This is a genomic window from Bradyrhizobium sp. Pa8 (assembly GCF_052588265.1).
On record NZ_CP176767.1, the window covers coordinates 5005004 to 5059824 of the forward strand.

Consider the following 54821-nt stretch of genomic DNA (forward strand, 5'->3'; position numbering starts at 1 on the left):
ACGCCATGCGGCGTGGTCAGGCGCCCGGTGCGCGCGGCGCCATCGGTGGCGAGCAGCTCGAAATGATTGGGTAGACCGGTGTCGGGAAGATTCATGGTCGTGCTTATTGCGTGTCGGAAGAGGCTGATCAACCCGCTCGGACGACGCCAGAGCCGGCTTGTGGCTCAGACCGGGACATATTTGACGCCGACTTGATCGCCCGGCGCGCTTGCCAAACAAAACGATACAGTGTAGTTTTTGCCTGGGGCTGGACGAGATGCCGCGGTGAATTTGCCGGCGGCAGTATTTGCGTGATCGCCAGCCACCGACAATGCCCTCTGCTTCATGTTCGACCGAAATGTCCGGCCCCTCGCGCGGCTGGATCAAACAGGCAGGCGTCCGCCTGACCGGATTCCTGGCTCTGGCGTGCAGCCTGGCACTCGGCGCCTGCACCTCCCTGCCCCGCACGCCCTATACGGCCGCCGAGGCCAGTACATCGCGCGTGCTCGATATCGACGGTCTCAGGCGCTACGCCGACGAGCCCGTCACGAAATTCAGCTTCGAGAAGGACACCAGCACCGCCACGAAGTCCTATCTGGCGCTCTCCGGCGGCGGCGCTGACGGCGCCTATGGCGTCGGCGTGCTGAGCGGTTGGACCGCTGCCAGAACCCGTCCCACCTTCTCCGTCGTCTCGGGCGTGAGCACCGGCGGCCTGATCGCACCCTTTGCGTTCCTCGGCTCGCAATATGACGACACGCTGAGGGAGGTCTACACCAGCGGCATCGCCGAGAGCCTCCTGAACGATCCCAGCATCATGCGCGTGCTGTTCGGATCCGGCCTGTTCGGCAACACGCGGCTGCGCGAGCTCGTCGCGCGCTATGTCGGGCCGGAGATCATGGCACAGGTCGCGCGTGAAAATGCCAAGGGCCGAAAGCTGCTGGTGGTGACCACCGATCTCGACACCCAGCGTACGGCCATCTGGGACATGGGCAAGATCGCAGCGGTCGGAACACCCGAGGCGCTAAAACTGTTTCGCGACGTGATGGCGGCTTCCGCCAGCATTCCCCTGGTGTTTCCGCCGATCATGATCGACGCCGAAGGCCAGGGCCGCAGATTTCAGGAGATGCATGTCGACGGCGGCGTGACGGCGCCGGTGTTGACGCTGCCGGAAGCGCTGCTCTCCCAGGACCGCCTGCCCGGCAACGCGCGGATGAACATCTACATCCTCGTCAACAAGAAGATCGAACGCAATTTCGAGCTCGTGTCCAACAGCACCATCGACGTCGCCTCGCGCAGCCTGTCGTCGATCACCCAGTCGCAGACGCGCTCGATCATCTTCTCGACCTATGATTTCGCCAAGCGCAACAATCTCGGCTTCCATCTCTCCTACATCGCACGCGATTATCCCGCGCCGCCTTCGGAAGGGTTCGACACCGCCTATATGCGGGCGCTGTATCAGTACGGATATGAGAAGGCTGCCTCCGGCCAGGCCTGGACTTCGAAGCTGCCGTGATCTCTCGTGACGGAACGAGACCGTGCCGAAACCGTTGACGATATGGCCAATTCGGCCAGATTCGCGATGACGCCCCCGCTCCTGCGCGATATAGAGCGAATGACGACGATTAGAAGCGCGCAGGAATCATTGGGCATGGGATTGACTGCGACCAGGACAAAACCGGCGGCGCCACGGCGCGAGGTGCCGAAATCACGCGGCGGCCGTCCGACGAAAACCGCTGCGATCGAGCGCGATCAGCGGCTGATCGAGGTCGCCACCCGCCTGTTCCTGGATCGTGGCTTCGACGCGACCTCGCTCGACGCGGTCGCGGAGGCGGCCCGGGTCAGCAAACCCACCGTCTATTCCCGCTACGGGGACAAGCGCGGCCTGTTTGCCGCCGTGCTGAGGCGCGAAATCGCGCGCTGGCTTGCGCCGCTATCGGCAGCCGCCGAGACCCAGCTCTCCAGCGCTTCGGACATTTCGGTCGAGCAGCGGCTGGTCGAGATCGGCCGGGAGATGCTCACCTTCACCTGCGGGCCCGATGCTGTCGCATTCAGCCGCATGATGACGTCACAAGCCATCAACTTCCCCGACATCGCCAAGCTCGGCAAGGAGGAAGGCTGGCTGAAGGCCGTCGCCACCACGGCCCGCTTCTTCGACCATCTGGTGGCGCAGGGCGCACTCGATGTCGACGACACCACGATCGCGGCAGAGGTGTTCCTCGACGTCGTCGTCGGTCACACCCACCGCCTGGCGACGTTTGGAACGGCGCTGGAATTGAAGGCCGCCGAGAAGCGCATGCGCGCGGCGATCAAGCTGTTCCTGGCCGGTGCGCTGGGACCAGCAGACCGCATCCAGAGCCCCGCAAAGGGCACACAGCGGCGGCGCCCGTCCCGCTGACAATTCCGTGAGGTCGCGACGTTTCCCCTTCGAGGTTACGCCCGTGTCGTTGACCAAAACAAAACGATACGGTATGGTTTAGTTATAAGCGATACGGACCGCTTTTTCACCAGCCCCAAAGAGGTCCGTACCGCCCAAGATCGCCGTGCCGGGTCCAGCCCGCTGCGACGCTCCGCGGCCGGCCGATGCCCAAGGTCGGCCGCGAATTCTTTACGATCATCCGGCACACTCGCTGGCCGAGGGTTTCGAGCATGACGACAGCCAAACGATTGACCTCGCAACTGCTTGCGATCGCCTTGCCCGCGCTGCTCCTTGCCGCGCCGGTGCAGGCGACCGTGACCGGAGGCACGCCGACCGCGCTTCACGGCGACACAGATGGTGATGCCGAAGTGGACCGCCAAGCGGTCAGCCGCGAAATCGAACGATTCCGCAGCTCGTCGATCTCGATCAGCCAGGCCATGGCGATTGCGGAAGCCCGTCATGCCGGCGCCACGACGGCGGATGTGAGTTTCGACGGTGGCTCCGGCGTGCCGGTCTACCGGGTGAAGACCCTGCACAACGACCGTATCTGGCGCCACACCATCAACGCCGCAACCGGCGAGCTCGTTGGCGGCGAAGCCGCCCTCCCCCTCGCCGAACTCGATCTCGACGACCGCAGCAACCTCGCGGCGCTCGGTGCCATCAAGCACCGCCTTGCGGATGCCGTGCATGTCGCCGAACGTGCGGCCTCCGGCAAGGCGATCAGCGGCGGACTGGTGCGCGAACGCGGCCGGCTGAATTTCGCGATCGTCGTCATCAGCGGCGACAACCTCAAGGAGGTCATCCTGGAGCCGCCGGGCGCCCGGGCGAAATAGCGGCGGCCACAATCCCGCCGAAAAGCCATTGACTGACGCGAAACTCTCCCGCATAAGTCGCCGCCATGTTCACGACCACCAAACGCACGACCAAAACCACCACGGCCTTCGGGGCCCGGGGAGGCGTGCGCGCGTAGGTCGTCGACTTAAACGCAATCCACTCTACCGAAGCTCCGACCTCTGGTCCGGGGCTTTTTTGTTGTTTTCAGCTCAATGCAATGGAGGAGAATGTGAGTAACGATCCCGTCGTCGCGATTGTCGGCGTCACCGGTGCGGTGGGCGCCGAATTCATCGCCACCATGGACAAGCGCGGCTTTCGCGTCGGCAAGCTCAAGGCACTCGCAAGCGCCCGCTCGGCCGGCAAGACGGTATCGTTCCGCGGCCAGGACGTCGTCATCGAGGAGCTCACCGAGCGCGCCTTCGAGGGCGTCGACATCGCGCTGTTCTCGGCCGGCGGCAGCATCTCCAAGAAGTTCGCGCCAATCGCTGTCAAGGCCGGCACCGTCGTGGTCGACAACTCCTCCGCCTTCCGGATGGACCCGAACGTGCCGCTGGTGATCCCCGAGATCAACGCCAACCGGATCCGCGACCACAAGGGCATCATTGCGAACCCGAACTGCGCCGCGATCACCGCGCTGGTGCCGCTCTGGCCGATCCACCAGAAGAATCGCATCAAGCGCGTCATCATCTCGACCTACCAGGCGGCCTCCGGCGCCGGCGCCGCCGCGATGGACGAGCTCGTCGAGTCCACCCGCGCCAATCTCAACGGGCAGGTCTATACGCCCAAGGTGATGCCGCACCCCTACGCCTTCAATCTCTTCAACCACAACACGGCCGTCGACCCTGAAACCGGCTACAACGACGAAGAGACCAAGGTCATCAAGGAAACCCGCAAGATCTTCGAGGACGAGAAGATCGCGATCGGCGTCACCTGCGTCCGCGTGCCGGTGCTGCGCGCCCATTGCGAGGCCATCACCTTCGAATGCGAGAAGCCGATCAGCGAGGATCAGGTCCGTGCCATCATGGCGCAGGCACCTGGCGTGAAGCTCGTCGACGACCGCATGAAGAACTACTTCCCGATGCCGATCGACGCTTCGGGCCAGGACGACGTCCTGGTCGGCCGCATCCGCAAGGATCTCAGCGATCCCAGTGGGCATTCGATCTCGATGTTCGTGGCGGCGGACCAGCTGCTCAAGGGCGCCGCGCTGAACGCGGTGCAGATCGCGGAGTTATTGCCGCAGCGCGTGATGGCGTAACGGAAGGTGCCGTAGGGTGGGCAAAGGCGCGCAAGCGCCGTGCCCACCACTCCTACCGCGCATTTAAGAAGAATGGTGGGCACGCTTCGCTTTGCCCACCCTACGGCGCCGAAATCAGTAGCGCGCCCGAAACAACAAGCACGCATCCCCGTACGAATAGAACCGGTACCCCTCCGCGATCGCGTGCGCGTAAGCCCGCTGCATCGTCTCAAGTCCGGCAAACGCCGACACCAGCATGAACAGCGTCGACTTCGGCAAATGGAAATTCGTCATCAGAATATCGACGGCACGGAAGCGATAGCCGGGGGTGATGAAGATCGACGTCTCGGCCGCGAACGGCTGGATGGTGCCGTCCTCGCTGGCCGCGCTTTCGAGCAGCCGCAGTGACGTCGTGCCGACGGCGATAATGCGGCCGCCATTCTGCCGAGCGGTGTTGAGCCGCTCCGCCGTCTCGGCCGAGATCGTGCCCCATTCGGCATGCATCTTGTGGCCTTTGGTGTCGTCCACCTTCACCGGCAGAAACGTCCCGGCACCGACATGCAGCGTGATGCGGTTGATGCCGACGCCGCGGTCGCTCAGCGCCTGCTCGAGGGCCGGGGTGAAATGCAGTCCCGCAGTCGGCGCGGCAACGGCGCCTTCGTTCACCGCAAACATGGTCTGGTAATCGGCGAGGTCCTGATCGTCGGGCGTGCGCTTGGACGCGATATAGGGCGGCAGCGGCGGGCTGCCGACATCAGCGATCGCCTGGTCGAGCGTGGGACCGTGGAAGGAGAACGACAGCGTCACCTCACCTTCGGCGCCCTTGGCCTCGACCTCGGCGTCGAGATGGCCGAGCAGGCAGACCTTGCCTTCATTGCCGAAGCGGATGCGGTCACCGGCAATGAGCTTCTTCGCGGGCTTCACCAACGCCTGCCAGCGCGAGCCATCGAGGCGCTTGATCAGCGTCGCCTCGATCTTGGGCTCGGTCTCACGGCCGATGCGGCGGCCCTTGAGCTGCGCCGCAATCACCTTGGTGTCGTTGACGACGAGCTGGTCACCCGCCGCGAGCCAATCGGGCAAATCGGCAATGGCGCCATCGCGCAGCACGCCACCGCCCTGCACCACCAGCAGCCGCGCCGACTCGCGTGGGCTCGCCGGCCGCAGCGCGATCCGTTCTGGAGGAAGCTCGAAGTCGAAGAGATCAGTACGCATGTGTCCTGTGCTTCTAAACGGCGAAAGTGCGTCTGGCGATCGGACGGAGCCGGTCGCGCAACCAGATCATGCCGGGATCGCGGCTGCGGCCGCTGCACCACACCATCGCATGCGGCAGCGGCGCAATCGCAAACGGAACCTCCGTGCTCGCAAGATCGTAAGCGTCGACCACGTCCGCCATAGCCGCCGACGGCAGCGTCGCCAACAGATCGGACCGGGCCAGGATCGGCGCGATCGCAGGAAAATGCGGCACCCATCCGGCAATCGTCCGCGTCAGACCGGCGGCTGCGGCGGCAACGTTGACCGGGCTTCTCACATTGTCGCCGATCCGCACCGCAAGATGCGGCCAGTGCGCCCAGTTCGCGGGCCCCCATTCCGAGAATGCCGGATGATCGCGCCGGCCAAAGCAGCGCCAACCCAGCGCCCCGATCGCCTCGCCCGCCACGCTCTGCGGCCATTGCAGTTCCGACGGCACGATCGCGAGGTCGACCTGGCCCTCCGCGACGTCAAGCAGGGTCGGCGCGCGTGGCGTGGTCCACTCGACCGACACCAACGGCGCCTCCTTGCGCACCTGCGCGAGCAGTTCGGCAAACAGCGCGAGCGCAAAATCAGGCACCGCGAGCCTGAACACGCGCTGTGAATGCGCTGGATCGAACACCTGCGTCGGCGACAGCACGCGCTGAATGCCGCTCAGCATCGGCCGCGCCTGGTCGATCAGATCGAGCGCGAACGCCGTCGGCTGCATCCGCACCCCGCCCTTGACCAGCAGCGGGTCGCCGAACTGGCTGCGCAGCCGGGACAGGGAATGGCTGATCGCCGACTGCGTCCGCCCGAGTCGCTCGGCCGCGCGGGTAACGCTGCGCTCGACCATCAGAACATCGAACACGACCAGCAGGTTGAGGTCGAACCGGCGTAAATCGATTTCATTCATGAGGAGGCATTATTACTCATTGGATTAATTATCCAGGCCGGTTCATAGCACCGCCCGCCTCTCAAACAAATCACTGGAATCAGCATGAAACGGATATTTGCGGCCTGCGCCACTATTGCCCTGTCGGCCTGCCCGGCCACCGCCGAGATCAGCACGGAGGCGGCTCGCGCCAGCGTCGCGCCGTTCTACAAGGCGCTGAACGCCGAATTCGCCAAGGACAGCCCCGATTTGATCAGACAGTCGACGGCCGCGGACTGGGTATCCTGCCGCGGCAACAATGTCTGCAACACGCGTGACGAGGTCATCGCGGGCATCGGCCAGCGCCTCAAATCCGTTCCCGACCTGAAATGGGAGATCAAGGACGTGCTCGTCTCCGGCAACCAGGTCACGATCCGCGGTGAAGCGACGGGCACGCCCGCGGCCGACTTCATGGGCGCACCGCATAGAGGCAAATCGTTCAAGGTGATGTCGATCGACGTGCACACGCTCGAGGGCGGCAAGATGGTCCGCTCCTATCACATCGAGGACTGGATCGGCGCCGTCCGTCAGCTCACGACGAATTAGCGCTCAACCAGGAATCAGAACGGGATGACGATGACCGTCATCCCGTTCCAGAAGCTTCACGACACATGCGCGATGTCAGCCCGCGTCCGCCGCCATCCGCGCCTTGACGATCTTGTCGGGGTTCTGGACGGGCTCGCCGCGCTTGATCTTGTCGACGTTCTCCATGCCCTCGGTGACCTTGCCCCACACCGTGTACTGGTTGTCGAGGAAGCGGGCGTCGTCGAAGCAGATGAAGAACTGGCTGTCGCCGGAATCGGGGCTGGCGGCGCGGGCCATCGAGGTGGTGCCGCGCACATGCGGTTCCTTGTTGAACTCGGCCTTCAGCTTCTTGCCGGAGCCGCCGGTGCCGGTGCCCTGGGGGCAGCCGGTCTGCGCCATGAAGCCCTCGATCACGCGGTGGAACACGATGCCGTCGTAAAAGCCCTCGCGGACCAGTTCCTTGATGCGCGCGACGTGGCCGGGCGCGAGATCGGGCCGCATCTCGATGGTGACGGGGCCCTGCGTGGTCTCGAGGATCAGGGTGTTTTCGGTGACGCTCATGCTCGTCTCTCTTGCGTTGGGGGTGAAGTCTTCCGGTTACGGAACTGGATCGCGAATGGACGTCCCGCGGCGGCGCCGGCCATTGCATCGGTAAATGGCATCGGCGTGCAGCGTTGCAGCGCCTCCATCACCGCGACCCGGTATTGCAGCCGGTCATTGTCGGAGGCCTCCGCGGATTCATAGGTAATCCTCGGATGGCCCAGAATGTTTCCGGCCCGGTTAAAGCTCACGACGACGGTGATGTCGATAGGGCGAGCCTTGTTGGGCGGCGGCGGCTTCCAGCAGGTCCGCAAGTGCTGGAAGATGTCCTGGATGGTGTTGACCTCTGCGTCCCCGGCGGCCGCGCCGGAAACGCCGAGCAGCAACAGCGCGGCAGCCAGCAAAAGCCTATTGCCATAGCGCGCCATGGTCCCATCCTATTTGATGTCGGAGGCGACCTGAACCTTCACCATCTTGTCGGGATCGGTGACGGCGCCGCCGGCCGAACCGGGCGGTGCCTTCTTCAGCTTGTCGACGACGTCCATGCCCTGCACGACCTCGCCGATCACGGTGTACTGGTTATCGAGGCTGCCGCCGTCCGCGAACATGATGAAGAACTGCGAGTTGGCGCTGTCGACGCTGTCGCCGCGCCGCGCCATCCCGACGATGCCGCGGGCGAAATGAACCTTGGAGAATTCCTGCTTCAGGTTCGGATATTTCGAGCCGCCGGTGCCGTTGAATTTCTCGCCGTCGCCGGTCTGCGCCATGAAGCCGTCCATGACGCGATGGAACGGCACGTTGTTGTAATAGCCCTCGCGCGCGAGCTGCTTGATGCGCTCGGCATGCTGGGGCGCAATGTCGGTCCGCAGCTTGATCACGATGCGGCCCTTGGTGGTGTCGATGACGATGGCGTTGGCCTTGTCGAGGTTCGCCGGCAGTTGCTGCGCCACCGCCGGGACCGCACTGAAGAGCGCGGCAAAGATCGTGGCAAGAATTGCGAGACGACGGATCATGAGAACTCCGGATCAGCTAGGATGAAGAATTGCGCCGTTATCCGGCGAATTTGGCCTTGAGCAGGTTGGCGACGAGCGGCGGCACGAAGGTCGAGATATCTCCGCCCATGGCTGCGATCTGACGCACCAACGTGCCGGTAATTGGGCGGACGGCCGGAGAGGCCGGCAGGAACACGGTTTGGACGTCGGGCGCCATGGCGCCGTTCATCCCGGCCAGCTGCATCTCGTAGTCGAGGTCGGTGCCATCGCGCAGACCCCGAATCATGACAGTCGCGCCGTGCCTGCGTGCCGCAGTGACCGCAAGATCGTCGTAGGTGACGGCATCAAGCGTGCAGCCGACTTGGGCCGCGATCGGCCCGCAGACGTCATGGAGCATCTTGAGCCGCTCCTCGGTTGAGAATAGCGGCTTCTTGCCGGGATGGACCCCGATCGCGACCACGAGCCGATCGCACAGGGAGACACTGTTCCGGACCACGTCCAGATGGCCGTTGGTGATGGGGTCAAAGGAACCCGGGTAGAAGGCGATACGCGGCATGACCCCGTCCTACCGCGCCCGGCCCGGCCCGGCAAGCCAGACAGGTTCCCTGCCGGTTTTTCGGCGGCACCGTGTCGGAATCCCCCGAATTGTTTCGTCCTCGGAGCGGCCATGAAACAAAACGGAGTGCAAACGAAACCATTTCGGGCGTCCGCGAAGACGTCCGGAAACTGGCCATGGTTACTAATCCGCCCAACGAATGACGGGCCGCACAACTGGGCGTAGCGGCCGCATCACAGGGGACCGTCAATGATCAAGACCATCTCGGCCATCGCTATTGCTGCGTTCGTCGCTGCTGCCCTCACCGTCCTTCCCGGTTTCGCTCCGTCCGTCGAAGCGAGCGTCCCGCAGCCGCTGGCCAAGAGCGACCGCCTCGATATCCGCACCATCGGCAAGGACTGCTCGCAGCAGGCCTGGCCGAATTTCGAGGCGTCCTGCCTGCGCCAGGCCGGCACCAAGGCCAATATCCGCGAGGCGCGCCTCGTGACCGCCGACCGGACCCCGTAGTCGAGGCTGTCAGCTTCGCGTCATATAAACCCCGAGATAAATCCCATGGATATTTGCGACGTCTCGTCGCAGACTGTCTGATGCTCGCGCCCGTCGGAATGGCCCGGCGGGCGCGATCCCATCGGGGGGTCGACCTTGTCCAGTACGCCCGCAGTCGTTTCCGGCCATCACCCCGACCCTCTGCCGATTGCCATGACCATGGGCGCCCTCGGGGTCGTCTATGGCGATATCGGCACCAGCCCCCTCTACGCCCTGAAGGAAGCCGCCAAAGCGGCCGCCCATGGCGCTACTCTGACTCCCGAAGCTGTCCTGGGAGTTGCCTCGCTGATCCTCTGGGCTCTGCTGCTGATCATCTCGCTGAAATATGCGCTTCTGATCCTGCGCGCGGACAATCGCGGCGAAGGCGGCATCGTCGCTCTGCTGGCGCTGCTGCGTGCCCGCCACGCCCAGTCCGGCACTTGGCGCGCGCATCTCCTCGTCGTCGGACTCGTCGGCGCCGCCCTACTCTATGGCGACGGCGCGATCACCCCGGCGATCTCGGTGCTCTCAGCCATCGAGGGTCTCAAGGTCGACGCCCCCTCGCTCGCGCCTGTGGTGGTGCCCATCACCGTCGCCATCCTGATCGGGCTGTTCATGATCCAGAAGCAGGGCACGGGTTTCATCGGCCGCATCTTCGGGCCGGTGATGCTGGCCTGGTTCTTCGTGCTGGCCGCGCTCGGCGTCCACGGCATCGTCAAGGCCCCGGCTGTGCTCGCGGCACTGAGCCCGCTCTATGCCTTCAACTTCCTGATCCACCAGGACTTCCACATCTCCTTCGCGATCCTCGGCGCCGCCTTCCTGGCGGTGACCGGCGGCGAAGCCATGTACGCCGACATGGGGCATTTCGGCCGCTTCCCGATTCGGCTCGCCTGGTTCGCGATCTGCTTGCCCGCGTTGGTGCTGAACTATTTTGGGCAGGCCGCGCTGCTGATCACCGATCCCGCGATGATCGAGAACCCGTTCTTTCAGCTCTGCCCGGACGCCCTGCATTATCCGCTGGTCGCCTTCTCGGCGCTCGCGACCGTGATCGCCTCGCAGGCGATCATCTCCGGCGTGTTCTCGCTGACCCAGCAATCGATCCAGCTCGGCTTCCTGCCGCGCATGCAGATCCGCCACACCACCAGCCATGCGATGGGCCAGATCTACGTGCCGCTGGTGAACTGGCTGCTGGCTGCCGCAACGCTCGGCGCGGTCCTGAGCTTCGGCACCTCGGAAGCGCTCGCCGGCGCCTACGGCATCGCGGTGTCGCTGCTGATGGCGATCACCACGCTGCTTGCCGCGCTGGTCGCGATCCAGTGGGGTTATTCGCCGTGGCTCGTGATTGCCGTCAACGGCTTCTTCTTCGTGATCGACGTGATCTTCTTCTCCGCCAATTCGATCAAGCTGTTCGAGGGCGGCTGGTTTCCGCTGCTGCTCGCGGCCCTCGTCGCCTTCATGATGCTGACCTGGCGCAGCGGCGTGAGGCTGGTCGAGGCGGCGCGCGCGAAGCTGCGCCAGCCCGAGGAGGACCTGATCGAGACCGCGGTCAACAAGTGCAGAGCCAGGCTGCACGGGACCGCCGTGTTCCTGGCATCCGCGCCGCGCGGCGTGCCGCTGGCGCTGACGCAATTCGTCAAGCACAACCACGTGCTGCATGAGCGCATCGTCCTCGTCACCGTGCTTATCGAGGAATCCCCGCACATCACCGACGAAGACCGCGCCGAGGTGATCGAGATCATCCCCGGCATCACCCGCGTGGTGCTGCATTACGGCTTCATGCAGAATCCGACGATCTATGCAGGCCTGACGCTCGCCTGCCGCCAGGGCAAGCTGCCCGGCATCGACCTCTCCGACATCACCTACTATGTCGGCCGCGAGACCATCATCCCGAGCGAGGACATCCCGGGCATGTGGGTCTGGCGCGAAGGCCTGTTCGCCTTCCTCCAGCGCAACGCCGAACGCTCCGCCGCGTTCTTCGGCGTGCCGACCAGGCAGGTGGTGGAGTTCGGGACGGAGCTGGAGATCTGATCGTCGTGCGGATCGCCCGTTCAGGGCAAGGCAGGCTTCGCACCACGCGTCTCGATGAGATACCGATCACCGACAGGTAGAGCTCGTCACGCCCGCTAACCCGGGAGTGTGCGACATTCGAGCGCACCTCAATCTTGTCTGGCCCATCACCAGACATACGCAGCAACAAATTCCAATGCTTTGTCGATCAGTTAGCTTCGCTTTTTTAGAAGTTCTAAGAATGCTTCCAATTATGACGTTTCGAGTGATTCAAAATTCGTTCAACTCGACGCTCGCAATGTCGCCATCTAACACGCGCGCGGGTGCGAAGTCGCGTGAGGTCAGAAGGATCATCCCGCCGGCGCGGCGATCGCCGGATGGGGCGCTGACATGGAATGCGATGGACACGGCCTGCGTGGTCGTGCGGACTATTTTTTAAGGAACACTTTCAAGAGCACAGCCAGCGCACTCACGCTGGGCTGCCTGCTGATGGCCGTCACGCCGGTGAACGCGCAGAACACTGGCCAATCCGGTGCATCCGCGCTGCCGCCGGTGACGGTCGACGCACCCGTTCAGCGCGCGCAACGTCCGGTCCAGGTCCGGCGCAACGCATCGGCGCGGCGCAGTGCGAGCCAGCGGTCCACTCAACAGGCCAACCGTTCGACACTACAGCCGGAGCCCCAAGCGCTGGTGGGAACAGCAGCGCGCGTCAACGCCGGAACGAACGGATTCGTCGCAACGCGCGCCTCGGGCGCGACCAAGACGGATTCACCGATCATGTCGACGCCGGCGTCCATTGCCGTCATCACCCGGGAAGAAATGGACGTGCGGCGCGCCCAGAGCGTCCGCGACCTCTTGCGCTACGCGCCAGGAATCTATTTCAGCAACGATACCGATTTCCGCTTTCAGAACGTCAGCGCGCGCGGCTTCAGCCTCGAAACATATCTGGACGGGCTGCGGCTCCAGGGCGGACCGTTCGGTGCGCCGCGGGTCGATCCCTATTTGCTCGAGCGCGCCGAGGTGATCACCGGGCCGGCATCGATTCTCTACGGTGCCGCCTCGCCCGGCGGCATCCTCAACCTCGTCAGCAAGCGCCCGACTGAAAATCCGTTCGGAGAAGTCTCCCTGCAAACCGGCTCGTTCAACCGGATCCAGGGCGCCTTCGATGTCGGCGGCCCCGTCGACAAAGACAAGACGCTGCTCTACCGCGTCACCGGTATCGGCCTCAACGCCGACACCCAGGTCGACAATATCGGCGAGCAAAGATTTTCGATCGCGCCGGCCTGGACGTGGCGTCCGAGTATCGACACCACCATCACCTTCCTGACGAGCTACCGGCAGGACCCGAAGGGTGGTGCCTTCGCACTCTTGCCGATCCAGGGCACGCTGGTGCCGGGGACGTTCGGGCAGATCCCGCGCAATTTCTTTGCCGGCGATCTCAACTACGAGACTCTCAAATACAAGCAGGCTACCGCCGGCTACGAGTTCGAGCATCGTTTCGACGACGTCTTCACGGTGCGCCAGAACGTACGCTACCTGCACAATGAGCTCAGCTATGTCGAGGTGCAGCCCGGCGGGTTCACGACGACGGGCGCGGGCGCCACGCTCCGGCTGGTCGACGGCCGCACGATCAACCGGAGCTACTTCTCGACCAACGAGAACCTCGACACATTCGCTGCCGACAACCAGCTCCAGGCCAAGTTCAACATGGGACCGCTGCAGCACACGGTGCTTGCCGGCCTCGACTACCAGCGGTTCGACTTCAACAATCTCGCCCGCTTCGCGGCCACCAACACGCTCGACATCCTGGCGCCGAATTACACGCAGAACATCGCCGTCCCCACGGCGCTCTTCCAGAACCTCGACCAGCACCTGTCGCAGCGCGGCCTCTACGTCCAGGACGAGGCCAGGCTCGGCCGGCTCACCGTACTTGGCGGAATCCGCTACGACTGGGCCGAGGGCAATACGCTGGCCCAGAACACCGGCGTTCGCGTCCTGAACGACGACCAGAAGCCAACCGGCCGCATCGGCGCGATCTACAATTTCGACAACGGCATTGCGCCCTATGTCAGCTACTCGACCTCGTTCCAGCCGACCTCGGTCGGCACGCTGCTCAACGGTCAGCCCTTCAAGCCGACCACCGGCGAACAGTATGAAGGCGGCGTGAAGTATCAGCCGGTCGGGACCAATCTGATGTTCACGGCCGCGGTCTACGACCTCAAGCAGCAAAACGTCGCAACCGTCATCAGTGGCCCCGGCATTCCGGCCAACACAACGGCGCAGGTCGGCGAGGTCAGCTCGCGCGGGTTCGAAGGGTCCGTCGTCGGCAGCCCCCTGCCCGGCTTGAGCCTGCGTGGGCAGTACTCCTACCTCGACAACCGGATCAGTTCGCCCCAGGACGTCAATTTCGGCAAGCGGCTCGCCAACGTCCCGATGCACACCGCCTCGCTCTGGGCCAACTATCTGGTGCAGGGCGGTCCTGCCACCGGCTTCGGCTTCGGCGGCGGCGTCCGCTACGTCCACGACATGTACACGACCAACGCCAACAATCTGACGGTTCCGACCATCGTGCCGGGCGTCTTCCTGCCCGCCGCCACCGTTCCGTCCAGCACGGTGTTCGATGCGGTGCTGTCCTATGATTTCGGGATGCGGTATCAGCAGTGGAAGGGCCTCAGTGCGGCGGTGAACGTCAACAACGTGTTCGACAAGACCTATGTCTCGTTATGCACGGCCGGCGGCTGCCGCTGGGCGCTGGGGCGCACGGTGCTGGCGACGCTGACCTACCGGTGGTGAGAGGATGACAGCACGGTCAGTCAGATGGTGGTCGCTGGTCCACAAATGGACCAGCCTGGTCTGCACGCTATTCCTCCTGATGCTTTGCATCACCGGGCTGCCACTGATCTTTCACGACGAGATCGACGAGCTCTTCAAGTCGGAAGCCTCGGCCCGGGAGCTCCCGGCCGATACTCCGCAGGCTCCGCTAAGCCGGCTGATCGACGCCGCCAAGGCGCGCTATCCGCAGCGCTACCTCCAGGTGCTCGGCTGGGACGATGACCGTGCCAACGTCGTCAACGTGTTCCTGTCGAAGACCCCGGAGGCGCCACCCGGACAACGCTTCTTGAAACTGTCGTTCGATTCCAGAACCGTCGAATTGATCGGCGAGGATGCGCAGGAAGGCGGAGGTCTGATGCGCACCATCCGCATAATCCATCGCGACATGCTGCTGGGATTGCCGGGGGAGCTATTTCTTGGCGTCATGGGATTGTTGTTTGTCGCGGCCCTCGTCTCCGGCGTCGTGCTTTACGCCCCCTTCATGCGCCGGCTCAAATTCGGCGCGGTGCGTCTCGCCTCCGCGCCGCGGGTCAAATGGCTCGATTTGCACAACCTGGCGGGTGCGGTGACGCTGGTGTGGCTGCTTGCCGTCGGCGTCACCGGTGTCATCAACACGATATCGTTGCCGCTGTTCTCCGCCTGGCGCGCGGAAGTGATGCCGGAGCTGATCGCGCCGCACCTGGGCAAGCCGCCACTTGCGAAATGGGCCGACGTCGACGACGTCATGGCCGCAGCACGCCGGGCGCTCGACGGCAATACGCCGGCCAGCATCATCTTTCCGACGGTCGCACGGTTCGGGACACCACGGCACTTCATCGTCTGGACCAAGGGCACGACGCCGATCACCTCGCGCCTGTTCACGCCCGCGATGCTCGACGCCGAAACCGGGCAGCTCGTCACCGCGCGTGGCCTGCCGTGGTATCTCAGGGCGTTGCAGGTATCGCGCCCGCTTCATTTCGGGGACTACGGCAGCCTGCCGCTGAAGATCATCTGGGCGCTGTTCGATCTTGCCGCCATCGTCGTGCTTGCCAGCGGCGTCTATCTCTGGCTCGGCAAGCGCAAATCGCCTCGCCTCACCACGCGCGCGCAGGACGGGCCGCCTGTCGTAGCGACATCCGGGATCCGTCCATGAAGCGCGAGCGCCACACCATGGACGAGATCTTTCGCTGGCCGCTCCTGCTCGGGGGGCTCATCCTTGTCGGGCTGGCGTCGGCGCTGTTCGGCGACGATGGCTGGGACGCGCTGTCCTGGGCAACACTGGCAATTCCGCTGGCCGTGCTCGGCTGGAAGGCATCGCGCCGGCCGCATCTTCCAGGATCATAGGCCCGCACCGGCGCTTTGTGGCACGCCGGTCCTGTCCGATCGACAGCAACCGTCAGCCGGAGACGGCACCCGACAGGAGCGGCCCGATCTACGAGCCGTTCCCGTTCTCGCCATTCCCGCTCTCGGCCTCTTCCGTGATGTGCTCGACCGAGACGACGTGCTCGTCCTCGGCGGTGTCGAACACGATCACGCCCTGGGTCGAACGGCCGGCGACGCGGATGCCTTCGACCGGGCAGCGGATCAGCTGGCCCTTGTCGGTGACCAGCATGATCTGATCGGCGTCTTCCACCGGGAATGAGGCCACCAGGTTGCCGTTGCGGTTGTTGACGCTCATGGCGACGATGCCTTTGCCGCCGCGGCCGGTGGTGCGGTACTCGTAGGACGAGGTCCGCTTGCCGTAGCCGTTGACGGAGACGGTAAGCACGACCTGCTCGGCCGCCGACATCTCGATATAGCGCTCCTGCGGAAGCTGGAAGCTGCCGGAGGTCTCCTCGGCCTCGGCATCCACTGCGGGCTCCTCGGTCGTGGCCTCGCCGGCGACGGCGCGGCGCATCTTCAGATAGGCCGAGCGTTCGTCCGAAGAGGTCTCGACATGGCGCAGGATCGCCAGCGAGATCACCTTGTCGCCCTCGCCGAGCGCAATGCCGCGCACGCCCATCGAGGTGCGCCCGGTGAAGACGCGCACGTCGGTGACCGGGAAGCGGATGCACTGGCCGCCGGCGCCGGTCAAAAGCACGTCGTCGTGCTCGGTGCAGATCTGCACGTCCACGATCGCTTCATTCTCGTCGAGCTTCATGGCGATGATGCCGGAGCGGCGGACGTCGACGAAGTCGGACAGCTTGTTGCGCCGGACGTTGCCGCCGGTGGTGGCGAACATCACGTCGAGGTTGCCCCAGGTCGATTCATCTTCCGGCAACGGCATGATGGTGGTGATGCGCTCGCCCTGCTCCAGCGGCAGGATGTTGATCAGCGCCTTGCCGCGCGCGTTCGGCGCGGCCATCGGCAGGCGCCAGACCTTCTCCTTGTAGACCTGGCCGCGCGACGAGAAGAACAGCACCGGTGTGTGCGTCGACGCCACGAACAGGCGCGACACAAAATCCTCGTCGCGGGTCTGCATGCCGGCGCGGCCCTTGCCGCCGCGGCGCTGCGCCCGGTAGGCCGACAGCGGCACGCGCTTGACGTAGCCGGCGTGGGAGACGGTTACGACCATGTCCTCGCGCTGGATCAGGTCCTCGTCCTCGACCTCGCCCTCCTGCTCGATGATCACGGTGCGGCGCGGGGTCGCAAACTCGGCCTTCACTTCGGCAAGCTCGGTCTTGATGATGCCCAGCACGCGCGCCCGCGAGCGCAGGATGTCGAGATAGTCGGCGATCTCGCCGGCGAGCTTGTCGAGCTCGTCGCGGATTTCGTCACGGCCGAGTGCGGTGAGGCGCTGAAGGCGCAGGTCGAGAATGGCCCTTGCCTGCTCCATTGACAGCCGGATCGTGCCGTCCTCGCTGATGCGGTGGCGCGGATCGTCGATCAGCGTCAGCATGTCCTCGACGTCCCGTGCCGGCCAGTCGCGCGCCATCAGGGTGTCGCGGGCAGTGGTCGGGTCGGGCGAAGTCCGGATGACGCGGATCATCTCGTCGATATTGGCGACCGCGATCGCGAGACCGACCAGGATGTGGGCGCGATCGCGCGCCTTGGCGAGCAGGAACTTGGTGCGCCGCGTGACGACCCGCTCGCGGAAGTCGACGAAGATCGCCAGCAGGTCCTTCAGATGCATGATCCGCGGACGGCCGCTGTCGAGAGCCACCATGTTGACGCCGAAGCTCGTCTGCAGCGGCGTGAATCGGTACAGCTGGTTCAGCACCACATCCGGCACGGCGTCGCGCTTCAATTCGATGACGACACGGTAGCCGTCGCGGTCGGATTCATCGCGCAGGTCGCCGATACCCTCGATCTTCTTTTCCTTGACCAGTTCGGCGATGCGCTCGACCATCGTCGCCTTGTTCACCTGGTAGGGAATCTCGGTGATGATGATCGCCTCGCGCTCCTTGCGGATGGTCTCGATCGCGACCTTGCCGCGCATGACGATCGAGCCACGGCCGAGGTGGTAGGCGGCGCGGATGCCCGCGCGTCCGAGAATGACGCCGCCGGTCGGGAAATCCGGTCCCGGAACGATGTTGATGAGTTCGTCGATGGTGAGCGCGGGGTTGTCGATCAACGCGACGCAGGCGTCGATGACCTCGCCGAGATTGTGCGGCGGGATGTTGGTCGCCATGCCGACCGCGATGCCGCCGGCGCCGTTGACGAGCAGGTTCGGGAACTTGGCCGGCAGGACCGACGGTTCGGTCTCGTTGTTGTCGTAGTTCGGCTGGAAGTCGACTGTGTCCTTGTCGATGTCGGCCAGCAGAGCCAACGCCGCCTTCGTCAGTCGCGCTTCGGTGTACCGATAGGCCGCCGGGGGATCGCCGTCGACCGAGCCGAAATTGCCCTGGCCGTCGATGAGCGGCACGCGCATCGAGAAGTCCTGCGCCATCCGGACCATGGCGTCGTAGATCGACTGGTCGCCATGCGGATGATACTTACCGATGACGTCACCGACCACGCGCGCCGACTTGACGTACTTCTTGTCGGGCGTGTGCCCCTGCTCGTTCATCGAGTAGAGGATGCGACGATGAACCGGCTTCAACCCGTCGCGCGCATCAGGCAGCGCACGCGCCACGATCACGCTCATCGCGTAATCGAGATAGGACTTTTTCATCTCCTCGTAGATGGAAACGGGGCGAATGTCCGAGGGTTGCGCCGGCTGGTCGCCGGGCTTGTTGTCGTCGTCAGCCAAGGGGAAATCCGGTGAGATTTTATCTGGGAATCATATAGCGCATCGAGCCCCTGATAACCACCCTTGCGAGGCCAAGGGAAGCGCTTTTTCCCTTCGTTTTTTCATGCACTTACCGGGTTGGCGGGAGACTGTTCGCGCGCTCCATTTCGGGCACCGGCGGGACCTCGATTTCGGCGATCGCTACGGCCCGAAAACCACGGCATGCATGATCCGGCCAGGCATGAGGGTGAACAGCCCGGCAATGACGAGCGCGCCGACGAACGTCATGATCATGATGCGTCGGTGATCGGCGACCCGATGGGTGTGCGCCCGCCACACCGCAAGCGGTAGCATCACCAGCGTGAAGATCGACAGGAGATGGATCGGGCTGAATGGCCCGACCAGGCGGATCTGGTGGATCCAGAACGACGATGCCGCAACGACCGCCATGAGCCCCACCCAGATCCAGCCGATCGTCCGGTGCGGCAGCGTGCCCTTGGGGGCGGCAAACTGAACGAGGCCGAGCACGAAGGCGGCCATGGCGGCAAAGGCGTGCAGCGGGATCGCTGGAGCGGCCTCAAGCAGCGGCGCAACGCTCATGCAGGGCTTCCTCCGATCGACGGCCGACCCATGTAAATAGGATTAACATTAAGTTAATACCATTCACATCACGCCTCGTCAAAGGCTTGAGGTAGAACATGAGGCAAGCCCGGAAAACCCGAGCTTTGCCCGTCAATTGGTAAGGAATCCTGTCGCTCTACGCGAGCAAGGTGACATCAGGGGCGAAGCGCCCCCGCCCGCCTCAGAACGGGATATCGTCGTCCATGTCGCTGTTACGGCCACCGCCGCCGGCGGCAACGGCACGGCGCGGCGCGCTGCTGACGGGACCAGAGGAGCCGAAATCGCCGCCCGGCTCGTCGCCGAAGCTGCCCCCTCCACCGCCGCCGCCGCGGCCGTCGAGCATCGTCAGGGTCGAGTTGAAGCCCTGGAGCACGACCTCGGTGGAGTACTTCTCGGCGCCGCTCTGGTCGGTCCATTTGCGGGTCTGGAGCGCGCCCTCGATGTAAACCTTCGCGCCCTTCTTCAGGTACTGCTCGGCGACCTTGCAGAGCCCTTCATTGAAGATCACGACGCGATGCCACTCGGTCTTTTCCTTGCGCTCGCCGCTGTTCTTGTCGCGCCAGGTCTCCGAGGTGGCGATGCTCAAATTCGCGATCGGCCGCCCGTCCTGGGTGCGGCGGATTTCGGGATCCTTGCCGAGATTTCCAACCAGAATGACCTTGTTGACGCTTCCCGCCATCGCCGCTCTCCACTCCGAATGCCACTGAATTTCAAAAGGCCCGGGACGCGCCCGCATCCTCTGCAACCTGTTGACGCGACCCTATACGCTTGCGCGGACGGATCGGCCCGTCACCCCTCCACTTATCCCCACATATAGCACCCCTGGCCGGTTCGTTCCAGATTTGTTCTTGTGACATTCCTCACCTTGTTGCGTGAGCAGGACGACACCGCGCCGCACAAAGACGGCCTGCGCCAAATGGAACTTTCCCCAATTCCCCGAGGACAACGAAAACATTCCCCGAGGACAACGAAAACAGCTTAACATTCATCAAGTTAGAAGCAGTCCAGATGCCGCCGGACTGTTGCATTCCGGAGACGGACTCTGCCTCCCGCCTAAGCTACGCTTGCCTCGGAATTAGATTCTTATGGGCGTCGCGCCTGATCAGCCGCTTCGGGGACTTCGAAAAGCGGTCAGAAACTGGGGAGACCGCAATGAATAGGATCTTGATTGGTACTATTGGTGTAATCGCATTGGGGCTGTCGGCTCCCGCAAGCGCGGCAGATCTCGCTGCGCGTCCCTACACCAAGGCCCCGGCGCCGATGATTGCGACCATCTACGACTGGAGCGGCTTCTACATCGGCATCAACGGCGGCGGCGGCACCAGCCACAAGTGCTGGGACGCAGATTTCGGCGGCGGCGTTTTCTTTGGCGAAGGCTGCCACAACGCGACCGGCGGCACAGTCGGTGGCCAGGTCGGATACCGCTGGCAGTCGGCCAACTGGGTGTTCGGTTTCGAAGGCCAGGGCAACTGGGCCGATTTCTCGGGTGACAACATCAGCGCGATCACCGGCCTGCGCGATCGTTCGAAGATCAACGCCTTCGGCCTGATTACCGGTCAGGTCGGCTACGCCTGGAACAACGTCCTGCTCTACGTGAAGGGCGGCGGCGCCGTCGTCAGCGATCGCTACCGCAGCTACGACCTCGGCAGCGGCCTCGAAGTCGACCGGGCCAACGAGACCCGTTGGGGTGGCACCGTGGGCGCGGGCGTCGAGTTCGGATTCGCGCCGAACTGGACCGTAGGCTTCGAGTACGACCACATCTTCATGGGCAACCGCACCGTCGGCTTCACCGGATCCGGCAATTTCGTGATCGCCCCGCTCGGCGTTGCCACACGCTCCGATCGTATCAGCCAGGACGTCGATATCGGCCTCGTCCGCGTGAACTATCGCTGGGGCGGCCCAATGATCGCAAGGTACTGATATCCCTCTGAGATCGCTTGAAAATCGAAGGCCGGCCTCGCGCCGGCCTTTTTGCGTGGGCAACGGGAATGATAGGTCAGTTATCATTACGTTTTGCAAATATTGTGGCTTTTGGGAGACACAACTTGCGGCTTTGCTGGTGTAAGCACGACATCAGTTGGACCACGGCGTCCGATGTCCTTCCGAACGCACGGAAGGCAAAAACAGAAACCGGGACTGGGATTAGTTTGAAAATGAAGAAGGTTTTGTTGGCTTCGGCCTGTTTGTTCGCTCTCGCTGCTCCGGCTTCGGCCGCTGATCTCGCGGCGCGCCCCTACACCAAGGCTCCGGTGGCGGTGGCATCGGTCTACAACTGGACCGGCTTCTACCTCGGTATCGTCGGCGGCGGCGCGTGGGAAAACGGCTCCGGCGACCCGAAGATGAAGGGTGGCTTCGTCGGCGGCACCGCCGGCTACAACTGGCAGACTGGCAACGTCGTGTTCGGCGTCGAGGCTGATGGTTCCTGGGCTGACGTCAGCGCTTCGGCGACCGGCGCCACTGTTGTTCCCGGCTTCGGCGTTGTGACCGCAACGGCGAGCTCGAAGACCGATGCCATGGGCACCGTGCGCGGCCGTATCGGCTACGCCGTCAATCAGGTCCTGTTCTACGGCACCGGCGGCTACGCCTGGATCGACAACAAGATCACCCTCTCCGCTCTCGGCCTGACCGCGTCGGACAGCAAGTGGCACTCCGGCTGGACCGTCGGCGCGGGCGTCGAAGCGTTCTTCGCTCCGCAGTGGTCGGTCAAGGGCGAGTACCTCTATCGCAGCCTCGGCGGCGAGACCTACTTCTCGGGCGCCCTGCCCACCGGCACGCTCAACTTCCACACCGTGCAGGTCGGCGTGAATTATCACTTCGGGGGCCCGGTGGTCGCGAAGTACTGAGCTTCGCTTCCAACGCACCGCGTTACGAAAGGCCGGCCTTGCGCCGGCCTTTTTGTTTTCGCGCGTCCAGATCCAGGCCAACCGATTCCCAGCGTTTTTCAGGAGAGCTGTGGCATCCCGGTGACACAACCTTAGGCTTCAATGGTGTACAGCAATGACATCGATTGGGTCATTGGGTCGGCCGTTTTTCGCCGGCAAAGAGAAACGAAGCTGGGGATTTGAAATGAAGAAGGTTTTGCTGGCCTCGGCCAGTCTGTTCGCACTCAGCGCGTTGGCTCCCGCCTCGGCGGCCGATTTGGCGGCCCGCCCCTACACCAAGGCGCCCATTGCTGTGGCCTCGGTCTACAACTGGTCCGGCTTCTATATCGGCATCAACGGCGGCGGCGCCTCGAGCCGCAACTGCTGGGATGTCAACAACATCTTCGGCGTCGCGGGTCCGGACACGGCTGAAGGCTGTCACAATGCGACAGGCGGCGTCGTCGGTGGCCAGGTCGGTTATCGCTGGCAGTCGGCCAACTGGGTGTTCGGCCTTGAAGCCCAGGGCGACTGGGCCAATCTGAAGGGCTCGAATACGAGCTTGGCGCTTGCTCCGCTGGTCAACGAGACCAAGATCGACGCGATTGGCTTGTTCACCGGCCAGGTCGGCTATGCCTGGAACAACGTGCTCTGGTACGTGAAGGGCGGCGCGGCGGTCACGCATGCCAAGTACAACGGCACGGCGTTTGGCGTGGTCCTCGACAGCGCAAGCGAGACGCGCTGGGGCGGCGCGGTCGGCACCGGACTCGAATTCGGCTTCGCGCCGAACTGGTCCGTTGCGATCGAGTACGACCATCTGTTCATGGGCAAGCGCAACAACTCGTTCACGATTCTCGGCCTCAACGACCGCATCGACCGTATCAAGCAGGACGTCGACATGGGCACCGTTCGCGTGAACTATACGTTCGGCGGCCCAGTCGTGGCGAAGTACTGAGCGTCGCCTCCGACGTCATCGCGTTACGAAAGGCCGGCCTCGCGCCGGCCTTTTTGTTTTCGCGCGAGGGTGCACCCAACCGTCTTGGAGTCGTGAGGCGCGCGCAAGCGTCCGCGAATGGCTTTGGCGAGTTGGGGACGTGAAATGAAGACGTGGATGCTGGCTGCGGTCAGCCTGTTCGCACTCGGCGCGGTCGCGCCGGCTACCGCCGCCGATCTGCCGATTTACAAGGCGCCGGCGGCCGCCGTTCCCGTCTATGACTGGAGCGGCATCTATGCCGGCATCAATGGCGGCGGCGGCTTGGCTCATGCCTGCTGGGGCGTGACCCGCGCGCTCGGCATCGCTGTCGATCCGGCCGTTGGCGAAGGCTGTCACAATGCGGGCGGCGGCACGGTCGGCGGACAGCTCGGCTATCGCTGGCAGAAGTCGCGCTGGGTGTTCGGCATCGAGGGCCAGGGCAACTGGGCCGACTTCAAGGGCAGCAATGTCAGCGTGGCGTTGGCGCCGATCACGAACCAAACCAAGATCGACAGCTTCGGTCTGTTCACGGGCCAGCTCGGCTACGCCGTGAACAATCTGCTGCTCTACGGCAAGGCCGGCGCAGCCGTGGCCCACGACAAATACGACACCTTCTTTCCGGGCGCGCCAGCGGCGGCGACGTTCAACAGCGTCAATCAGACCCGCTGGGGCTACACGATCGGCATCGGCGTGGAATGGGGCTTTGCCGAGAACTGGTCGGTCGGCGGCGAGTACAACCATGTGTTCCTCGGCCATCACAGCGCCGACTTCGCAACTCTCGTCGGCGGCTTCGCCCCGCGCACCGACCGGATCGGCCAGGATATCGACATGGGCCTGATCCGCATCAATTACCGCTGGGGCGGCCCGGTCGTCGCCAAATACTGAGACAAAGCCTCCCTCAGGAACCTCCAAGTCCTGATCATGTGCGGATTGCCCCAAATCCGCATTCAAACGCGAACGAAGGGCTGGCCTCGCGCCGGCCCTTCGCATGTTCCGACCTGCCCCGCTCCTGCCAGATGCCGCCAGCGCGCCAACAATCCGTTGACGATTCGCACACGCCACTGGAAATCCGTCCCCGTTCTTCCTACGTTCGCTGCCATACCCATCGGCGCCGATCCCGGTTCCGGGCGACGCGCGCCTTTTTTGTTGGCGCGATCGCGCACCTTTGGGATTCCTTGAGGGCAACTCGGATGGATGAAGTGATCAAGGCGAAGCGCCAACAGCAGAACGCGGGATCCAGCCTGCGCGCAATTACGATCCGTGGCGCGCGCGAGCACAACCTCAAGAATGTCGACGTCGAGATCCCCCGCGACAAGCTGGTGGTGTTCACGGGGCTGTCCGGCTCTGGCAAATCCTCGCTCGCCTTCGACACCATCTACGCCGAGGGCCAGCGCCGCTACGTCGAATCGCTGTCGGCCTATGCGCGGCAGTTCCTGGAGATGATGCAGAAGCCTGATGTCGACCAGATCGACGGCCTGTCGCCGGCGATCTCGATCGAACAGAAGACGACCTCGAAGAACCCGCGCTCGACCGTCGGCACCGTCACCGAGATCTACGACTACATGCGCCTGCTCTGGGCGCGCGTCGGCGTGCCCTATTCGCCCGCCACGGGCCTGCCGATCGAGAGCCAGACCGTCTCGCAGATGGTCGATCGCGTGCTGGCGCTGCCCGAAGGCACCCGCCTCTATCTGCTCGCCCCCGTCGTGCGGGGCCGCAAGGGCGAGTACCGCAAGGAGCTCGCCGAATGGCTCAAGAAGGGCTTTCAGCGCGTCAAGATCGACGGCACCTTCCATGAGCTCGCGGAGGCGCCGACGCTCGACAAGAAATTTCCGCACGACATCGACGTCGTGGTCGACCGCATCGTGGTGCGCGCCGACATCGGCCAGCGCCTCGCCGAAAGCTTTGAGACCGCGCTGAAGCTCGCGGAGGGCCTCGCCGTCGTCGAGTTCGCCGATGCGCCTGCGGCGGCCGCGCCCGTCGAGGAGAAGAAGAAGACCGCAAAAATCCACGACAAGAGCGGGCCCGAGCGCATCCTGTTCTCGGAAAAGTTCGCCTGCCCGGTGTCCGGCTTCACGATTCCGGAGATCGAGCCGCGCCTGTTCTCGTTCAACAATCCCTACGGGGCCTGCCCGGCCTGCGGCGGCCTCGGCGTCGAGCAGCATGTCGACGAGGACCTCGTCATCCCCGACAAGGAACTCGCCATCGGCAAGGGCGCGATCGCGCCCTGGGCCAAGTCGTCATCGCCATACTACGTGCAGACGCTGACCGCGCTCGGCAAGCACTACAAGTTCACGCTGACCACCAAATGGAAGGATCTGCCGAAGAAGACGCAGAACGCGATCCTCCTTGGCTCCGGCGAGGACGAGATCAAGTTCTCCTACGAGGACGGCGTCCGCTCCTACGACACCAAGAAGCCTTTCGAGGGCGTCATCACCAACATCAACCGCCGCTATCGCGAGACCGAGAGCGAGTGGGCGCGCGAGGAGCTCGCAAAATATTTCCACGACGTCCCCTGCGAGGGCTGCAAGGGTTTCCGGCTGAAGCCCGAGGCGCTCTGCGTCAAGATCGGCGGCAAGCATATCGGCGAGATCTCGGAGCTGTCGGTCAGGAAGGCCGGCGAATGGTTCGAGACCGTGCCCGAGGCGCTGAACACGCAGCAGAACGAGATCGCCGGCCGCATCCTCAAGGAGATTCGCGAGCGCCTCACCTTCCTGCTCGACGTCGGCCTCAACTACCTCACTTTGTCCCGCTCCTCCGGCACGCTGTCCGGCGGCGAGAGCCAGCGCATCCGCCTCGCCTCGCAGATCGGCTCGGGCCTGACGGGCGTGCTCTACGTGCTGGACGAGCCCTCGATCGGCCTGCACCAGCGCGACAACGCGCGCCTGCTCGACACCCTCAAGCGCCTGCGCGACCTCGGCAACACCGTGATCGTGGTCGAGCATGACGAGGACGCGATCCTGCTCGCCGATTACGTCCTCGACATCGGCCCCGGCGCCGGCATGCATGGCGGCAACATCGTCGCCGAAGGCACGCCCGCCGAGATCATGCGCAACCCGAAATCGCTCACCGGCAAATATCTGACCGGCGAGCTCGAGGTCGAGGTGCCGGAGCGGCGCCCGCCGAACCATCGCCGCACCATCAAGGTGGTCAACGCGCGCGGCAACAACCTCAAGAACGTCACGGCCGAAATTCCGCTCGGCCTGTTCACGGCCGTCACCGGCGTCTCCGGCGGCGGCAAGTCGACGCTGCTGATCGACACGCTCTACAAGGCCATCGCCCGCAAGCTGAACAACGCCAGCGAAGGCGCCGCGCCCCACGATCGCATCGAGGGTCTCGAGCACATCGACAAGATCATCGACATCGACCAGTCGCCGATCGGCCGCACCCCGCGCTCGAACCCTGCGACCTACACCGGCGCCTTCACGCCGATCCGCGAATGGTTCGCCGGCCTGCCCGAAGCGAAGGCGCGCGGCTACGAGCCCGGCCGCTTCTCCTTCAACGTCAAGGGCGGCCGCTGCGAGGCCTGCCAGGGCGACGGCGTCATCAAGATCGAGATGCACTTCCTGCCCGACGTCTACGTCACCTGCGACGTCTGCAAGGGCAAGCGCTACAACCGCGAGACGCTGGAGGTCCTGTTCAAGGGCAAGAGCATCGCCGACGTGCTCGACATGACCGTCGAGGAAGCCGCCGAGTTCTTCAAGGCGGTGCCGCGCGTGCGCGAGACCTTCCAGACCCTGCACCGCGTCGGCCTCGACTACATCCATGTCGGCCAGCAGGCCACGACCCTGTCGGGCGGCGAAGCCCAGCGCGTCAAGCTCGCCAAGGAGCTCTCAAAGCGCGCGACCGGCCGCACGCTCTACATCCTGGACGAGCCGACCACCGGCCTGCACTTCCACGACGTCAAGAAGCTGCTTGAGGTGCTGCACGAGCTGGTCGCGCAGGGCAACACGGTCGTCGTCATCGAGCACAATCTCGAAGTCATTAAGACCGCCGACTGGGTCATCGACCTCGGCCCCGAAGGCGGCGACGGCGGCGGCGAAATCGTCGCCTGGGGCCCGCCGGAAGACATCGCGAAGGCGCCGCGGAGCTACACGGGCAAGTTTTTGGAGCCGGTGCTGAAGAAGGCGCGGAAGCCGAAGCGGAGGAGCACCAGCGAGGCGGCGGAGTAGAATTCACTCCGCCTCGTCCGCGGGATCATCGGGGAAAGTCTGCAAGTGTCCGCGATGCCCAGCCGCACCTACATGCTCCTCCGCAAGGCAATCCTCGCCGAGCAGCAGGTAACCTGCATCTACGAGGGGCGCTATCGCGAGCTCTGCCCCCACATCATTGGCACCAACAAGATGGGCGAGGAAGCCGTGCTCGCCTGGCAATTTGGCGGCGAGAGCAGCGGACCGCTGCCGCAATGGCGATGCCTGAAGCTCGCCAATATCACCAACGCCCGCACGCGCGATGGCCCCTGGCACGAGGGCGGCTCTCACCGGACTACCCAGACCTGCGTCAGCAACATCGATCTCGACATCAATGTGCACGTGCGCAGGTCGCGGTGAACCCTGCTAGCTGCCAACAAATTCTATAACCGCCTCGCCTCGCGCGACGGCTTCGACAATTTGCGGCATGGCGTCCAAGAACTGGCGGGTCAGCGCGCGATTGTCGATATTGCCAACACGCACCCACAGCACGATCGGTCCCTGTTTCTTGGCAGCGCGGAGAAGCGAGAAGTCACGGTCCTTGGTTACGAGAACAGCCGATCGAGAAACGGCTTCGTTCCAGATCGCCCCGTCGGTCGCGTTTGCCATCCCGAGCTCGACCACGTGAACCGCATCGTATCCAGCACTACGTAAGGCTTCTGCAAGTGCAGGGGGAAGCTGAGCGTCGATCAGGTAAAGCAAACTACTTGACCGCTATGATCGGATGATCGACCTGACGGGCAGCATAGGCGAGCACCGCGTCGATGTCGGCCTCTTCCAAATATGGATAGTCTTCGAGGATGCTTTCCCGCGACTGTCCTGCGGACAGCAATCCCAGGACGTCGGCAACCGTGATCCGCAGATCGCGAATGCACGGGCGTCCATGCATACGCTGCGGATCGACGGTAATTCTTGCCAGTAGCTCCGACATCTGTCACCTCTGGACGCTAATATAGCATCTCCGATAGCATCTGTCAGCGCATCGCCAGCGGACAGGATGCGCAAGGTCCGCCCGGCACTTCCCCTCCTCCAATGCCCTACTCCCTCGCCATCTTCGATCTCGACGGCACGCTGGCCGACAGCTTTCCGTGGTTCCTGCGCACCATCAACGATGTCGCCGACCGCTTCAATTTTCGTCGCGTCGCGGATGACGAAATCGAAGCGCTGCGGCATGCCTCGTCGCGCGAGATCCTCGCCCGGCTCGAGGTGCCCTTGTGGAAGCTGCCGGCGATCGCGCGGCATGCGCGGCGGCTGAAGGCGGAGGCGGCGGCGGAGATTCCGCTGTTTGCGGGCGTTGAGACGATGCTGCGGACGCTGGCCGGGAACGGCGTGCAGCTCGCGCTGGTGACCTCGGACAGCGAGGCCAATGCGCGCGAGAAGCTCGGCGAGTCCGCCGCGCTGTTTGCACATTTCGACTGCGCGGCCTCGCTGTTCGGCAAGCCCGCGAAATTCCGCCGCGTGATCCGGCGCGCGGGCGTGGAGCCAGGCCGCGTGATCGCGATCGGCGACGAGGTCCGCGATATCGAGGCGGCGCGCGCGGTGGGGATTGCCTGCGGCGCGGTGAGTTGGGGTTACGCCGCGCCGGCGGCGCTGCAGGCGCTTGCGCCCGATCACATGTTCGCGCAGATGGATGAGATCGCAGACGTGGTCTGCCCGATTTCGCTCAAGGCCTGATCCGCAATCGGCACGCCCGGCCCAAGGAGACGGTGATGACACTCTCGGACGCAGCCCGCCTCAAACTCCTGGAGCCGCCGGTCGGCAAGGTGCGCGTAGTGCTCGACACCGACACCTACAACGAGATCGACGATCAGTTCGCGCTGGTGCAGCTGCTGCTGTCGAAGGACCGGTTCGACGTCGAGGCGATCTACGCCGCGCCGTTCTTCAACACACGCGCCGACAGTCCCGGCCACGGCATGGAGCTGAGCTACCAGGAAATCCTTCGCCTGCTGGAGCGCCTCAAAGTCGCGCCGGACGGCCTCGTCCATCGCGGCGTCACCGACTATGTCGGCCCCGGCAAGACGGCGCAGGCGGCGCCTGCCGTCGACGACCTCGTGGCCCGGGCGCGCGCAGGCTCCCCTGACAATCCGCTCTACGTCATTGCCATCGGCGCCATCAGCAATGTCGCCTCGGCGCTGCTCAAGGCGCCCGACATCATCGACCGCGTGGTGGTGGTCTGGCTTGGCGGTCACGCGCTGGAATGGCCGCACACGATCGAGTTCAATCTCAAGCAGGACGTCGGCGGCGCGCAGGTGCTGCTCGACAGCGGCGTGCCGCTCGTGCTCGTGCCATGCAAGGGCGTCACCTCGCACCTTCACAGCACGGTGCCGGAGATCGAGCGCTACGTCGAACCGCATGGCAGCATCGGCGCGTTCCTCGCCATGCGCTTCAAGGACTATTCGTCCGACCATCTGGGCTGGGCCAAGGAGATCTGGGACATGGCGCCGGTCGGCTGGCTTCTCAATCCCGATTGGGCGCCAAGCGTGATCATCCCGGCCCCGGTTCTCACGGATCAGATCACGTGGAGCGTCGACCGACGGCGGCATCCGATCCGATACGTGACCTATGTGGATCGCAACCCGATCCTGAAGGACTTTTTCCTGAAGTTGAAGGCATTTGCCGGATCGAAATAGACGCGACGCGCCCCCTACTCCGTCCTGCGCAAAAACGCCCCGAACGCGCGGGGCCCGTCGCCGGTCTTGACCTCGCCGATCACCTTCAACTCGGTGGCATCGATGATGCTTAATGTGTTGCTCTCCCAGCAGGCGACGATGACGCGCTTGCCGTCGGCGGTCGCATTGATGCCTTCGGGATAGTCGCCGACATTGATCCGTTTGACCGGCTTCAGCGTCGCCAGATCGAACACGCTGACGGTGCCGCCATATTGGTCGGTGACGAAGCCGCGCCCTTGCGTCAGCGCCACGGCATAGGGACGCATCCCGACAGGCACGCGGCCGATCTCTTGGCTCGCGGCGATGTCGATCACCGAGACGTCGTTGGAGCCGACATTAGCGGTGTAGGCGCGTTTTCCCTCGGCATCGATGGTGACGCCGAACGGACGGGTGCCGACCTTGATGGTCGCCCTGCGCTCACGCGTCGCGATATCCACCACCGAGACGCTGTCGTCGTCGCGGTCTGCTGAGAGCAGCAGCCTGCCGTCGGGCGTCACCGCTAGGCCTGACGGCGAGGCGCCGACCGCGATGCTGGCCGTGACGCTGCGCGAGGCCGTATCGATCACCCGCACCGCGGCCGCATACCAGTCCGCGACGTAGAGCGTCTTGCCATCGGGCGTCACGGCAATGCCGAGCGGCCCGCCGCCGACCTCGATCCGCCCTGAGACCTGCCGCGTTGCCGCGTCGACCACGGTCACCGCCTTGGCGTCGGGGCTTGTGACATAGGCAAAGCGTCCATCCGCGCTGACGGCCACGCCGGCCGGCTTGCCGCTGATCGGAATGGTGGCAACGCTGCGCGATGTCGCGAGGTCCACGACCATCAGATCGTCACTGAGCTGGTTGGTGACGAATGCCTCTTCGGCGGACGCGCTGCCAATGCTGGCAGCGCAAAGGCTGGCGGCGACTGCCGCCAGGACCCGCGACCGCACCGTCAGCTTCCGCTCTCGATCTTCTTCTTCAGCGCTTCGAGCCCAGCCTGATAAAGCCCCTTCACCGCTTTCACCGCGGCCTCGTCACTCAGCTCCGGCGGCGGATCGTTGTTGGGGAAGCCGCGGTAGAACGCGCCCGCCCATTCCAGCGTCGCGCCCTTGCCGTCGGCGCTCGGCGTCACCGTCAGCGTCGAGGAATAATTGGTGACCGGCAGCACCTTCACGTCCACCTTGGTGATCCGGTAGGAATAGGTCATCGCGGCAGCGTCGAACTTGTAGAGCTCCTCATCGACGGTGGCGCCTCCCGTCAGGGTCAGCCGCCGCGTCGCTTCGATCTCATTGCCCTTCTCGCCCTCGGTCTTGGTAACAGGCGGCAGCCAGCTCATGTCCTGGAAATTGCCGATCGCGGCCCATACCTTGGCCGGCGGCGCGTTGATCTCGATGGATTCGCGCACCTTCTGCCGGGTCGGCCCATGTGCCCAGGCCGGGCCAAACGCCGCCGTCAAAGCCACCGCGCCCGCGGCAGTCAGCACCGCGCCCATGACCATGCGCCGTCCAATCGTCACCCTCATCTCGTTTCCTCATGCGTCTCGTGGATCGTGCGCGACTTGAGGCGCGCTGGGATCATGGTAACGCATTTTGCGGCCGAGGGGAGACCTGTTCATGGCGGCGTTGCGGCGCGCGCTCGCGCGTCCCACAACCCGTTGCGCCGCCCGGCGGGCAAGACACCCAATGGGAGGGTCAACCGCACCGCGCAGAAGTAATTTCGGATTATCATATAGCGAGCCATCCCGCCCCGGGCCGAGGGGCGTTATCGCGATCGTCACGACACGCGGGATGGGACGTGGTGGACGCAGGCAGCGTCGGCGCGAAAGGTGGTTTGCAGGGCGGGCAACCGTGAGCGAACGCCGCGCGCGCACGACCGGTGCAGCCTGTGTGCGGTAAAACCGTGCCGTCCCGGCGCCCGGAGCCTGTGCGCCAAGTCTTGCGGTGATGTGGCGGCCCGACCGGGCCGCGCGCATCAGCCATCCGCAAGGCGACGGGGGCAATAGTGCATCGCTCCCCGGGGAGAGCTCGGCATAAGCCGTAAAACCACTGCGCAGGGAAGGCCGGATGTTTGGCTTCACCTGTATGCCGCTGTGGAAACTTCGTAGCGCAATTTCCGCACAGTGGACCGCGGGTGCCAGCCGGCACCCGGCCTTCCCTGCGCCCTCGGTACTTTTGGGGGCGGTGAATGCAGCAGAGCTCGGGCAGATCTTGCCGCGAGGATGCGAAACCGTGGGTGCGATCTGGATAGGATGCGAGATGAATTCAGCTCTCGTGCCTCGGACGCAGCGCAGCGCCCCTTCGGCGGTGCGCTGCAGAGCCGGGGCCCATGCTGCAGCGATTGCTAAGGCGAGTTGGTGCGCTACTGCCTCCACCCCGTCATTGCGAGCGCAGCGAAGCAATCCAGGCTGCTGCCGCGGAACTATTCTGGATTGCTTCGCTGCGCTCGCAATGACGACGGAGAGAGCGGGTGCCGGTAGCGTCCTCGCCTACTCCGCCAGTGTCGCCTCCACGAACCCGCGCGGATCGTCACAGAATTCGCGCATCACCCGGTAATGATCGGTCTGCTCCACCGTCGTCGGCTCCAGGCCGTATTTGCCCAACCGCAACAGTCTCGCGTTTGGATAGGCCATCAGCAGAGGCGCATGGGTTGCCATGATGACCTGGCAGATGCGGGACTCGTCCATGCGTCGCAAGAGCTTCAGGAATTCGATCTGACGCGCCGGCGACAGCGCCGATTCCGGCTCGTCGAAGATGAAGATGCCCTGGCGCTGGCAGCGCTCTTCGAAGAAGCGCAGAAAACCTTCGCCATGGGAATGCGACAGGAAGTCGGGGCCGGCCTGGCCGGCATCACGTGCGGCCTTGTCGAGATATCGCGCGACCGAGAAAAAACTCTCGGCGCGAAAAAACCAGCCATTGGTGATCTTCGGCAGCCAGCTTGCGCGCAAGGCCCTGGAAAGCTGGCCGCCCATCTTCTCCCGCGCTTCGGAATGGTCGACGGGCATGTAGCCCTTGCCTCCACCCGCATCGTCGTAGCCGGCAAGCGCTGCGATACCCTCGAGGATCGTCGACTTCCCGGTGCCATTCTCTCCGACGATGATCGTGATGGCGGCGTCGAAGCTGAGCTCGAAATCATCCGGAAAAATGGGCAGGCAAAACGGATAAGCCCCGCGATCGTGAACTTGCGACGGATCGAGCCAGACCCGCTTCAGATACGGCGCCGGCAGGTTGATCGTGCGATTGCTTCTTCGGCTCATGCCCGGCTTCCAACCCGTTCCGACCCATCTTTTGACAAGAACATATCAGGAACACAATCCTCACGAAAGCTGCATCTGAGAAACAACTGGAAACAAATTGAAACAAACCCGCCATCCGCCACCCGGGTGCGAATTAAGAAAACGTAGCTACGAGACAGTTGCCGGCATGAGGCCGGCTCCCACCTCGCGACCCCGGCAATGATTGACGGACGTCCGGGACCGTAAAGCCGCGAGGAGTGTGCGATGGTATCGACGTATTTCAGTTACAGCTACATCACGCGCAATCTCAAGCAGTCCCTGGCGCGGGTCGAACAGCAAACGGATGTCGCGCGCGAGGAGGCTTACTACAAAGCCAACATCGGCAAGGTGAAGACCGTCGACGATTTTATGAAGGACTATCGCCTGTATCATTACGCGATGAAGGCGTATGGCCTGGAAGACATGGCCTACGCCAAGGCCTTCATGAAAAAAGTGCTGGAGAGCGACCTCTCCGACTCAAAGAGTTTCGTCAACAAGCTGGTCGACAAGCGTTACCAGGAATTTGCCGCGGCATTCTCCTTCAATGGCAGTGCGACGCCAGTTGCGCAATCAGATCACCAAATCGATGAGATGATCGATCTGTACACGGCGACCAAGAAGAGCCAGGTCGATGCACTTGCCGACGACTCGAAATACTACAGCGCCGAAATCGGCAACATCAGCAGTGCAGACCAACTCCTGAACAACGACCGTCTTCGCAACTATGTCTATTCGGCATACGGGATCGATCAAAGCAAGTGGCCAGCTGACACGATAAGTCAGGTCTTGCGCAGCGATCCGTCCGATCCAAACAGCTACGTCAACACCACCTTCGCTTCTCAGTTGACTGGCCTCAACGCCCAGCTTGCTCAAGCCAAATCGGATGCCAGCGCCGCTGATCTAAAGATAACCGATTACAAGGCCCAACTATCGCAACCGGGCGCCGACGTGAACCAGTTGAACATCCAGATCCTGGTCGAAAAAAGTCACCTGGAGTCATATACGAAAAGCATTTCCAGCCTCGGCGACCAGATCACGACGATTGGCGGGTTCGTAGACCTGGCCGGCGCGTTCGAGTTTTCGTCCGACGGGTCGCTTCCGTCAGGCGTGTCCGCCCAGACTGCTGCAAACGTCACGATCACAAAACAGCGGTTCGACGACAGCAAGGCCGACGTCTATTCGGCGGCAAGCCCGCTTAACGAGGCCTTTGCAGTCAGGCAATTCAGAACGGCGATCCTCAAGATCAATTCAGTCCAGGCGTTCGTATCAACACCAGCCGTGTATGATTTTGCGCTGGGCGCCGTCGGCCTCGATCCCAAGGGGGTCTCGCAGGCCACGATCAAGGCTGTCCTCGAAAGCGACCTCAGTGACCCCAAGAGCTTCGTCTATACCCTCAAGGACAAGCGGTACGTACAGCTCGCACACGCTTTCAACTTCGATGCGAAAGGCAATCTGACGACCCCCTTGGTGGCTCAGGACTCGGCTGAAGTCGTCGAGATTGCGAGGAACTACGTCATTGCAGCGCTGAAACAGGCAAGCCCTCAGCAGCAGACGGCCGTCCGGGCACAAGCCACGAAAGATGCGACGGCTTATCAAGAGGCAATCGCAGGCATCGACAGCGTTTCCGACCTTCTCGCAAACAGGCCGATGGTCGATTTCATTCTCGTGGCCAAGGGTTTGGACCCTAAGAAGGTCAGCACCGATTTTTTCAAGAAGATCTTCGGCTCCGACCTGAACAACCCAAAGAGCTTCGCGAACACGCAGAGCGATCCTCGCTTTGCCGAAATCGTGGCGTCGTTCAACTTCGACAGCAAGGGTAACGTCGCGCGTCTCCCGATGATGGGTCCTCAGAAGAGAGATCAATTCCGGGAAACACAGGCGAACTATCTCCAGCAAAGTCTGGAGCAGCAGCAGGGGGATACGAATCCCGGCGTACGCCTTGCGCTCTATTTCCAGCGAAAGGCGGGAGAAATCACTTCCGCATACGACATCCTTGCCGACAAGGCTCTTTCGGAGGTGTTCAGGACCACCTTCGATTTGCCTGACTCGATGGCCTCGATGCAGATCGATCAGCAAGCCAAGGTCGTGGACAAATTCATGAAGATCAAGGATCTTTCCGATCCGGCGAAGGTTGAAAAACTGTTGAGCCGGTTCTCCGCCATGTATGACGTTAGAAACAGCCAGAGCATCGACCAGGGTCAATCTCCCTTGCTCAACCTCTTTCAAGGATCGGGCTCAGGCGTATCAGGGATAAGTGAATCCACGTTCTTGGCCATCGCCAAGCTACGTGCTCACTGATGATCGCTCGCCGATACTAGCCCAACACCTCGAGCAGCAGCTCCATGGTCATCAGCACGGGATTGTCGCCGCGGACCAACCGGCCTTCGGCGATGCCGCCAGTGTAGTCGATCAGGGCAATGTCGAGCGCCGCCTCCGGTGCGCCCGAACTGCCCAGTACGATCGTCCCCGCTGTCACGGCGAGCTCGGTCGCGAACGGCTCGGTCACCCCGCCATGGGTGAAGCGCGCGCCGATGGTCGAGCCAACGCCGCCATGAATCTTCGCGCCTGCGATGCCGTTAGCGCGGCAGAACGCTTCGAGGCAGCTGGCAAAATCCTGGTTGGGCCGCAGCCGCAGCGCGAAGGCGCGGCTTGTCGTACGCGCGCCGGTGCTCGCAGCGGGCACCGGCCCGAACAGCTTGAAATTGGTCTCGGGATCGGGCTCCGCGGTGAACATCGCACGGTCGATGCCGAACGCTTCGACCTCGAATGGCTCGGCGACAACCGTCTCGTCCGGCAGCATGTGGCCGCCGCCTGCCTTGCCGTCCGCCTCCGTCCAGAGCCCGTGGCAATGAAAGAACGGGGCGCCGTCGCGCATACCGAGCGTCATGCTGCCGAGTTTCGTCCGCGTCACGCCGCTGGGACGAAAAGTGTCACTGTAGAACGCTGCGTTCTCACCTGTCTTCGACAGCGCCGGCATCACATATGCGAATGGTCCGAGCGCAGCGCTGCCAAAATTCAGCACGCCACTGGCAAACCCCTCCGCCGCAAAACCACGCCGCGCGGCTTCGAGGAGCGGCAGACCTGCTTCGAGCCTAAACGAGAACGCGCGTCCGCTCGCCTCGACCCATTGGATGCGTTCGGCGACAGGCGAGCCCGGCTGCTTGATACTTCGCATCGCGTATGCTCAGCCCGCCTGCTTGTTGTCGAGATCGAGCAGCCCGCGCGCCTCGAGCTCGTCGCGCACCATGCGCTTCGGGATCTTGCCGTAGCCGGACTTCGGCAAGGCTTCCCAAAAGAAGAACCGCTTCGGCATCTTGTAGCGCGGCACCTTCGGCAGGAGGAACGCCGCCATCTCCGCTTCGCTCACCGGCTTCTCGCCTTCGCGCGCGACGCAGACGGCAACGCCGACCTCGCCCCAGGTCGCATCGGGCACGCCGAGCACGGCGACCTCGCCGACCGCGGGATGCGTCAAGATCTTCTCCTCGATCTCGCGCGGATAGATGTTGGACCCCCCGGAGATGTACATGTCGGAGGCGCGTCCCGTGATGTAGACGAACCCCTCCTCGTCCATGTGGCCGAGGTCGCCGGTGCGGAACCAGCCGTTGCGGAACGCCTTCGCATTGGCCTCGGGGTTGTCGTAGTAGCCGGCGAGCACGGCAGGCCCGATCACGCAGATCTCGCCGCTCTGGTTGGCGGCCAGCTCGCGGCCCTCGTCGTCCTGGATCGAGACCTGCATGGCCGTGCGCTCGAAGCCGCAGGTGCCGATCTTCGCGTAGGGCCCGTCCTCGGGATCATGCAGCGCCGCCGGCAGCACGGTGATGTTGCCGGTGACCTCGCCGAGGCCAAAATACTGCACGATGACCTTGCCGAGCTTTTTCAGCGCGGCCTTCTGGTCCTCGCGGTACATCGGCGCGCCGGCATAGATCACGTGACGCAGCAAGGAATGATCATATTTGTCGGCGGCGGGATGCTCGACCATCATCTTCAGGATCGTCGGCACCGTGAAGAGATTGCTGACCCGATGCGCCTCGATCAAGCGGAACGCGTCGTTGATGTCGAATTTCTCCGTCGGCAGCAGGACGGTGCACACGCCGCGGGCGGTCTGCACCAGCTGATGCACGCCGGCGCCATGCGACAGCGGCGCCACCACCAGCGACGCGTCCGCTTCCGTGACGCCGGGTGTGAGATCGGCGAGATGGTTGGTGACGACAAAACCCATCTGGCCGTGGGTCAGCACCGCGGCCTTGGAGCGGCCGGTGGTGCCGGAGGTGAAGAAGAACCAGCAGGGATCGTCGTGCTCGACGGCAACGTTCGCAACGCTTGCACCGGCCTGCGAGGCGATGGCTTCCGCCACCGACCGCTCGCCGAACGAGCCCTTGCCGTCGACGCTCCAGGTGAACTCCAGCGCACCGCCCTTCACGGCTGCAGCGTGCTCGGGAAAATCGACGTGGCACAGGAATGCCTTCGCGCCGGAGGCCTGCGCGAGATAGGTGACCTCATCAGGCATCAGGCGGAAATTGGTGGGCACCCAGACCGCACCAAGCCGGAACGCCGCGAACATCGAGAAGAACATCTCGTCGCCGTTCTTGGAATGGACGAGGATGCGGTCGCCCTTGGCGATGCCGCGCGCGGCGAGTGCGGCGGCCAGCGCCGAGACCTGCGCATCGATCTCGCGCCAGGTCCAGGATTTGTCACCCCAGACGAAGCCGGGGCGCGACCCATGCCGCCGCGCATTCTGGGTCAGCATGTGAGCGAGATTCATGACGCGGCGGGACATGCGCATGGGCTGCATCGGGCTTCCTCTTCGACGGCGGACGGCGCACGAGCCGCCCGCTCCTTGCAGCCCATTTATCGCCATCGAACGCGGCGTAGCAAGGCCGCCGGCCGCGCATCTGCCCTACGGCTGCTTGAACGCAAACGGCGTCACCGTGATGGCCTTCTCCTTCCAGCAGGCCTGCGCACCGAAACCGCCGCAATAGCTGCCGTGCAGATCGAAGCGAATGGTGCGCGCCGCGCCACGCTTCATCGGCGGCGGTAAAATCTTGTAGCTGCGGACATAGCCGTCGAACACGGGGCGCACGCTGCCATCGGGCAGAGTCACCAGGACGTTCATGACGCAGCCGCCGGTTCCGCAATAGGTCGTCTCGCGCTCCCCGCATTTGGTGTCGCGGAAATCGACGATGTAATCCTCACGGCCGTCCCCGCTCAGGTCGATCTTGCGCACGGTGTCCGGGGCGAAAGCCACCAGGCCACCATCCTGGCTGTCGCATTCCTCATTGGCGTAGCGCAACGCCTTCTGCACGGCGGGCGGATAGTCGGCCGGATTGAATGGTTTTGCATCATCGGCGCGCGCAGCGCCGGCGAGCAGTGTGAGCAGGAGGATCAGATATCGCATTCGCGTTTGTCGCCGGCGCAGCCGCGACTGTTCAGGGAATTTTAAACATGATCGGCGCAACCTCAGCCAGTTCTCGCGTACAGAGTGCCGCATCATGGTCAAAGCGCCCGCCTTCCTCCTGTTGTCGCTGGCGCTCGCCGGATGTGCCGTGGCGCCCCAGGCGCACCTCTCCGCCGACCCCGCCTTCAAGCCTGCGCGCTATGCCTGGGACGGCGCCGGCCAGGATCCCAACCAGCCACGTTCCGGGGCTCCGCGTACCACCCGCGCCGACGCCGGCTCCGAGCGCAGCAGGTCGCAAGCCGGACTTCAGCCCTATTCGAAGGAATGGTGGCAGGCCCAGGACGGCATCGAGGCCGAGCAGGACGCCAGGGTTACCCGCTCCCTCGTCATCTGCCAGGGTTGCCTCCGCCCGCAGCCGCAATCTGAAGATTCCAGGCTCGCCAAAGCGACCGATTGAACCGAGCGGCCGCTTCGTCGGTCCACAGAGATGCGCGCTGACGCCGGCCGCTCCGGCCCTGCGGTCGCACGTCATTATCTCAGGGACATTTCATGCTCACCCGTCGGACCTTCGTCGCCGCCTCTCTGCTTGCCACCGCCTCCCCTGCATTCGCCGTGATGCCTGTCTCCAGCGACCCCGTCGCGATCCTGACCGCCATCTACACGCGCGCAGCCAAGGGCAAAGGCGATGGCGGCGGCGCCTTCGTCATCGAGAACAAGGCGGCCAAAACAAAATATCTCTCGAGGGCGCTGGTCGCGCTGTGGGCCAAGGCGGATACGCATACGCCGAAGGGCGATGTCGGGCCGGTCGATTTCGATCCCGTCACCAACTCGCAGGAACCGGACGTGAAATCCTTCAAGATTGACGCTGAGAAGATGGAGGCCGACAAGGCGACGATCGCGGTGACCATCACCGGCCACCGCAACGACCGCAACCCCGCCGACCTGATCGTGCGTTATGACTTCGTGCGCGAGGCCAATAGCTGGCGGATCGACGACATCAAGGGCTCGTCCGACGGCGAGGCCTGGTCGATCCGCAAGATGCTGACGGACTCGTTGAAGACCTGACGGGAGACACCATGAGCGACGTCATCGATAACAAGGCCGATCATCGCTTCGAGCTGGAGGTGGAGAGCCATCTCGCGACCGAACACTACAAGCTCGACGGCAACGTCATCACCTTCGAGCATACCGACGTGCCGAAGGAGCTCGGCGGCAAGGGCGTCGGCTCGAAGCTGGTGCAAGGCGCGCTCGACCAGATCCGCGCGGCCGGCTTGAAACTGATCCCGCAATGTCCGTTCGTGAAGGCATGGATCGAGAAACATCCGGAGTATGCGGATTTGGTGAAGAGTTAAGCGAGCGCAGGCCCACCGAGTGCGCGGCGGGCTTGCTCAAATCTACCGCCTATTGCCCATGCTTCAGCAAATCCTGGTCACTCAGATCCCAGTCCTGCCACAGCTGGAGCACGCCGAGGATCACTGCCACCGCTCCCAGACTCGTATGGTAGATCCGGAGAAAACCTTCGCCGGAATACCCGAACAGATAGGGCGAGACGATGAGCCAGAGCCCGACCAGGATCGTCGCCACCTCCTGCCAGCGCTGCAACGCCACATATTCGAGCTGGCTGAGGCCGAATACGACGAGGCCGATCGCGACGGTGTTCAGGACCATCACCTGGTGTTCGACGACCGGCGCGTGATCCTGGATGGGGAACCACGGCGACGCGACAATCAGCGCGCCGAGCAGCATCCCGCACCAATCTTCCCACGTTCGATGAGTATTGAAGAAACTAAAGTCCGACATCGTACCCTCCTCCAAAAGAGGCATACGTCGGCGGCTGGCAATCATCACACTCCGAACGTCTAGCGACCCTGCCGGCCGCATTCGGGCGTATGTCCTGAAACAACACTTGGGGAACCGGGCGCACGTTTGCAAGACTGACCAGCGTTTCTTGAAACAGCGAGCCGATTATGGCTCACGCGTTAGCGCCCCGAGCTTCTGCAGTGCATCATGGGCGGATGGCAGCCCTGGACGCAATTCCAGCGCCTTCCGGAAATCGGCAATCGCTCCCTGCCTGTCGCCGAGGCGCAGCCTGGCCTGACCGCGGTTGTTCCAGGAGAACACGTCGGAGGGATCGTATTGCAGCGCCTTGTCGTAGTCGGCGAGGCCGCCCTTGTTGTCGCCCCGATAGAGCCGGATCATGCCGCGATTGCGCCAGCCGCGTGCGTCGGTCGGCGCGACGCGGATCGCCTCGCCGTAGTCGGCGGCGGCCCGGTCGAACTGCTCGCTGTCGCGATAGACGTTGCCGCGGTCGATATAGGCAATCAGATCCGGTGCCAGCTTGATCCGCATGCTGTAGTCGGCGAGCGCGTGCGCCGTGTCGTGCTTGCGGGCGTAGACGAAGCCGCGGTTGGCGTAGGCGGTGACATAGTTGGGATCGCGCTTGATCGCTGCGTCGAAATCGGCAATGGCGCCGTCGAGGTCGCCCTTGTTGAAACGGGACTCCCCGCGGTTGCTGTAGGCCAGCGCCAGCGACGGATCGAGCTTGATGGCCTGGTCGTATTCGGCGATGGCACGATCATAGTCGCGCTTGAAGCTGTAGACGCGGCCGCGATTGTTGTAGGCGCAGGCATAGCCGGGATCGAGCCGGACCGACTCATCGAGATCGGACAATGCGGCGTCGAGCTCGCGTTTCTCGGTGAGCCCATGGCCGCGATTGCAATAGGCGCCGGCGAGCCTCTGCCTGCTCTCGCTCCTGGTATCGATCACGGTCGAGCAGGCCTTGACCCGCTCGCCCGGCGTGCTGGCCAGCCCGACGCAGGCCTCCCAGGCCGGACCGCCTTCGGCCGCAGCCGGCACCGGCGCGGTCGAGGCGAGCGCCGCGAGCAGCGCCATGAGGCGGAGCGGGACACGCATTTTCTGGATATCTCCCCTGCGGCAACCTCCCTTGGTCGCACCTTGGCAAGGGCCGGTTCAGGCGCCTAGATCAGAGAACACGCAGCGCTTCGAAGGGATCTGGCATGGCGGTACGGGACAACAAGGACAGGAGTCGCTTCGAGCTCGATGCGGGCAACGAAATCGCCTTCGCCAATTACCGGCTGACGCCGTCGGCCGTGATCATCACCCATACCGAGACGCCGCGCGCGCTACGCGGCCGCGGCATTGCATCCGAGCTGGTCAAGGGCGCGCTGGACTTGATCCGCCGTGACGGCAAGAAGGTGATCGCCGGCTGCGGTTTCGTCGTCGACTATCTCGACAGGCATCCGGAGGAGGCAGACCTCGTCGCCTGAATGCAAAAGGGCCCGCGAGATCGCGGGCCCATGGCTTACGACCGAACAATCGGTCAGTGCTTGATCTCCGGCGGGAGCTTGCCGCCATTGGCGGCGAGCTTGGACATCACCTGCTTGTGCAGCCAGACGTTCATGCTCGCGGAATCGTTGGTGTCGCCGCTGTAGCCGAGCTCCTTGGCGAGATCCTTGCGCGCAGCGAGGCTGGAATCGATGTCGAGCGCCTTCATCAGGTCGACGATCGAAGTGCGCCACTCGAGCTTCTCGCCCTTGTGGGCGGCGACCGCCGCATCAACGATCGAAGCAACGTCCACTGTCGACGCGGGCGCGGCAGCAGGGGCCGATCCGCCCGGCGCGGCGCTGGCGGGCGCGCTGCCCGACGGTGGGCTGCCTGCGGGTGCAGCGGAAGCTGGGTGGCTGCCGAAGATCGCGCCCATGATTTTCCCGAAAATGCTCATGTCTTCTCCCCGAAAAGGATCCGTTGGAAGGGCCTTGAGTGGCACTTATAAACGAAGTCACTGCGTTGCGCCCGCGAAGTTCTGCGAACCGACAACCAGCATCAGCTTATCTGCGGCGAAATGACGACCGAATGACATCGTTGAGGTTGCGGTGCGGCATCGAATCTCAACCAAGCGTGTGGGACAGGACTCGGAAATGGGCGTACGCTCCACTGTCAGCTCGCGGTGACGTCCGGAACTCGCGTCTAGCCGGAATCGCGAAACTCAGAAAAGCGGCCGCTTGCGCCGTTGCCGGCGCCGAACTCGGCCGCATGGCAAGGGAGCTAGCGACCATGGCCACACTCTACCCGGGCAATGTCCCCACTGTGGCCCAGACCGCGGATGCGGCTGGACCGGTGATCCGAACCATCCAACTGTCCGATCTGCACGACGCGCTCCGGCGCGGCTGGGAAGATTTCAAGGCGGTACCGAGCCACGCAATCATCCTCTGCGTGATCTATCCGGTACTGGGGCTCGTGCTCGCCCGCGTGGTGATGGGCTATTCGGTGCTGCCGCTGTTGTTCCCGCTGGCCGCAGGCTTCGCGCTGATCGGCCCGTTCGCCGCGCTCGGTCTCTATGAGCTCTCCAGCCGGCGCGAACGTTATGAGGAGGCCAGCGCCTGGGATGCCATGGAGGTGCTGCGCTCGCCGTCGTTCGGCGCCATGCTCGGTCTCGGCACCCTGCTGCTCGCTCTGTTCGTGACCTGGGTTGCGACCGCTCAGGCGATCTATGTCGCGGCGTTCGGCTATGAGGGCGCGACCGGGATCTCTGATTTCATGACGCGCGTGCTGACGACCCAGCAAGGCTGGTGGCTGATCGTGGTCGGCTGCGGCACCGGCTTCCTGTTTGCGCTTGCCGCGCTCTGCATCAGCGCCGTGTCGTTCCCCTTGATGCTCGACCGCCATGCCGGCGCGTTTGAGGCGATGGTGACGTCGCTGCGCGTCGTCGCCAAGAACCCGGTGCCGATGGCGGCCTGGGGCCTGATCGTGGCGGCGCTGCTGGCGCTCGGCACGATTCCGGCGTTCCTTGGCCTTGCCGTGGTGATCCCCCTGCTCGGCCATGCCACCTGGCACCTCTACCGCAAGGTGATCGTCTCGGAGCCCGGTGCACGTCCGGTGCCTCCCCCGCCGCATCGCCCGCGCAAGCCGGCCGCCGACTTCCCCGCCAACCTCTTCCCCTGGCGGAATCGGACGGACGCCTGACGATATCGTGACATGAGATCCTGCCCGGGCTCGGCTCGGGCGGGATCGCGTGCTGTCATACGCCTTGCTTTGGCCGCGGTTACAATCGAAATTGAGCCCGCCGGTCAGATCACTTCACGGAATCCATTTCATCTGATGACCCCGACGATTTCTCGTCTCGCTCTCGCAGCCTTCGCCCTCTCCGCGTCAATCCTAACCGCCCAGCCAGCCCTCGCCGCTGTTGCCTGCGGCTCGGGCAATTTCGACGCCTGGCTCGCGGACTTCAAAGCCGACGCCACGGCCAAGGGCGTCTCGCAGCAGGCTGTTGCCGCCGGGCTTGCCGGCGTGACGCTCGATCAGAGCGTGCTCAACCGGGACCGCTCGCAAAAAGTCTTCACCCAGACCTTCGAGGAGTTCTCCGGCCGCATGGTGCCGCCGCGCATGCAGCGCGGCTCCAACATGATGAAGCAGTACGGCTCGGTGCTGTCCCGCATCGAACAGACCTACGGCGTGCCGGGCGAGGTGCTGGTCGCGATCTGGGGTCTCGAGACCGATTTCGGCGTCAACACCGGCAAGTTCGCCACCATCCGCTCGCTGGCAACGCTGGCCTATGATTGCCGCCGCTCCGACCAGTTTCGTGCCGAGCTGTTGGATGCGCTGCGCATCGTCCAGCGCGGCGACCTCGCCCCCGCCGACATGAAGGGCGCATGGGCCGGCGAGCTCGGCCAGACCCAGTTCATGCCGTCGTCCTGGATGAAATACGCCGTCGATTTCGACGGCAACGGCAAGCGTGACCTCTTGCACAACGCACCCGACGTGCTCGCCTCCACCGCCAATTATCTCGCCGGCTACGGCTGGCAGCGCGGCAAGGATTGGCAGCCGGGCAGTCCGAATTTTGCGGTGTTGCAGCAGTGGAACAAGAGCGAAGTCTACTCCAAGACCGTCGCCCATTTCGCGACTCAGCTCGCACGCGCCCCTTAAATAGCAAATAGCGCCCGAGAGGACGCGTAGGGCCGATCGCCCGGCGATCGGCCCTCTCTTGGTGCGTTTACTTACCCATGGTGGCGTTCATCGCCTTGTTCAGGTGCGCGCCGCACACACCCATTTTGCCGTTGAGCAGCGCATCCTGCGCAGCCGCGATCTCCTTCTGCGCCACGAACTTGCTGTCGCCGTCGGCCATGTTCTCGATCGCGGTCTCCGTCTTCTCCAGATTGGCCGAGCTGCAACCGCCCATGGCGTGCTTGGCGGCCTGGGCCGGCGCGACAGCGAACGCGACGGCGGCAATTGCGATAACCCCGAGTAACTTCGTCATGATGTTACTTTCCTTCTCTTCTTCTTGGACAGAACCAGCGACATTGCCGGAATCTGCGACATGACTTTCCTCCGGGCGCGGCAACTTGCCGCAATAAATTCCTCGCGAGAATTGCGTGATGTTGCGCGCGGCGCAGAGGCACCATGCGAAACTTCTGATTTTCATTACACCCTTGTAATGAATGTCACACGTTCGGCGTGTGTGCACCGCACCAGAGAAGCGGTTGCGGTCTGAAACGCGTCAGGGTGAGTTTCGGCGGACTCCTAGCCCGCTCGTCCGGCAGCCCAGAGCGAGTCGGATAGTCTGGACCGTCGCACGGTATCTTTCATATAAATGAACTAATATTCATATCTATAGTTCCACCATCATGCGATTCGCGCATGCTAGACTTGGGTGCAGACGCTGACTGATCGCCTTGAGAACAGCTGGAACCCTCCCTATTTCTATTTCACCGGTAACGAGAGTGGTTGCAGTAAACCCCGTGAATTCACGGTGATTTATGGCAAAGCATTCTCTATTTCGCCTACCCTTTGGGCGAGAGTGCTTCCGGGTTAATCGTCCGTTACCACCGCTATGCACCTCGCGCTTAGCTGCATCGCAACATCGGAACTTTCGCACTGCACCACTCTCACCTATATTCATTTCAACGATGAAGCTCGGGCAAGGGCTGAATCGAACTACAGGAGACTACCAATGCTGCTCTCGCTCATCCGCATGATCCAGGCTTTCCGGGACTATCAGCGCAATGTTGCCGAGCTGTCCCAGCTCAGCGATCGCGAACTGGCCGACATCGGCCTCGATCGCTCGGACATCCCGCGCGTTGCCGCCGGTCAGTATCAGGGCTGATTTCGTTCAGCCCTTCACCGGACGAACCGATAGCGCCCGCCTCGTGCGGGCGTTGTCGTTTCTGATGGCAGAAAACTCCATCTCGGCGATTCCACTGACCGCCGAAAAGCGCTACCTGTCCGCCCCATGACAGGACCCCAATCCAACATTGTGCACGTGATCGGCGCCGGCCTTGCCGGTTCCGAAGCCGCCTGGCAGGTCGCCAAATCCGGCGTGCCCGTGGTGCTGCACGAGATGCGGCCGGACCGCATGACCGAGGCGCACCGCACCGATGGGCTCGCCGAGCTCGTCTGCTCGAATTCGTTCCGCTCGGACGACGCCGTCAACAACGCCGTCGGCCTGCTGCACGCTGAAATGCGCCGGCTCGGCTCGCTGATCATGCGCGCGGCCGACGCCAACCAGGTGCCCGCCGGCGGCGCGCTCGCGGTTGACCGCGACGGCTTCTCGGCGGCCGTCACCAAGGCGCTCAACGACCACCCCCTGATCGAGATCGCCCGCGGCGAGGTTTCAGGCCTGCCGCCGGCCGACTGGAGCAACGTCATCGTTGCGACCGGCCCCCTCACCTCCGCGCCACTCGCCGACGCCATTCGCGAGCTCACCGACGAGAACGCGCTCGCCTTCTTCGACGCGATTGCGCCGATCGTGCATCGCGAGTCCATCGACATGTCAGTGGCCTGGTTCCAGTCGCGCTATGACAAGGTCGGCCCCGGCGGCACCGGCGCCGACTACATCAACTGCCCGATGACCAAGGAGCAGTATGACGGCTTCGTCGCCGCGCTGATCGCGGGCGAGAAGACCGAGTTCAAGGAATGGGAGACCAACACGCCCTATTTCGACGGCTGCCTGCCGATCGAGGTGATGGCGCAGCGCGGCCCCGAGACGTTGCGCCACGGCCCGATGAAGCCGGTCGGCCTCACCAATCCGCACGATCCCACCACGAAGGCCTACGCGATCGTGCAGCTGCGCCAGGACAACAAGCTCGGCACGCTCTACAACATCGTCGGATTCCAGACGAAGCTGAAATACGGCGAGCAGCAGCGCATCTTCCGCAGCATTCCGGGGCTGGAGAAGGCCGAATTCGCCCGCCTCGGCGGCCTGCATCGCAACACCTTCCTCAATTCGCCAAAGCTGCTCGACGGCCAGCTGCGCCTGCGCGCGCAGCCGCGGCTGCGCTTTGCCGGTCAGATGACTGGCTGCGAGGGCTATGTGGAATCCGCCAGCGTCGGCCTGATCGCCGGTCTCTATGCGGCAGCGGATGCGCGCGGCGAGGCACTGGCGAGCCCACCTACTACGACGGCACTGGGATCGCTGCTCGGTCACATCACCGGCGGCCATATCGAGACCATCGAGCCCGGCACGCGCTCGTTCCAGCCGATGAATATCAATTTCGGCCTGTTCCCGCCGCTTGCGAATGCTCCAACGAAGAAGCCCGACGGCACGCGCCTGCGCGGCAACGAGAAAACGGTGGCCAAGAAACAGGCGATGAGCGCGCTGGCGCTCGCCGATCTCGATCGCTGGATCGCCGATCACCTGCGCATCGCGGCAGCCGCGTGAGTTTTCGATGAGTCTTCCCAAAGACGACGCCGCGACACTGTCGGCGCGCTGGACCGAGGGCGTGCTGCTCAAGCGCGACGTGTTCTCCACCGTCGAGCGCGGCCGCTTCCGCGGTGACAGCGGCGAGGTCGACGCCGTGCTGCGCCGGCTCGACGAAGTGCCGTGGTGGTCCTTCGTGCTGGCTCGTCATCTGTTCGCCCGCGAGAAGCATGCGCTGGCCCTCGCCAGGGGGCTGAATGTCGGCCCTGAGCTACTCTGGGCCGGACGCCGCGCGCTAGTCCGCGGCTTTGTCGACGGCGTCGCGCTGCATCTTGCCAAGCCGCATGGCGACCTCGCCTATTTCCGCTCGGCCAAGGCGGCGCTACGCCGGCTGCGCCGCGCCGGCATCTGCCACAACGATCTCGCCAAGGAGCAGAACTGGCTGGTCGGCCGCGACGGCCGCGCCTATGTGACCGACTTCCAGCTCGCGGCCTGCTTCAACCGACGTGGCCGGCTCTACCGCATCCTCGCCTACGAGGACCTGCGGCATCTGCTCAAGCACAAGCGCTCCTACGCGCCCGAGGCACTGACGCCGCGCGAGCGAAAAATCCTGGCAAAGAAGTCATTTGCCGCCAGCCTGTGGCTCGCGACCGGCAAGAAGGTCTATCGCGCGATCACGCGCGGCCTGTTCAACTTCACCGACCGCGAGGGCGGCGGCCGCCGGCTGGTCAACGACGCCCCGGTGCTGGCCGAGCTGATCCGCAAGAACCCGGCCGTGCGCGACACCGCCATCGTCGCCTTCGCTGACCGCCGCTCCGGCGTCGGGCTCTATGCCTTCGTCGAGGCAGATCAGGCCACGCTTGAAGGCGAGCTTCGCAGCGAGCTTTCGGCCGCCAAGGGTCCCAAGCCGCCGGAGCACATCCAGGTCGTACACGCGCTGCCCCGCGATACCAGCGGCAAGCCGCGGACCGAGATCCTGCAACTGGTCGCCATGAACCAGCTCGATCTGATCGAGCCGATGATGAAGAACGACCAGGACCGCGCCTTCCTCAAGGACATCCTGGAACAGCGGAAGAACCTGCGGGACCGTTTCAACTTCGAGGCCGACCTGCCGACAAGCTGACGGGTTGCTCGCGCCTTGAAGCGTCCACATTGGCGATAGAGAAGCGATGGGATCATACGGGCGGCGGGTCATGGGCATTCGGGGGATGATGATGCATCGTGTGGTTGGCGGCGTGATCGCTGGCCTTCTGCTGCTCGCGGCCGCGCCCGCGATGGCCGACTCCCCGGCCGAGCTGATCTCCGGCTTTCGCCTCAAGCACGGTGAAGTCCGCGTCGTCCGCGATTCGACCCTCGACCGCATCGCCATGGACCAGGCCCGCGCGATGGCGGCGAAGGACGACCTCAGCCACGACGCGCTCGGCCCGTTCAACCGGCGCGTCGCACCGGCCGGCGCGGGCCGCGCCGCCGAGAACATCGCCTACGGATACGACAATTTCGAGAAGACGCTCGGACAGTGGATCGACTCGTCCGGACATCGCAAGAACCTGCTGCTGCACAACGCCTCCCGCGTCGGCATCGCCAGCGCCAAAAATGCCAGCGGCAAGCGAACCTATTGGGCCATGGTGATCGCGGGCGACTACGAGCCGAAGGGCAAAGGCAAGGGCAAGAAGGACGGGGAGCCGTTGGTTGCCGTGAAGCGCGAGGCCGCGCCCGCCAGCAAGCCGAAATCCAGCGGCTGCCACGTCAAGCTGCTCGGCCTCTGCATCTGAGGCGAGATAATGTCAGCCGCGGCGCGCGGCCTCGATCGCGGCGACGTCGATCTTCGTCATCCCCATCATCGCATCGAAGGCGCGCTTTGCCTCGGCGCCACCGGCCGCCAGTGCCTCAGTCAACACCCGCGGCGTGATCTGCCAGGAGAGGCCCCATCTGTCCTTGCACCAGCCGCAGGCGCTCTCCTGCCCGCCATTGCCGATGATGGCGTTCCAATAGCGGTCGGTCTCTTCCTGATCGTCGGTCGCGATCTGGAACGAGAAAGCCTCGTTGTGCTTGAAAATCGGACCGCCGTTGAGGCCGAGACAGGCGACGCCAGCCACGGTGAACTCGACGGTGAGCACGTCGCCGGCCTTACCCGACGGGTAGTCGCTGGGCGCGCGATGAATGGCGCTCACTGCGCTGTCGGGGAACGTCTCGGCATAGAAGCGGGCAGCCGCATCGGCGTCCTTGTCGTACCAGAGGCAAATCGTGTTCTTCGCCATTGCGCGTCCCCTTCGGTTCCAGGCCATCACACCGCCATCCATTGAGAATGGACGGCGGTGTGATGTCTTTCGCCTAGATACCCTCTTGAATGCGCCTCACCAAGGCGCGCCAATGCCGCGGCCTATGCGACCCGGGGTTCCGCCACGTCCCTGGCTTTCAGGTCTCGCGGAAGCACCGTCAGCAGCAGCAACGCACAGAGCACGCACAAGCCACCAATGACATAGAGCGCGGGTGTCGTGCTGCCGGTCATATCCTTGACCGAGCCAACCATGACCGGGCTGACGATGCCGCCGACCTGCCCCAGCGTGTTGATGAGCGCGATCCCGCTCGCCGCCCCCGCACCGGTGAGAATTTTCGGAGGCAGCGTCCAGAATGTCGGAATGGCCGCAACCACGCCGGCACCAAGGATGGCAAGCGCGCCAACCAGCGTGACGACATTCCTGTCGAATGCGCCGGACGCGAAGAAGCCCACGGCCGCGGTCAGAATCAAGGCTGCGACAAATTTCGGGCGCTCGCCTGATGCATCCGACAATCGGCCTACGACGATCATGCAGATGGCGCCGCAGATGTAGGGAACGGCGGTCAGGAAGCCGATCGCGGCCGCGCTTCCGCCCCCGGCCGCTTTGATCAGGTCAGGCGCCCAAAAATTGAGGCCGTAGGAGGCGATCTGGATCAGGAAGTAGATGAATCCGAGCAGCAGCACGCCGGGCATGAGCAGCGAGCGCCATGCCGAGTGCTCGCCGATCTCGCTCTTCTGGCGGTCCAGCTGAACCGAGATCAACCGGCGCTCGTTGTCGCTCAACCATTCGGCCTGCTCGATCCCGTCGTCGAAGCGCAGGAGCACGACGAAGCCAAGCGCAACGCAGGGAACGCCGCCGGCCAGGAATAACCATTGCCAACCCGCGAGACCGTGCAGCCCATTCAGATAATTGAGAATGAGGCCTGAGATCGGTGCGCCGATGATCCCCGAGAATGCGGTGGCGAGAAAGAACACGGACGTCATGCGGCCACGGTGCGACTTCGGAAACCAGAGCGTCAGATAGTAGAGAATGCCGGGCGCGAAGCCGGCCTCCATCGCGCCGATCACAAAGCGCAGCGCGTAGAACTGCCACTCGCTATGGACGAAAACCATGGCAGCTGTCGCCAGCCCCCAGGAGATCATGATGCGGGCGATCCAGCGCCGCGCGCCGAAGCGATAGAGCAGCATGTTGCTCGGCACTTCCAAAAGGACGTAGCCGACGACGAACAGGCTGGCACCAAAGCCGTAGGCGGTGTTGCTGAGGCCGAGATCGGCCTGCAACGCGGCCTTGGCGAAGCTGATGTTGACGCGGTCGAAGAACGCGAAGAAGTAACAGACGATGATCAGGGGCATCAGCCGCCACGCGATCTTCTTGATGACTTGATGTTCTGTAATTGCAGTGTCAAGGTCGGCGGTCGCCGTCGTGGCGATTGTCATGGTTTCCTCCATTATGTTTTGAAATTTTGATTGCAGTCGTTCTCAGCCTGCCTGCCGCAGCCGTTCGGGTATCGGATGCAGGTCGAGCGGGCGGCCGGCCTTGGCGACCTGCCCTGGCACTTCATGTCCGATCAGTTCGGGCAATCGGAACGAGAGATCGATCAGGCGCTGCAGATCGAGGCCGGTACGCAAGCCCATCTCATGGCAGAGATTGACGAGGTCTTCGGTACAGACATTGCCCGAAGCGCCCGGCGCAAATGGACATCCGCCGAGGCCGCCCAGCGCAGCGTCGAAGCGGCGCACGCCGGTGTCGCAGGCAGCGAGAATATTGACCAGTCCAAGACCGCGCGTGTTGTGAAAGTGAAGCGTGAGCATGTCCGCGGGGACCAGCATCAGAACCTCGGCCACCAGCTCCGAGACCTGAATAGGATTGGCCATGCCCGTGGTATCGGCGAGCGTGATGCCGTCGGCTCCGAGAGCGAGATAGCGCTTGACGATATCGAGCACCTTCTCGAACGGCTGCTTGCCTTCGAACGGGCAGCCGAACGCGGTCGCAATTGTGGCGTTGACCATGACGCCGCCGGCATGCGCCGGCTTCACGATCTCGGCAAGCGAGCCCAGCGACCGCACATGCGTCAGGTTCATGTTGGCGAGGTTGTGCGTCTCGCTCGCCGACATCACGAAATTGAGTTCGTCGGCACGCGCCGCCAGCGCGAGCTCAGCCCCCTTCCGGTTCGGGATCAGTGCCGTGTAGATCGTGCCGGGACGCCGCTCGATTCCGGCGAAAACGTCTGCCGCGTCGCGCAGTGAGGGGACGGCCAACGGCGAGACAAACGACGAGACTTCGATGCGGCCGAATCCGATCGCGGAGAGCGAATTGATCAGCCGGATTTTCTCACTGGTTTCGACCCATTTCGCCTCAATCTGAAGGCCGTCGCGGGGTGCGACTTCCTGGATCATGATGTCGGGTGACATTGCCATCATTGTACCGCTCCACTTCTGCGCAACTGCGCGATATCGCCTGCCTGCAAGCCGAGGCTCGTCAGCACCTCATCGGTGTGCTGCCCTAGTGTCGGACCGGACCACCTGACCGCGCCGGGCGTGTCCGAGAGCTTTGGCGCAATGCCCGGCATCTTGACGGTGACATCGCCCGGCAATTCGGTCGGCAGGATCATCTCGCGGGCGGCGTAATGGGGATCGTCCACGATGTCGGCGACCGAATAGATCCGGCCTGCGGGAACATCGGCCGCATCGAGGCGCGCGAGGATCTCGTCCATCGTCCGCTCCGAGGTCCACGCTGCAATAGCGCTATCAAGCAACGCGTTGCTACGAACGCGTCCATCATTGCTGGCAAGGGCCGGATCGTCGGCAAGGTCCGGACGGCCGACGACCTGCATCAGGCGCTTGAAGATCGCGTCGCTGTTGCCGGCGATCACGACGTGGCGCCCGTCGGAGCTTGGATATGTATTGGATGGACTGATGCCCGGCAGAGCGCCGCCGGTGCGGGTCCTGACATGACCCATGAGGTCATATTCGGGGACGAGACTCTCCATCAGGTTGAACACGCTCTCATAGAGCGAGACGTCGACCACCTGCCCTCGCCCCTGCCCCGTCTTGACACGAAGCAGCGACATCAGCGCGCCGATCACGCCATGAAGCGACGCAAGGCTGTCGCCGATGCTGATGCCGACCCGCGCCGGCGGGCTGTCGGGATCGCCGGTGGTGAAGCGCAGCCCGCCCATAGCTTCGCCGATCGCGCCGAAGCCGGAGCGATCGCGGTAAGGGCCTGTCTGCCCGTAGCCGGAGATGCGGACCAGTGTCAGGTCTGGATTGAGCTTTGAGAGCACGTCCCAGCCGAGGCCGAGCTTCTCGAGGCTCCCTGGCTTGAAATTCTCGATCACGACATCGGCTTGTGCCGCCAGCCGCAGCGCCACGTCGCGCCCGTCAGGCGACTTCAGATCGATCGCGATCGACTTCTTGTTGCGGGATTGCAGGTACCACCAGAGCGAGGTGCCCTGATGCAGCTTGCGCCATCTGCGCAAGGGATCACCACTGCCGGGTTGCTCGATCTTGACGACCTCGGCGCCGAACTCAGCGAAGAGCCGCGCGGCAAATGGTGCCGCGATCAAAGTTCCGAGTTCTACGACTCGTATTCCGGATAATGGTCCGTCCACGTCTGGCGCTCCTCGATCGTCTTTGATCGTGGTGTCGCCGAGCGCAGGGCCTTAAGTCCAATATCCTTTGATGAACACGCGTTCGCGGATGACGAACGACACGAAGGCCGCCATCAGTGAGGTTTGGTTCCGGGCAATCGCAGATGATCGAGCATCAACTGGCTCGTCGCCGACAATCCCGCGGGATCCCTGGCCACCAGCACGAGTTCGCGATCGGCCCAGTCGTCGCTCAACTCGACGGCTGTCAGGTTCATGCCGTGACTGAGGACCTGGAACGCACGGTCGGGAATGAGGCCAATACCCATGCCGGCCTGCACCATCCGGCACACCGCATCAAAACCCGGGACGTGGACCCGCAACCGGATCGACTTGCCGATCTGCTGCGCGGTATATTGCGAGCGCAGATAGATCGAGCTCGCCGCAAACAGGCCGACATGGTCGTAGTCGAGTGTGTCGGCGAACGAAACGTCTCTTGCCGACGCGAGCGGATGATCGGATCGCACCACGATAACGAGGCGGTCCCGCCGATAGGAGAACCGCTCCAGCCCGCGCGTCGACACGTCGGCCGAGCAGATGCCGATTTCGGCCACGCCCTCCTCGACGCCGCGAACGACATCGGCGCTCGGACGCTCCTGAAGATCGAGCCGCACCAGCTCGTGGGAGCGAAAGAAGCCGGGCAGATCGTCGGGAAGGAATTCGACGATCGACGACAGATTGGCCAGCATCCGCACATGCCCGCGAACGCCGCGCGCATGCTCGGCCATGTCGACGGCGATCTTCTCGACGTTGAGCAGCGTCACGCGCGCATGATGCAGCAGCGATTCACCGGCCGGCGTCAGCGCCATGCCGTTCGGATGCCGCTCGAACAGCGCGACCTCGAGCACCTCCTCGAGATCATGCATGCGTTTGCTGACGGCAGAGGGCGCGATCGCCTCGCGCTGCGAGGCGCGCGTCAAATTGCCTTCCTCACAGATGGCGATGAACAGCCTGAGGGTCGTGAGGTCGATCCGTCGGGTGATGTTGGTCCTGGGCGTCCCGGTCATTGAGCGGGATTGCGTTTTCTCTTGCATGGTCTGTTCCCGATCCGGGAAGATATAACGTCCGAAGTCACCGGGTTTCTCAAAATCCGGGAAGAAAGACCGCCGATTTGGAATCCGATACCAAGACGAGGCAATAATCCGCCATTTTGTTCCAATCTGCACATGAGCTTGCTCGCGCTCGTCAACGCGCCTAATTCATGGGATCGGGACAGCAGAGGCGGAGACCAGCATTGATCGACATCGACCGGATACGTTCCGACACCCCGGCCGCCTGCCGCCTCGCTTATCTCCACAATGCCGGCGCGGCCCTCATGCCAACTGCCGTCGTCGCGGCAATGAAGGACCACATCGATCTGGAGGGCGAGATCGGAGGTTATGCCGCTGCCGACCGCGAGTCCGATCGGCTCGATGCGGTCTATGGCTCCGTAGCGCGCCTGCTGAATGCCGCCCCCGATGAGATCGCCCTCATGGAGAACGCGACAATTGCCTGGCAGATGGCGTTCTACGCGCTTCCGTTTCGCCAGGGCGATCGGATCCTGACCGCCGAAGCCGAATA

57 protein-coding genes (2 of these 57 running past the window's edge) are annotated in these 54821 nt (G+C 63.8%); 30 read left to right on the plus strand and 27 right to left on the minus strand.

The window, feature by feature from the left end; genetic code table 11:
- Positions 1-95: the 5' end (the start) of a tRNA guanosine(34) transglycosylase Tgt gene (gene tgt, locus ACKWRH_RS23085; protein WP_445215383.1), read on the minus strand. Its footprint begins 1054 nt before the window's first position; only the first 95 of its 1149 coding nucleotides appear in the window; it begins with the start codon at positions 93-95; its stop codon lies off the left edge, out of view.
- A gap of 242 nt (positions 96-337) precedes the next feature.
- Here tgt and ACKWRH_RS23090 point away from each other — a divergent pair, with 242 nt between their 5' ends.
- The 4 genes from ACKWRH_RS23090 (at position 338) to ACKWRH_RS23105 (ending at position 4484) form a co-directional block, all read left to right on the plus strand.
- Entirely contained in the window at positions 338-1492 is a 1155-nt protein-coding gene (locus tag ACKWRH_RS23090) for a patatin-like phospholipase family protein (protein WP_445215384.1), read from the plus strand.
- 135 nt (positions 1493-1627) lie between these two features.
- Entirely contained in the window at positions 1628-2374 is a 747-nt protein-coding gene (locus ACKWRH_RS23095; protein ID WP_445215385.1) for a TetR/AcrR family transcriptional regulator, read from the plus strand.
- A 251-nt stretch (positions 2375-2625) separates the two neighbouring features.
- Entirely contained in the window at positions 2626-3228 is a 603-nt protein-coding gene (locus ACKWRH_RS23100; protein ID WP_445215386.1) for a PepSY domain-containing protein, read from the plus strand.
- Positions 3229-3446: 218 nt separating this feature from the next.
- Positions 3447-4484, plus strand: coding sequence for an aspartate-semialdehyde dehydrogenase (locus ACKWRH_RS23105; protein ID WP_445215387.1), 1038 nt, complete (start codon positions 3447-3449; stop codon positions 4482-4484).
- 114 nt (positions 4485-4598) lie between these two features.
- Here ACKWRH_RS23105 and queA read toward each other — a convergent pair whose 3' ends face one another.
- Complete coding sequence (queA, locus tag ACKWRH_RS23110; protein WP_445215388.1) at positions 4599-5675, minus strand: tRNA preQ1(34) S-adenosylmethionine ribosyltransferase-isomerase QueA; 1077 nt, start codon at positions 5673-5675, stop codon at positions 4599-4601.
- A 13-nt stretch (positions 5676-5688) separates the two neighbouring features.
- Positions 5689-6606 (minus strand): LysR substrate-binding domain-containing protein, encoded by a 918-nt coding sequence (locus ACKWRH_RS23115; RefSeq protein WP_445215389.1) that lies wholly within the window; start codon positions 6604-6606, stop codon positions 5689-5691.
- Positions 6607-6690: 84 nt separating this feature from the next.
- On the opposite strand from ACKWRH_RS23115, the gene ACKWRH_RS23120 reads away from it, so the two are divergent.
- Positions 6691-7170 (plus strand): ester cyclase, encoded by a 480-nt coding sequence (locus ACKWRH_RS23120; RefSeq protein WP_445215390.1) that lies wholly within the window; start codon positions 6691-6693, stop codon positions 7168-7170.
- Positions 7171-7245: 75 nt separating this feature from the next.
- Here ACKWRH_RS23120 and ACKWRH_RS23125 read toward each other — a convergent pair whose 3' ends face one another.
- The 4 genes from ACKWRH_RS23125 to coaD are packed head-to-tail and all read right to left on the minus strand — an operon-like array spanning position 7246 to position 9237.
- Positions 7246-7710 carry a peptidylprolyl isomerase gene (locus tag ACKWRH_RS23125; protein ID WP_445215391.1) on the minus strand — a complete coding sequence of 155 codons (465 nt, stop codon included), beginning with the start codon at positions 7708-7710 and terminating at the stop codon, positions 7246-7248.
- Positions 7707-8117 carry a hypothetical protein gene (locus tag ACKWRH_RS23130; protein WP_445215392.1) on the minus strand — a complete coding sequence of 137 codons (411 nt, stop codon included), beginning with the start codon at positions 8115-8117 and terminating at the stop codon, positions 7707-7709. The genes ACKWRH_RS23125 and ACKWRH_RS23130 overlap by 4 nt, the downstream gene beginning before the upstream one ends.
- 9 nt (positions 8118-8126) lie before the next feature.
- Positions 8127-8702 carry a peptidylprolyl isomerase gene (locus tag ACKWRH_RS23135; RefSeq protein ID WP_063983168.1) on the minus strand — a complete coding sequence of 192 codons (576 nt, stop codon included), beginning with the start codon at positions 8700-8702 and terminating at the stop codon, positions 8127-8129.
- Between the two features lie 37 nt (positions 8703-8739).
- The gene (gene coaD / locus ACKWRH_RS23140) at positions 8740-9237 is read right to left on the minus strand and encodes a pantetheine-phosphate adenylyltransferase (protein WP_445215393.1); all 498 of its coding nucleotides are present in this window, start codon (positions 9235-9237) and stop codon (positions 8740-8742) included.
- A 249-nt stretch (positions 9238-9486) separates the two neighbouring features.
- Here coaD and ACKWRH_RS23145 point away from each other — a divergent pair, with 249 nt between their 5' ends.
- The 5 genes from ACKWRH_RS23145 (at position 9487) to ACKWRH_RS23165 (ending at position 15924) form a co-directional block, all read left to right on the plus strand.
- On the plus strand, positions 9487-9744 hold the full coding sequence (locus tag ACKWRH_RS23145; RefSeq protein WP_028153438.1) for a hypothetical protein: 258 nt from the start codon (positions 9487-9489) through the stop codon (positions 9742-9744).
- Positions 9745-9936: 192 nt separating this feature from the next.
- A complete protein-coding gene (locus tag ACKWRH_RS23150; protein WP_445222460.1) occupies positions 9937-11790 on the plus strand; it encodes a potassium transporter Kup in 1854 nt (617 codons plus the stop codon).
- A 369-nt stretch (positions 11791-12159) separates the two neighbouring features.
- Positions 12160-14562, plus strand: coding sequence for a TonB-dependent siderophore receptor (locus ACKWRH_RS23155; RefSeq protein WP_445215394.1), 2403 nt, complete (start codon positions 12160-12162; stop codon positions 14560-14562).
- A gap of 4 nt (positions 14563-14566) precedes the next feature.
- Positions 14567-15733: a PepSY-associated TM helix domain-containing protein gene (locus ACKWRH_RS23160; RefSeq protein WP_445215395.1), complete on the plus strand. Its 1167-nt coding sequence runs from the start codon at positions 14567-14569 to the stop codon at positions 15731-15733.
- Positions 15730-15924 (plus strand): hypothetical protein, encoded by a 195-nt coding sequence (locus ACKWRH_RS23165; protein ID WP_445215396.1) that lies wholly within the window; start codon positions 15730-15732, stop codon positions 15922-15924. Before ACKWRH_RS23160 ends, ACKWRH_RS23165 begins: the two co-directional genes overlap by 4 nt.
- Positions 15925-16012: 88 nt before the next feature.
- Here the strand turns inward: ACKWRH_RS23165 and gyrA are convergent, their stop codons facing one another.
- From gyrA to ACKWRH_RS23180, 3 genes are all read right to left on the minus strand, one after another.
- Positions 16013-18751, minus strand: coding sequence for a DNA gyrase subunit A (gyrA, locus tag ACKWRH_RS23170; RefSeq protein ID WP_445215397.1), 2739 nt, complete (start codon positions 18749-18751; stop codon positions 16013-16015).
- 180 nt (positions 18752-18931) lie between these two features.
- Entirely contained in the window at positions 18932-19330 is a 399-nt protein-coding gene (locus ACKWRH_RS23175; protein WP_445215398.1) for a DUF2306 domain-containing protein, read from the minus strand.
- 202 nt (positions 19331-19532) lie between these two features.
- Positions 19533-20030 (minus strand): single-stranded DNA-binding protein, encoded by a 498-nt coding sequence (locus tag ACKWRH_RS23180; protein WP_248877699.1) that lies wholly within the window; start codon positions 20028-20030, stop codon positions 19533-19535.
- 473 nt (positions 20031-20503) lie between these two features.
- On the opposite strand from ACKWRH_RS23180, the gene ACKWRH_RS23185 reads away from it, so the two are divergent.
- From ACKWRH_RS23185 to ACKWRH_RS23210, 6 genes are all read left to right on the plus strand, one after another.
- Positions 20504-21271 (plus strand): outer membrane protein, encoded by a 768-nt coding sequence (locus ACKWRH_RS23185; RefSeq protein ID WP_445215399.1) that lies wholly within the window; start codon positions 20504-20506, stop codon positions 21269-21271.
- Between the two features lie 233 nt (positions 21272-21504).
- Complete coding sequence (locus ACKWRH_RS23190; RefSeq protein ID WP_085404689.1) at positions 21505-22194, plus strand: outer membrane protein; 690 nt, start codon at positions 21505-21507, stop codon at positions 22192-22194.
- A 223-nt stretch (positions 22195-22417) separates the two neighbouring features.
- Positions 22418-23164, plus strand: coding sequence for an outer membrane protein (locus ACKWRH_RS23195; protein WP_445215400.1), 747 nt, complete (start codon positions 22418-22420; stop codon positions 23162-23164).
- A 144-nt stretch (positions 23165-23308) separates the two neighbouring features.
- Complete coding sequence (locus tag ACKWRH_RS23200) at positions 23309-24067, plus strand: outer membrane protein (protein ID WP_282519025.1); 759 nt, start codon at positions 23309-23311, stop codon at positions 24065-24067.
- A 305-nt stretch (positions 24068-24372) separates the two neighbouring features.
- Positions 24373-27351 (plus strand): excinuclease ABC subunit UvrA, encoded by a 2979-nt coding sequence (uvrA, locus tag ACKWRH_RS23205; protein ID WP_445215401.1) that lies wholly within the window; start codon positions 24373-24375, stop codon positions 27349-27351.
- Between the two features lie 45 nt (positions 27352-27396).
- Positions 27397-27729, plus strand: a complete 333-nt coding sequence (locus ACKWRH_RS23210) for a hypothetical protein (RefSeq protein ID WP_445215402.1) — start codon at positions 27397-27399, stop codon at positions 27727-27729.
- Positions 27730-27735: 6 nt separating this feature from the next.
- Here the strand turns inward: ACKWRH_RS23210 and ACKWRH_RS23215 are convergent, their stop codons facing one another.
- Both ACKWRH_RS23215 and ACKWRH_RS23220 read right to left on the minus strand, forming a co-directional pair.
- Positions 27736-28071: a DUF5615 family PIN-like protein gene (locus ACKWRH_RS23215; protein ID WP_445215403.1), complete on the minus strand. Its 336-nt coding sequence runs from the start codon at positions 28069-28071 to the stop codon at positions 27736-27738.
- 1 nt (position 28072) lies between these two features.
- Entirely contained in the window at positions 28073-28300 is a 228-nt protein-coding gene (locus ACKWRH_RS23220) for a DUF433 domain-containing protein (RefSeq protein ID WP_071913684.1), read from the minus strand.
- Positions 28301-28401: 101 nt separating this feature from the next.
- Between ACKWRH_RS23220 and ACKWRH_RS23225 the strand changes: the two genes are divergently transcribed.
- Both ACKWRH_RS23225 and ACKWRH_RS23230 read left to right on the plus strand, forming a co-directional pair.
- The gene (locus ACKWRH_RS23225) at positions 28402-29043 is read left to right on the plus strand and encodes an HAD-IA family hydrolase (RefSeq protein ID WP_445215404.1); all 642 of its coding nucleotides are present in this window, start codon (positions 28402-28404) and stop codon (positions 29041-29043) included.
- 35 nt (positions 29044-29078) lie between these two features.
- Positions 29079-29999 (plus strand): nucleoside hydrolase, encoded by a 921-nt coding sequence (locus tag ACKWRH_RS23230; protein ID WP_445215405.1) that lies wholly within the window; start codon positions 29079-29081, stop codon positions 29997-29999.
- Between the two features lie 14 nt (positions 30000-30013).
- Here the strand turns inward: ACKWRH_RS23230 and ACKWRH_RS23235 are convergent, their stop codons facing one another.
- The 3 genes from ACKWRH_RS23235 to ACKWRH_RS23245 all read right to left on the minus strand — a co-directional run bounded on the left by ACKWRH_RS23235 (position 30014) and on the right by ACKWRH_RS23245 (position 33270).
- Positions 30014-30967 carry a YVTN family beta-propeller repeat protein gene (locus tag ACKWRH_RS23235; protein ID WP_445215406.1) on the minus strand — a complete coding sequence of 318 codons (954 nt, stop codon included), beginning with the start codon at positions 30965-30967 and terminating at the stop codon, positions 30014-30016.
- Between the two features lie 2 nt (positions 30968-30969).
- A complete protein-coding gene (locus ACKWRH_RS23240; RefSeq protein WP_063983150.1) occupies positions 30970-31539 on the minus strand; it encodes an SRPBCC family protein in 570 nt (189 codons plus the stop codon).
- A 963-nt stretch (positions 31540-32502) separates the two neighbouring features.
- Positions 32503-33270, minus strand: a complete 768-nt coding sequence (locus tag ACKWRH_RS23245) for an AAA family ATPase (protein ID WP_445215407.1) — start codon at positions 33268-33270, stop codon at positions 32503-32505.
- 243 nt (positions 33271-33513) lie between these two features.
- Here ACKWRH_RS23245 and ACKWRH_RS23250 point away from each other — a divergent pair, with 243 nt between their 5' ends.
- The gene (locus ACKWRH_RS23250; RefSeq protein WP_445215408.1) at positions 33514-35586 is read left to right on the plus strand and encodes a DUF1217 domain-containing protein; all 2073 of its coding nucleotides are present in this window, start codon (positions 33514-33516) and stop codon (positions 35584-35586) included.
- A gap of 16 nt (positions 35587-35602) precedes the next feature.
- Here ACKWRH_RS23250 and ACKWRH_RS23255 read toward each other — a convergent pair whose 3' ends face one another.
- The 3 genes from ACKWRH_RS23255 to ACKWRH_RS23265 all read right to left on the minus strand — a co-directional run bounded on the left by ACKWRH_RS23255 (position 35603) and on the right by ACKWRH_RS23265 (position 38683).
- Positions 35603-36463 (minus strand): PCC domain-containing protein, encoded by an 861-nt coding sequence (locus ACKWRH_RS23255; RefSeq protein ID WP_445215409.1) that lies wholly within the window; start codon positions 36461-36463, stop codon positions 35603-35605.
- 9 nt (positions 36464-36472) lie between these two features.
- Positions 36473-38080, minus strand: a complete 1608-nt coding sequence (locus tag ACKWRH_RS23260; protein ID WP_445215410.1) for an acyl-CoA synthetase — start codon at positions 38078-38080, stop codon at positions 36473-36475.
- Positions 38081-38185: 105 nt separating this feature from the next.
- On the minus strand, positions 38186-38683 hold the full coding sequence (locus ACKWRH_RS23265) for a hypothetical protein (RefSeq protein WP_445215411.1): 498 nt from the start codon (positions 38681-38683) through the stop codon (positions 38186-38188).
- A gap of 94 nt (positions 38684-38777) precedes the next feature.
- On the opposite strand from ACKWRH_RS23265, the gene ACKWRH_RS23270 reads away from it, so the two are divergent.
- The 3 genes from ACKWRH_RS23270 to ACKWRH_RS23280 all read left to right on the plus strand — a co-directional run bounded on the left by ACKWRH_RS23270 (position 38778) and on the right by ACKWRH_RS23280 (position 40035).
- Positions 38778-39140: a hypothetical protein gene (locus tag ACKWRH_RS23270; protein WP_445215412.1), complete on the plus strand. Its 363-nt coding sequence runs from the start codon at positions 38778-38780 to the stop codon at positions 39138-39140.
- 92 nt (positions 39141-39232) lie between these two features.
- Positions 39233-39748 carry a DUF3828 domain-containing protein gene (locus tag ACKWRH_RS23275; RefSeq protein ID WP_445215413.1) on the plus strand — a complete coding sequence of 172 codons (516 nt, stop codon included), beginning with the start codon at positions 39233-39235 and terminating at the stop codon, positions 39746-39748.
- 11 nt (positions 39749-39759) lie between these two features.
- Positions 39760-40035 (plus strand): GNAT family N-acetyltransferase, encoded by a 276-nt coding sequence (locus tag ACKWRH_RS23280; RefSeq protein ID WP_445215414.1) that lies wholly within the window; start codon positions 39760-39762, stop codon positions 40033-40035.
- A 49-nt stretch (positions 40036-40084) separates the two neighbouring features.
- Here the strand turns inward: ACKWRH_RS23280 and ACKWRH_RS23285 are convergent, their stop codons facing one another.
- Positions 40085-40483 (minus strand): SPW repeat protein, encoded by a 399-nt coding sequence (locus ACKWRH_RS23285; RefSeq protein WP_445215415.1) that lies wholly within the window; start codon positions 40481-40483, stop codon positions 40085-40087.
- Between the two features lie 165 nt (positions 40484-40648).
- On the minus strand, positions 40649-41596 hold the full coding sequence (locus tag ACKWRH_RS23290) for a tetratricopeptide repeat protein (RefSeq protein ID WP_445215416.1): 948 nt from the start codon (positions 41594-41596) through the stop codon (positions 40649-40651).
- 104 nt (positions 41597-41700) lie between these two features.
- Between ACKWRH_RS23290 and ACKWRH_RS23295 the strand changes: the two genes are divergently transcribed.
- Positions 41701-41970, plus strand: a complete 270-nt coding sequence (locus ACKWRH_RS23295; RefSeq protein WP_014495087.1) for a GNAT family N-acetyltransferase — start codon at positions 41701-41703, stop codon at positions 41968-41970.
- Between the two features lie 53 nt (positions 41971-42023).
- Here ACKWRH_RS23295 and ACKWRH_RS23300 read toward each other — a convergent pair whose 3' ends face one another.
- Positions 42024-42425 (minus strand): DUF3597 domain-containing protein, encoded by a 402-nt coding sequence (locus tag ACKWRH_RS23300; protein ID WP_445215417.1) that lies wholly within the window; start codon positions 42423-42425, stop codon positions 42024-42026.
- Between the two features lie 332 nt (positions 42426-42757).
- Here ACKWRH_RS23300 and ACKWRH_RS23305 point away from each other — a divergent pair, with 332 nt between their 5' ends.
- Together ACKWRH_RS23305 and ACKWRH_RS23310 are read left to right on the plus strand one after the other, a co-directional pair.
- Complete coding sequence (locus ACKWRH_RS23305; RefSeq protein WP_445215418.1) at positions 42758-43666, plus strand: DUF2189 domain-containing protein; 909 nt, start codon at positions 42758-42760, stop codon at positions 43664-43666.
- Between the two features lie 135 nt (positions 43667-43801).
- Complete coding sequence (locus ACKWRH_RS23310) at positions 43802-44626, plus strand: lytic murein transglycosylase (protein WP_445215419.1); 825 nt, start codon at positions 43802-43804, stop codon at positions 44624-44626.
- Between the two features lie 67 nt (positions 44627-44693).
- Here the strand turns inward: ACKWRH_RS23310 and ACKWRH_RS23315 are convergent, their stop codons facing one another.
- Positions 44694-44957, minus strand: coding sequence for a hypothetical protein (locus ACKWRH_RS23315; protein WP_445215420.1), 264 nt, complete (start codon positions 44955-44957; stop codon positions 44694-44696).
- A 693-nt stretch (positions 44958-45650) separates the two neighbouring features.
- Between ACKWRH_RS23315 and ACKWRH_RS23320 the strand changes: the two genes are divergently transcribed.
- From ACKWRH_RS23320 to ACKWRH_RS23335, 4 genes are all read left to right on the plus strand, one after another.
- Entirely contained in the window at positions 45651-45803 is a 153-nt protein-coding gene (locus ACKWRH_RS23320; RefSeq protein WP_007590701.1) for a DUF1127 domain-containing protein, read from the plus strand.
- A 126-nt stretch (positions 45804-45929) separates the two neighbouring features.
- Positions 45930-47357 (plus strand): methylenetetrahydrofolate--tRNA-(uracil(54)-C(5))-methyltransferase (FADH(2)-oxidizing) TrmFO, encoded by a 1428-nt coding sequence (trmFO, locus tag ACKWRH_RS23325; protein ID WP_445215421.1) that lies wholly within the window; start codon positions 45930-45932, stop codon positions 47355-47357.
- A 7-nt stretch (positions 47358-47364) separates the two neighbouring features.
- Complete coding sequence (locus ACKWRH_RS23330) at positions 47365-48459, plus strand: AMP-binding enzyme (protein ID WP_445215422.1); 1095 nt, start codon at positions 47365-47367, stop codon at positions 48457-48459.
- A gap of 91 nt (positions 48460-48550) precedes the next feature.
- A complete protein-coding gene (locus tag ACKWRH_RS23335; protein ID WP_445222461.1) occupies positions 48551-49108 on the plus strand; it encodes a CAP domain-containing protein in 558 nt (185 codons plus the stop codon).
- 12 nt (positions 49109-49120) lie between these two features.
- Here ACKWRH_RS23335 and ACKWRH_RS23340 read toward each other — a convergent pair whose 3' ends face one another.
- The 5 genes from ACKWRH_RS23340 to ACKWRH_RS23360 all read right to left on the minus strand — a co-directional run bounded on the left by ACKWRH_RS23340 (position 49121) and on the right by ACKWRH_RS23360 (position 54295).
- Entirely contained in the window at positions 49121-49594 is a 474-nt protein-coding gene (locus tag ACKWRH_RS23340) for a VOC family protein (protein WP_445215423.1), read from the minus strand.
- Between the two features lie 122 nt (positions 49595-49716).
- The gene (locus ACKWRH_RS23345) at positions 49717-51051 is read right to left on the minus strand and encodes an MFS transporter (RefSeq protein WP_445215424.1); all 1335 of its coding nucleotides are present in this window, start codon (positions 51049-51051) and stop codon (positions 49717-49719) included.
- Positions 51052-51093: 42 nt separating this feature from the next.
- Positions 51094-52035 carry a hydroxymethylglutaryl-CoA lyase gene (locus tag ACKWRH_RS23350; protein WP_445215425.1) on the minus strand — a complete coding sequence of 314 codons (942 nt, stop codon included), beginning with the start codon at positions 52033-52035 and terminating at the stop codon, positions 51094-51096.
- Complete coding sequence (locus ACKWRH_RS23355) at positions 52032-53225, minus strand: CaiB/BaiF CoA transferase family protein (protein ID WP_445215426.1); 1194 nt, start codon at positions 53223-53225, stop codon at positions 52032-52034. Before ACKWRH_RS23355 ends, ACKWRH_RS23350 begins: the two co-directional genes overlap by 4 nt.
- A 113-nt stretch (positions 53226-53338) precedes the next feature.
- Positions 53339-54295, minus strand: coding sequence for a LysR family transcriptional regulator (locus ACKWRH_RS23360; protein WP_445215427.1), 957 nt, complete (start codon positions 54293-54295; stop codon positions 53339-53341).
- Between the two features lie 200 nt (positions 54296-54495).
- Between ACKWRH_RS23360 and ACKWRH_RS23365 the strand changes: the two genes are divergently transcribed.
- Positions 54496-54821: the 5' end (the start) of an aminotransferase class V-fold PLP-dependent enzyme gene (locus ACKWRH_RS23365; RefSeq protein ID WP_445215428.1), read on the plus strand. Its footprint extends 853 nt past the window's final position; 326 of the gene's 1179 nt are visible here — the first part of the coding sequence; the start codon lies at positions 54496-54498; its stop codon lies off the right edge, out of view.

Excerpts from the sequence above, each read along its gene's own strand:
- ACKWRH_RS23090 (WP_445215384.1), top strand. The coding sequence starts at position 338 with ATGTCCGGCCCCTCGCGCGGCTGGATCAAACAGGCAGGCGTCCGCCTG.
- ACKWRH_RS23095 (WP_445215385.1), top strand. The coding sequence starts at position 1,628 with ATGGGATTGACTGCGACCAGGACAAAACCGGCGGCGCCACGGCGCGAG.
- ACKWRH_RS23100 (WP_445215386.1), top strand. The coding sequence starts at position 2,626 with ATGACGACAGCCAAACGATTGACCTCGCAACTGCTTGCGATCGCCTTG.
- ACKWRH_RS23105 (WP_445215387.1), top strand. The coding sequence starts at position 3,447 with ATGGAGGAGAATGTGAGTAACGATCCCGTCGTCGCGATTGTCGGCGTC.
- queA (WP_445215388.1), bottom strand. The coding sequence starts at position 5,675 with ATGCGTACTGATCTCTTCGACTTCGAGCTTCCTCCAGAACGGATCGCG.
- ACKWRH_RS23115 (WP_445215389.1), bottom strand. The coding sequence starts at position 6,606 with ATGAATGAAATCGATTTACGCCGGTTCGACCTCAACCTGCTGGTCGTG.
- ACKWRH_RS23120 (WP_445215390.1), top strand. The coding sequence starts at position 6,691 with ATGAAACGGATATTTGCGGCCTGCGCCACTATTGCCCTGTCGGCCTGC.
- ACKWRH_RS23125 (WP_445215391.1), bottom strand. The coding sequence starts at position 7,710 with ATGAGCGTCACCGAAAACACCCTGATCCTCGAGACCACGCAGGGCCCC.
- ACKWRH_RS23130 (WP_445215392.1), bottom strand. The coding sequence starts at position 8,117 with ATGGCGCGCTATGGCAATAGGCTTTTGCTGGCTGCCGCGCTGTTGCTG.
- ACKWRH_RS23135 (WP_063983168.1), bottom strand. The coding sequence starts at position 8,702 with ATGATCCGTCGTCTCGCAATTCTTGCCACGATCTTTGCCGCGCTCTTC.
- coaD (WP_445215393.1), bottom strand. The coding sequence starts at position 9,237 with ATGCCGCGTATCGCCTTCTACCCGGGTTCCTTTGACCCCATCACCAAC.
- ACKWRH_RS23145 (WP_028153438.1), top strand. The coding sequence starts at position 9,487 with ATGATCAAGACCATCTCGGCCATCGCTATTGCTGCGTTCGTCGCTGCT.
- ACKWRH_RS23150 (WP_445222460.1), top strand. The coding sequence starts at position 9,937 with ATGACCATGGGCGCCCTCGGGGTCGTCTATGGCGATATCGGCACCAGC.
- ACKWRH_RS23155 (WP_445215394.1), top strand. The coding sequence starts at position 12,160 with ATGGAATGCGATGGACACGGCCTGCGTGGTCGTGCGGACTATTTTTTA.
- ACKWRH_RS23160 (WP_445215395.1), top strand. The coding sequence starts at position 14,567 with ATGACAGCACGGTCAGTCAGATGGTGGTCGCTGGTCCACAAATGGACC.
- ACKWRH_RS23165 (WP_445215396.1), top strand. The coding sequence starts at position 15,730 with ATGAAGCGCGAGCGCCACACCATGGACGAGATCTTTCGCTGGCCGCTC.
- ACKWRH_RS23175 (WP_445215398.1), bottom strand. The coding sequence starts at position 19,330 with ATGAGCGTTGCGCCGCTGCTTGAGGCCGCTCCAGCGATCCCGCTGCAC.
- ACKWRH_RS23180 (WP_248877699.1), bottom strand. The coding sequence starts at position 20,030 with ATGGCGGGAAGCGTCAACAAGGTCATTCTGGTTGGAAATCTCGGCAAG.
- ACKWRH_RS23185 (WP_445215399.1), top strand. The coding sequence starts at position 20,504 with ATGAATAGGATCTTGATTGGTACTATTGGTGTAATCGCATTGGGGCTG.
- ACKWRH_RS23190 (WP_085404689.1), top strand. The coding sequence starts at position 21,505 with ATGAAGAAGGTTTTGTTGGCTTCGGCCTGTTTGTTCGCTCTCGCTGCT.
- ACKWRH_RS23195 (WP_445215400.1), top strand. The coding sequence starts at position 22,418 with ATGAAGAAGGTTTTGCTGGCCTCGGCCAGTCTGTTCGCACTCAGCGCG.
- ACKWRH_RS23200 (WP_282519025.1), top strand. The coding sequence starts at position 23,309 with ATGAAGACGTGGATGCTGGCTGCGGTCAGCCTGTTCGCACTCGGCGCG.
- uvrA (WP_445215401.1), top strand. The coding sequence starts at position 24,373 with ATGGATGAAGTGATCAAGGCGAAGCGCCAACAGCAGAACGCGGGATCC.
- ACKWRH_RS23220 (WP_071913684.1), bottom strand. The coding sequence starts at position 28,300 with ATGTCGGAGCTACTGGCAAGAATTACCGTCGATCCGCAGCGTATGCAT.
- ACKWRH_RS23225 (WP_445215404.1), top strand. The coding sequence starts at position 28,402 with ATGCCCTACTCCCTCGCCATCTTCGATCTCGACGGCACGCTGGCCGAC.
- ACKWRH_RS23230 (WP_445215405.1), top strand. The coding sequence starts at position 29,079 with ATGACACTCTCGGACGCAGCCCGCCTCAAACTCCTGGAGCCGCCGGTC.
- ACKWRH_RS23240 (WP_063983150.1), bottom strand. The coding sequence starts at position 31,539 with ATGAGGGTGACGATTGGACGGCGCATGGTCATGGGCGCGGTGCTGACT.
- ACKWRH_RS23245 (WP_445215407.1), bottom strand. The coding sequence starts at position 33,270 with ATGAGCCGAAGAAGCAATCGCACGATCAACCTGCCGGCGCCGTATCTG.
- ACKWRH_RS23250 (WP_445215408.1), top strand. The coding sequence starts at position 33,514 with ATGGTATCGACGTATTTCAGTTACAGCTACATCACGCGCAATCTCAAG.
- ACKWRH_RS23255 (WP_445215409.1), bottom strand. The coding sequence starts at position 36,463 with ATGCGAAGTATCAAGCAGCCGGGCTCGCCTGTCGCCGAACGCATCCAA.
- ACKWRH_RS23260 (WP_445215410.1), bottom strand. The coding sequence starts at position 38,080 with ATGCAGCCCATGCGCATGTCCCGCCGCGTCATGAATCTCGCTCACATG.
- ACKWRH_RS23265 (WP_445215411.1), bottom strand. The coding sequence starts at position 38,683 with ATGCGATATCTGATCCTCCTGCTCACACTGCTCGCCGGCGCTGCGCGC.
- ACKWRH_RS23270 (WP_445215412.1), top strand. The coding sequence starts at position 38,778 with ATGGTCAAAGCGCCCGCCTTCCTCCTGTTGTCGCTGGCGCTCGCCGGA.
- ACKWRH_RS23275 (WP_445215413.1), top strand. The coding sequence starts at position 39,233 with ATGCTCACCCGTCGGACCTTCGTCGCCGCCTCTCTGCTTGCCACCGCC.
- ACKWRH_RS23280 (WP_445215414.1), top strand. The coding sequence starts at position 39,760 with ATGAGCGACGTCATCGATAACAAGGCCGATCATCGCTTCGAGCTGGAG.
- ACKWRH_RS23285 (WP_445215415.1), bottom strand. The coding sequence starts at position 40,483 with ATGTCGGACTTTAGTTTCTTCAATACTCATCGAACGTGGGAAGATTGG.
- ACKWRH_RS23290 (WP_445215416.1), bottom strand. The coding sequence starts at position 41,596 with ATGCGTGTCCCGCTCCGCCTCATGGCGCTGCTCGCGGCGCTCGCCTCG.
- ACKWRH_RS23295 (WP_014495087.1), top strand. The coding sequence starts at position 41,701 with ATGGCGGTACGGGACAACAAGGACAGGAGTCGCTTCGAGCTCGATGCG.
- ACKWRH_RS23300 (WP_445215417.1), bottom strand. The coding sequence starts at position 42,425 with ATGAGCATTTTCGGGAAAATCATGGGCGCGATCTTCGGCAGCCACCCA.
- ACKWRH_RS23305 (WP_445215418.1), top strand. The coding sequence starts at position 42,758 with ATGGCCACACTCTACCCGGGCAATGTCCCCACTGTGGCCCAGACCGCG.
- ACKWRH_RS23310 (WP_445215419.1), top strand. The coding sequence starts at position 43,802 with ATGACCCCGACGATTTCTCGTCTCGCTCTCGCAGCCTTCGCCCTCTCC.
- ACKWRH_RS23315 (WP_445215420.1), bottom strand. The coding sequence starts at position 44,957 with ATGACGAAGTTACTCGGGGTTATCGCAATTGCCGCCGTCGCGTTCGCT.
- ACKWRH_RS23320 (WP_007590701.1), top strand. The coding sequence starts at position 45,651 with ATGCTGCTCTCGCTCATCCGCATGATCCAGGCTTTCCGGGACTATCAG.
- trmFO (WP_445215421.1), top strand. The coding sequence starts at position 45,930 with ATGACAGGACCCCAATCCAACATTGTGCACGTGATCGGCGCCGGCCTT.
- ACKWRH_RS23330 (WP_445215422.1), top strand. The coding sequence starts at position 47,365 with ATGAGTCTTCCCAAAGACGACGCCGCGACACTGTCGGCGCGCTGGACC.
- ACKWRH_RS23335 (WP_445222461.1), top strand. The coding sequence starts at position 48,551 with ATGCATCGTGTGGTTGGCGGCGTGATCGCTGGCCTTCTGCTGCTCGCG.
- ACKWRH_RS23340 (WP_445215423.1), bottom strand. The coding sequence starts at position 49,594 with ATGGCGAAGAACACGATTTGCCTCTGGTACGACAAGGACGCCGATGCG.
- ACKWRH_RS23345 (WP_445215424.1), bottom strand. The coding sequence starts at position 51,051 with ATGACAATCGCCACGACGGCGACCGCCGACCTTGACACTGCAATTACA.
- ACKWRH_RS23350 (WP_445215425.1), bottom strand. The coding sequence starts at position 52,035 with ATGATGGCAATGTCACCCGACATCATGATCCAGGAAGTCGCACCCCGC.
- ACKWRH_RS23360 (WP_445215427.1), bottom strand. The coding sequence starts at position 54,295 with ATGCAAGAGAAAACGCAATCCCGCTCAATGACCGGGACGCCCAGGACC.